Annotated in this window: 17 protein-coding genes and 1 pseudogene (1 of these 18 running past the window's edge); 1 reads left to right on the top strand and 17 read right to left on the bottom strand. The window is 47.6% G+C overall.

The window, feature by feature from the left end; genetic code table 11:
• From XMA152_RS10255 to XMA152_RS12770, 7 genes and pseudogenes are all read right to left on the bottom strand, one after another.
• Window positions 1-716, bottom strand: the 5' portion of a protein-coding gene (locus tag XMA152_RS10255) for a TolC family protein (RefSeq protein WP_173483535.1). 580 nt of this gene lie to the left of the window's left edge; 716 of the gene's 1,296 nt are visible here — the first part of the coding sequence; its start codon is at window positions 714-716; its stop codon lies beyond the left edge, outside the window.
• A 17-nt stretch (window positions 717-733) separates the two neighbouring features.
• On the bottom strand, window positions 734-1,468 hold the full coding sequence (locus tag XMA152_RS10250) for a SapC family protein (protein ID WP_173483534.1): 735 nt from the start codon (window positions 1,466-1,468) through the stop codon (window positions 734-736).
• Between the two features lie 126 nt (window positions 1,469-1,594).
• The gene (locus tag XMA152_RS10245) at window positions 1,595-1,993 is read right to left on the bottom strand and encodes a hypothetical protein (RefSeq protein ID WP_173483533.1); all 399 of its coding nucleotides are present in this window, start codon (window positions 1,991-1,993) and stop codon (window positions 1,595-1,597) included.
• Window positions 1,994-2,033: 40 nt separating this feature from the next.
• Window positions 2,034-2,851 (bottom strand): annotated as a pseudogene (locus XMA152_RS10240) (IS3 family transposase).
• A 204-nt stretch (window positions 2,852-3,055) separates the two neighbouring features.
• On the bottom strand, window positions 3,056-6,517 hold the full coding sequence (locus tag XMA152_RS10235; RefSeq protein ID WP_173483532.1) for a calcium-binding protein: 3,462 nt from the start codon (window positions 6,515-6,517) through the stop codon (window positions 3,056-3,058).
• A 214-nt stretch (window positions 6,518-6,731) separates the two neighbouring features.
• Complete coding sequence (locus XMA152_RS10230) at window positions 6,732-12,959, bottom strand: tandem-95 repeat protein (protein WP_173483531.1); 6,228 nt, start codon at window positions 12,957-12,959, stop codon at window positions 6,732-6,734.
• Between the two features lie 14 nt (window positions 12,960-12,973).
• Window positions 12,974-29,440 (bottom strand): S8 family serine peptidase, encoded by a 16,467-nt coding sequence (locus XMA152_RS12770; RefSeq protein ID WP_173483530.1) that lies wholly within the window; start codon window positions 29,438-29,440, stop codon window positions 12,974-12,976.
• Window positions 29,441-29,558: 118 nt separating this feature from the next.
• On the opposite strand from XMA152_RS12770, the gene XMA152_RS10220 reads away from it, so the two are divergent.
• Window positions 29,559-29,699 carry a hypothetical protein gene (locus XMA152_RS10220; protein ID WP_173483529.1) on the top strand — a complete coding sequence of 47 codons (141 nt, stop codon included), beginning with the start codon at window positions 29,559-29,561 and terminating at the stop codon, window positions 29,697-29,699.
• A gap of 262 nt (window positions 29,700-29,961) precedes the next feature.
• Here the strand turns inward: XMA152_RS10220 and XMA152_RS10215 are convergent, their stop codons facing one another.
• The 10 genes from XMA152_RS10215 to XMA152_RS10170 form a co-directional block, all read right to left on the bottom strand.
• Window positions 29,962-31,068, bottom strand: a complete 1,107-nt coding sequence (locus tag XMA152_RS10215) for an HlyD family type I secretion periplasmic adaptor subunit (protein WP_217364032.1) — start codon at window positions 31,066-31,068, stop codon at window positions 29,962-29,964.
• A 92-nt stretch (window positions 31,069-31,160) separates the two neighbouring features.
• Complete coding sequence (locus XMA152_RS10210; protein ID WP_173483527.1) at window positions 31,161-33,404, bottom strand: type I secretion system permease/ATPase; 2,244 nt, start codon at window positions 33,402-33,404, stop codon at window positions 31,161-31,163.
• Window positions 33,405-33,625: 221 nt separating this feature from the next.
• Window positions 33,626-34,021: a hypothetical protein gene (locus XMA152_RS10205; RefSeq protein ID WP_173483526.1), complete on the bottom strand. Its 396-nt coding sequence runs from the start codon at window positions 34,019-34,021 to the stop codon at window positions 33,626-33,628.
• Window positions 34,022-34,271: 250 nt separating this feature from the next.
• Window positions 34,272-35,429 carry an HlyD family type I secretion periplasmic adaptor subunit gene (locus tag XMA152_RS10200; RefSeq protein ID WP_173483525.1) on the bottom strand — a complete coding sequence of 386 codons (1,158 nt, stop codon included), beginning with the start codon at window positions 35,427-35,429 and terminating at the stop codon, window positions 34,272-34,274.
• On the bottom strand, window positions 35,429-37,525 hold the full coding sequence (locus XMA152_RS10195; RefSeq protein ID WP_173483524.1) for an ATP-binding cassette domain-containing protein: 2,097 nt from the start codon (window positions 37,523-37,525) through the stop codon (window positions 35,429-35,431). The genes XMA152_RS10200 and XMA152_RS10195 overlap by 1 nt, the downstream gene beginning before the upstream one ends.
• Before the next feature lie 10 nt (window positions 37,526-37,535).
• Complete coding sequence (locus XMA152_RS10190; RefSeq protein WP_173483523.1) at window positions 37,536-38,759, bottom strand: TolC family protein; 1,224 nt, start codon at window positions 38,757-38,759, stop codon at window positions 37,536-37,538.
• Window positions 38,760-38,777: 18 nt separating this feature from the next.
• Window positions 38,778-39,038 (bottom strand): hypothetical protein, encoded by a 261-nt coding sequence (locus XMA152_RS10185; RefSeq protein WP_173483522.1) that lies wholly within the window; start codon window positions 39,036-39,038, stop codon window positions 38,778-38,780.
• A gap of 79 nt (window positions 39,039-39,117) precedes the next feature.
• Window positions 39,118-48,303 (bottom strand): Ig-like domain-containing protein, encoded by a 9,186-nt coding sequence (locus XMA152_RS10180; RefSeq protein WP_173483521.1) that lies wholly within the window; start codon window positions 48,301-48,303, stop codon window positions 39,118-39,120.
• A 57-nt stretch (window positions 48,304-48,360) separates the two neighbouring features.
• Entirely contained in the window at window positions 48,361-53,403 is a 5,043-nt protein-coding gene (locus tag XMA152_RS10175) for an Ig-like domain-containing protein (protein WP_173483520.1), read from the bottom strand.
• A gap of 42 nt (window positions 53,404-53,445) precedes the next feature.
• Window positions 53,446-57,671, bottom strand: a 4,226-nt coding sequence (locus XMA152_RS10170; protein ID WP_173483519.1) for a cadherin domain-containing protein, incomplete at its 5' end; no start/stop codon positions are given.

Here is a 57,671-nt window from a genome sequence, read left to right as displayed (position 1 = left end):
CTGGATCCACCATTTTGTGAAATGATGGCGTTTGAGAGCTCAACAGCAGAATCAACATCAAGTGCAAACTGCTCTACCAACTTCTGCGAGAGATCTTTTAGTCTACGATCAACTTCTACTTGATCTCTAGTTAAGCGATCAATATCCATTTGAAGGCGCCTAAAATCATCACCATTAGAAACCCCAGCTTCGAAGCGTTGTTTTGACAGTTCAGCTTGTTCCTTCAATGGTAATAGCAGGTCAGAAATGATTTTTGTGCGATCTTGTTCAATCTCATATTGAAGAACAATTTGAGTTAAGTCACCAATCAATGCATTCAAAGCTAGCTCATCAAGCAAAGCATCCGCTTGACTACGATATTTTGCCTCGTCGATGTAACCATCAACAGCACCGAAGTCATATAAAAGCTGACTACCATTTACCACTAGATCAATATAAGCATTGTCGCCAATAGAACGAAGTTGGGTATCTGACGCACTGCCTAATAATCGCTTACCACCATCCGTAGATAGTGACACATCCGGTAACCATTGTGCTTTCTGTTGAGCAACTCTTGCCTCACTACCCAAGCCTTTAGCTTGTTCCCCAAGGATTTGAGGGTGATTATTCAATATCGAAATAGAAGTTCGAATATCTGCTTTAACTGGCGGTGCGATTAGAAACAAGAAAGGAATAACAACAAAAAGTTGCTTCCCTAAATTAGTATAGGGGAACATAAAAATCTCTAAGGCACTTAATGAACGTTTTCGTCTTGATTCGAATTACCAATATTGTTGGCACGTACCTTCAATAGATTTTCTATGTTTCTTAGTGAGCTCAAGTGCGCGTAAACAATCGGAAGATAGCCTCGTTTCCTAAATGTTAAAAAAATCTCATCCGATAACTTTTCAAAACGCTCATTGTTAATAGCAAAACAACCTGTAATAGATTTTACCTCTTCACCTTCTTTAACCCTCAGGTTAAGCGGAGCTAAAAGGTTATGCTCTTTTAGAAGCTGACAAAACGCATTGGTTTGTAGTTCCATTTTGCGCAGTTCAAGAAGGTAGTTTTTAGCTGACTCTAAAAGCTTAGTAGGTTCACCGCTGTCATCAAACAACACTTCACCCTCACTTTCAGACAGAACAGAACTACCTTCATCGATGCAAACGGCAAATTCATCATTATTCGGGCCAGATGCTAAAGCAAATGGATAACGACGAAGAATCGCGGGGATATAACGTGCTGACCATTTTCCCTCATCAGAGAGTAAAAGATTTTCACCTGGTTTCACACCGAGCATAGCCACTGGTTTAAATTCACCATCCTCTGCTTCGACAAATACAACAGGGTATTCTGCGGAGGCCATTGGAAATTCTGAAGCCATCAAACCAAGTAGATGCGATTTATTGGCGAATGAAAAATCTTTAATCGGTAGTACTTTTAAAGACTTGTGTGACTCTTTACTAAGCGGAACCAACTTGGAGAACATGTATAACCCTTGTTAATTTGAATGCATCGATGAAACAAAATTGAATATATAATTATAATCAGGGACGATGTAATACATTTCAAGTACACCGAGTCAATAAAGCCATAAAATTAAACCAATAGACCATTAGACAATATCAAGAGTGTAACTCGAATCAACATCGCCCATAGCCACCCAAGTTAAAGGCTGTTCGAGGAGATCAGCGTTCAACTGATCCGTGTAACCGTCACTGGTTTCAACCACTGCTTTGAACCCACTAGAAGATTCCAATTTTACGATTTGGCGCAGTTGACTGATCACGTCAGAAATACCGATATCACCGCTGCCATCCATATCGGCAGCAATGGCCGATTTGCCGGTTAAAGTATCAAGTTTAACGATGTGGCGTAAGCTAGCAATAACATCGCTGATACCTACGTCAGGGGCCAAATTAGCACTGGCCACTAACGTCATCTCGAAAGTCCCACTCGGTAGAATATCAGCAGCGTACTGGGTCAAGTCGTAACCGTAACCGCTGAGGTTCACTGCGCTACCATTAAGGGGCTCCCTCTTACTGGTTCACAGCCTAAGAGATTGGGCACGCCTCCGCGCTCTTCTGAGCCACGTACTCTAACGGGGATAGATTATTGATATCCCTGTGAGGCCGAGTGCTGTTGTACTCATTCCACCACGACTCGGATTTTCTTTGGCATCCTCGTAGCTGGTAAACCAATGACAGTTCAAACACTCGTCTCTAAACTACCGTAGAACGACTCTAAGAAGGTGTTGTCAGTGGGTTTACAGTCGAGAGAAGGCCAGAGTAACTTTGTTGCTGTAAGCCCAAAGGGCTATGAGTCTTCCGGGAAATTCGCTGCTGTTATTGCAAAAGATTTTCTTGGGTACACCTCGTTTGAACAGAATTTGGTTCAACGTTTTAACCACATCCTAGCTACGAAGTCGGGGGCCATTTGGTGTCGCGAGGCACTCTCGACTGAACGTATCGATTACCGTAAGTATTCGAATTTTTCGCCCTTCATAGAATTGATCAGCTACAAAATCCATTGCCCAGGATTCATTAATCGCCGTTGCTGGTTTTTGCTCGGTATGTCGCTTTGAGCCGCTCACGTTGCGTCTTGGCCGCTTCGGCCACCATTGCCGGCCCTCTGGGCAATAGAGGCGATGGATGCGTTTCTTGTTGAACTCGTGTCCTTCTCGCCGCAACTGAACATGGAGGCGAAGCCCTCGGAGTTGATCCGGTTCTAAGCCGCCATAATCCTTTTTCCAGCTATAAAACGTGCCTACTGGGATAAAAAGCTTGCGGCAGATCTCGGCAACAGTAGTGCCAGCTTCATACTGCTTTAACGCCGCCATAATTTGTTCTACTGAGTAGCGTTTTCTTTTCATGATTTCGGCCTCCTTAATAGCCAATTTCATGCCCAAAACTCTCATACAGTATGGGACCAAAATGCCTAGAGACCGTCATTCGTGTACGTCAAAAACTGTTCTGTGTAGAGGCTTGTATGTAAAAGTTCTTGGATGGTAACTTGAGAACTAGGGGTATGGTCGTGCAGGTAATTCGCGATGGCTAGTTTTTGGTTCCTCCGAAGATCAGACCAGCTCTAATGGTGTCCAGGATAGGTCAGCATCACCCGCTGCCACTACATACAGCTCGGTAACACTATCATCGAACATGAATTGATGATTACCCTGCGCATCAACAATACGAGCATTAGGTGCTTCTTGTAGCCCTACGATCTGTCGCAGTGAGCTAATAACATCACTAATATCTACAGAACCATTGGCATCATTGTCTGCAGCTGCTTTATTTAAGCCCGTTAGTTGAGATAACCCTTCTATATGATTTAGCTGGCTTATTACATCTGAAATGTCTACAGCACCCTCGGTAGTCTTTTGTAACTCTGCTGAGATGATTTGGGTGTTAGTTGTTAACAGGTTAGCGGCAGAAGCAGAGCTTCCGATTCCGTTGGAGTCTATAAAGTAAATATTTCCAGAGGTTAAAGACGTATTATTAGAACCGAACAGCGGGATTGTTTGGTTACCAAGCGCTGCGTCAGTGAAGGATTGAACTTCATTCCCCGATAGATCAATAAAAGGGTCCCCGCTTGAAGGCTTAACATAATCAAGAGCGAGAGATTGAATAGTCACATCCGATCTAAAATCAATCACCAGTTTTACTTCGCTAAGGTCACTCATGCTGGTGGCGAAGAATACAGACACTGGAGAGCCATTTATCTCTAAGTCAAATGACGAAGCGGGGACATTAAAGTAATCAAGGTCTTCATTGAAAGTCAGGATCAAATCGATGAAACCGGAGCTATCGACAGCCTCAATCGAGACAAGCTGCGGCGATTGAATATCGGGTATCAAGTTTTCACTCAAGCCCATAAATTCACCACCTTCATTGATGTATGCCTCAAAAATATGAGCCGCACCTGTAGATGGCGTCAAAGTGACCTGTCCCAGGGATGGGCTGCCAAAAGCTATGTCGCCTGACTCTATTAAAGACGGACTGCTGATATCGGATAGGTCATAAAGTTTATATTTATCAATTGACGCGTCATCGTTTGAAGAGAATAGCTCCAAGAGATCAGAGCTATACCCTTCACCGGATGGAAAACTTATGTACCCCTCATAACCCCATCCTGATGGCAGGTCCGCAGGACCCAATGGCGATTGGAAAGGACTGTACGCATAAAAAACATCATTCGATTCATCCAGTATGACAAATTGATCACCAGCAGGCGCAACGTTTAAGGTTAATTCAGAAGAACTGACCAAGTCATCCTCTAAAAACAGCCCCGCTGGAAACTCAAATTCGAACTTATCCAATGATAATCGGTTGCCTGCGCCCGGACTAACCGTAAGAACACCATCACTCGAAAGTGAAGTGTTTGATGAGGTTAAAGAAAGACTAAAGTATTCATACGGCTGATAATGCTGCGTGACATTGTTTATCGTATAGCCTGTTACAACGACATCACTCAGCTTCGTGTCTACCAGACTAATAGCGCCAGATGCTGCAAGCTCAATCTCGTATTTATATTCAGTTGAACTGACATAAACCTCTTTGAAACTTTCAATCTCAACTGTCGGACCCGTTAACCCAGTGCCGTAGGATGACGCAACCGAATCATCGAAAGTGATAACGCTAGAGAGCACAGCAGCATAATCTGACGTGTTTACGCCGGAAAAAATCTCTCCATTAAAGGCTACAAACAGTCCATCTAATTCAGAATTACTATCGGAGTCACTGACATAAAATGCATGCGCATATGTGTTCGAATTACGGGTGATATCTAAGCCAAAAATACCATCTGAGGTAATGCCTTGAATTGTTGAGGCCAACCCTGTCACGTCAACCGCATCAAGCCAAGTAATTGTTGACGACGTTAGACCCGTTTCCCCAGATAACAAAATAGTGTCCTCAGCACTAAGGTCACCAATAAGATCTATCTTCTCACTATCATCATTTAGACCTGAACCCAAAGTGGATTCAGAGGCCTGTAAAAACTCAAACAAGTCGGCATCCTTGCCACCGTAAAGAAAGTCATCGTTCTCACCACCAAACAAACGATCCTTGCCTTCTCCACCAAATAACTGATCTCGACTTGTTGAGCCCACAAGATAATCATTAGACGTATTACGTCCAATAAGTCCGTAGAACTCATCACTTTTATTTAATGCCGTAGCGGCTGATGCATTATTAGTATCTAGAAGATGTAGCACTTGGGTGAACGGTCCATCAGAAAATGGATCATTAACCATTTCAACGTCTATGGTAGATAGATGACCACCTACATCGGTCAGACTTCCGATGACTGCCCCGTCTTTAATGATCTCAATCTCAAGATCATCACCCACCCGTGCCGCAGACACATAATCATACAGATCTGCGTCTGGACCAAAATCAATCAGCCTTAGACCCTTGTCATCTGCATCCGAAATAAGGGTATCGAAACCATCAAGGCCCAATTTGTAATGGAAGTAGTCGGCACCAGCGCCACCATCCATGTAATCTGCGCCAGACCCACTAACGAGTTGGTCATCACCATCACCACCAAATAATTCATTACTGCCACCTGATGACAATAAATAATCATTACCATCCAAGCCTTTTAAAGCGTTGTCACCCGTGTCATTCGATGCAGTACCAATAACAAAGTTGTCATTAGCATCACCTTCATTGGAATAAGAAATCCAATAGGTATCTAGGTCAGCTTGAATTTTGTCAATGCCGTTATAGTAACCACCAAAATTCGACACCGAGAAATCAACTGTGGAGAGAACCGAGGCGTCTGTGTAACTTAGGGAGTTGAGCTCAATATCTACCGATTGTTCAATTAAGTTCGTGTCATTGTTATAGGTTATTTTTCTTTCACCGGTTGCAATGACAATGTCATCTGCATCGATTTCAAGAACATCACCTTCACTATCAATTGCTCCGTTATACTCAGAGACGCTGAAACTCTTATCACTCAAGGCGTCCCATATATACGTGTCATTTTGTGACCACGTTCCCTTGAACGAATCGCCATCACCTGGAACCCAGGCATAGTTGCCATTAAAGTCAAAAGAGACTTCTCTATCACCGATTTTAAGGATGACTTCCTCAAAATTTCTGAAGATAGGAGCTTTTGCGGTATTAAGCTCTGACGGCCAGATCTCTATTTGAGTAAAACTGACTGAATCCACTGAATACGATGAATCTCTGATATCAATGATCGGATAAGACATCAGATTAGTGCCATCAGACGTCGACCACGACAACCCTGAAGAGCTGATTGCTAAGCCATTTTCTTGAGCGTTTAGATCATAGTACTGATCAATTAGTGATTGTGGTGCTACAATAGTAAGAACATCATGACCATCGCCTGCATCAAAATAAAATTGGTTGTACTCAATTAGAAGTAATTCTTCATATGTTAACGTTAATTGATCATCTGCAGCGGAGGCATTAGCTATTTGAGTAGTATTAATCTGTACAGACCAACCCTGCTCATCGGAGATGTAATAGTCAACAATTGATGCCGAATTTGAAGTAGTGCTCATATTTCGCTCCTATTTGCTCAGACGTACTCGTGCACAAATTCATGCTGCAACTAGCAACTAGCAACTAGCGGGAAGTTTTTCATATCATAAAGATAAACTTATCTTACACTACATAAAATGCCACGGAGAGTAAATGGAACCCCCATTGAGGTTACTGACCTCTCCCCGAAAAACCAGACCATGACCTTGATGAGATTTCCATTTAACATAAAGGCTAGACAAGCTCTAATGGTGTCCAAGATAAGTCTGCATCACCTGCTGCAACTACATATAGTTCAGTAACACTATCATCGAACATGAACTGATGATCACCCTGTGCATCAACTATACGAGCATTAGGTGCTTCTTGTAGTCCTACTATTTGTCTGAGCGAGCTAATCACATCACTTATGTCTACAGAACCATTGGCATCGTTATCTGCAGCTGCTTTGTTTAAGCCCGATAGTTCAGATAAGCCTACAATGTGACTTAGTTGGCTAATGACGTCTGATATGTCTACTGCACCTTCTGTAGTCTCATCTAACTCTGCTGAAAGGATCTGGGTGTCAGTTGGCCCAATTTCGGTAACTGCAAGCGTGCTATCAGATCCTTTGGCATCGCTAAACTTAATTCTTCCAGAAGTCAGCACTGAATCACTTGCGCTGAATAATGGAATGCTAGCTTTATTCACTATAGCTGTTTCAGAACTAAGTGATTCCTCATAAGTACCATGACCATCTATGTAATAGGCGGTAACAGTAATTTTCTTGCCCACATCATCTGTAGAGAGAATATACGTGCTATTGGTGGCATCTGTAATAGCCGTTCCATCACGGTTCCACTGATACGTAATAGTTCCAAGACCGTCAGCATCTGCTAGATCATTAGAGGCTTTAAGGATCTGCCCCTGCGTAACTATTCCGCTGATAGTGACGGTACCGCTCGGCGTATCGTTCGTGTTCGTGACCACTAGATCAAAGGTATCCGATACCGAGGTGCCTGCAATATCGGTCGCAGTGACCTTCACCGAGAGCGTGCCTACATCTGCATTGAGCGGTGTACCACTGAACGTATTGGCCTGATCATCAAAGCTAAGCCATCCCGGTAACGCTGAACCATCAGATAGAGTTGCACTGAGGATCAGTACTTCACCAACATCAACATCGGCAAAAGTACTCGCTGGTACCACAAAACTCAAGTCACTGTCTTCAGCAACGCTTTGATCGCTGATCGCATTGACCAATGTCGGTGTATCATTGACCGCCGCAATAGACACAGCAATGACTTGAGTTTTAGTGTATCCAGCATCATCGGTAATGGTGACCGTAAAGCTATCGTTACCGTTGAAGTTGGTAGCCGGTGTGTAACTCCAGGCACCGGTCGCTTCATCAATGCTTGCAGAGCCGTGCTCGGGGTTCGTTGTGACGCTAAAGTAACTTCCATCTGTTAGACCATCTTGGTCGCTAACTAGCAGCGTACCTGTTACAGAGGCTGCTTCCTCGTCACCGGATCCTGATGTACCACCCGTAACGACACTCGGATCGTTTAGATCGACAACGATGACCGTGACCGCAAGCGTCTGCGCTGCACTGTTACTGTCTGTAGCGATCACGTTGAAACTGTAGCTGTCTTTAGCCTCGTAGTTCGCAGAGGCCAGAAGCGTTACATCACCGGAGGTTGCATCGATGCTCAGAAGAGCTTTATCAGTACCGCCAAGTGAGTAGGTAATATCATCGCCATCCACATCGCTTGCCACAGCAGTGTAGATGACGGTTGTCGTGACAGCATTCTCATCCACAGAACTAGTGGTAGCACTACTGAAGGCTGGAAGGTCGTTAACACTCGCAACAGTGATAGATGCTGTAGCCAAAGCAGAGGTTGCATCGCCATCGGTTGCGGTAAACGTGAAGGAGGTTGAACCAAACCAGTTCGCTGTCGGCTTGAAGTACAGGGTTAAAGCGTTAGCGGTCGCACTTAGGACATCATCCTCAGCAACTGTGCTCGTCAGGTCTGCATCGCTGTAGAGTGTGCCATTGCCTGGTAGCGACGTAACCTTAAAGCTATCAATGGCATCACCCACATCAATGTCAGCACCGGTAAGCGTAATCGCAACGGTCGCATCTTCATCCTCAGCGACGGAGATCGACGATGCGGTCGGCGTATCGTTCGTGTTCGTGACCACTAGATCAAAGGTATCCGATACCGAGGTGCCTGCAATATCGGTCGCAGTGACCTTCACCGAGAGCGTGCCTACATCTGCATTGAGTGGTGTACCACTGAACGTATTGGTCTGATCATCAAAGCTGAACCATCCCGGTAACGCTGAACCATCAGATAGAGTTGCACTGAGGGTCAATACATCACCAGCATCAACATCGGCAAAAGTACTCGCTGGTACCACAAAACTCAAGTCACTGTCTTCAGCAACGCTTTGATCGCTGATCGCATTGACCAATGTCGGTGTATCATTGACCGCCGCAATAGACACAGCAATGACTTGAGTTTTAGTGTATCCAGCATCATCGGTAATGGTGACCGTAAAGCTATCGTTACCGTTGAAGTTGGTAGCCGGTGTGTAACTCCAGGCACCGGTCGCTTCATCAATGCTTGCAGAGCCGTGCTCGGGGTTCGTTGTGACGCTAAAGTAACTTCCATCTGTTAGACCATCTTGGTCGCTAACTAGCAGCGTACCTGTTACAGAGGCTGCTTCCTCGTCACCGGATCCTGATGTACCACCCGTAACGACACTCGGATCGTTTAGATCGACAACGCTGACCGTGACCGCAAGCGTCTGCGCTGCACTGTTACTGTCTGTAGCGATCACGTTGAAACTGTAGCTGTCTTTAGCCTCGTAGTTCGCAGAGGCCAGAAGCGTTACATCACCGGAGGTTGCATCGATGCTCAGAAGAGCTTTATCAGTACCGCCAAGTGAGTAGGTAATATCATCGCCATCCACATCGCTTGCCACAGCAGTGTAGATGACGGTTGTCGTGACAGCATTCTCATCCACAGAACTAGTGGTAGCGCTACTGAAGGCTGGAAGGTCGTTAACACTCGCAACAGTGATAGATGCTGTAGCCAAAGCAGAGGTTGCATCGCCATCGGTTGCGGTAAACGTGAAGGAGGTTGAACCAAACCAGTTCGCTGTCGGCTTGAAGTACAGGGTTAAAGCGTTAGCGGTCGCACTTAGGACATCATCCTTAGCGACTGGGCTCGTCAGGTCTGCATCGCTGTAGAGTGTGCCATTGCTTGGTAGCGACGTAACTGTAAAGCTATCAATGGCATCACCCACATCAATGTCGGCACCGGTGAGCGTAATCGCAACAGTTGCATCTTCATTCTCAGCGGCGGAGATCGACGATGCGGTCGGCGTATCGTTCGTGTTCGCGACCACTAGATCAAAGGTATCCGATACCGAGGTGCCTGCTATATCGGTCGCAGTAACCTTCACCGAGAGCGTGCCTACATCTGCATTGAGCGGTGTACCACTGAACGTATTGGCCTGATCATCAAAGCTAAGCCATCCCGGTAACGCTGAACCATCAGATAGAGTTGCACTGAGGGTCAATACATCACCAGCATCAACATCGGCAAAAGTAACGGCTGGTAACACAAAACTAAAGTCACTGTCTTCGGCAACGCTTTGATCGCTGATTGCATTGACCAATGTCGGTGTATCGTTAACCGCTGCAATAGCAACGCCAATGACTTGAGTTTTAGTGTATCCAGCATCATCGGTAATGGTGACCGTAAAGCTATCGTTACCGTTGAAGTTCGCAGTCGGTGTGTAACCCCAAGCACCGGTCGCTTCATCGATGCTTGCAGAGCCGTGCTCTGGGTTCGTTGTGACGCTAAAGTAACTTCCATCCGTTAGGCCATCTTGGTCAGTAACTAGCAGCGTACCTGTCACAGCGGTTGCTTCTTCATCACCGGATCCTGATGTACCCCCTGTGACGATACTGGGATCGTTAAGATCGACAACACTGACAGTGACCGCAAGTGTCTGTGCTGCACTGTTACTGTCTGTAGCGATCACGTTGAAGCTGTAACTGTCTTTAGCCTCGTAGTTAGCTGAGGCTAGAAGCGTTACATCACCGGAGGTTGCATCGATGCTCAGCAGGTCTTTGTCAGGTCCGCCGAGTGAGTAGGTAATCTCATCGCCCTCTACATCACTGGCTACTGAGGAGTAGATGACGGTTGTCGTGACAGCATTCTCATCCACTGAGCTAGTGGTAGCGCTACTGAAGGCTGGTAGGTCGTTAACACTCGCAACACTGATAGACGCTGTCGCCGAAGCTGAGGTTGCATCGCCATCGGTTGCCGTAAAGGTAAACGACGTCGAACCAAACCAGTTCGCTGTCGGCTTGAAGTAAAGGGTTAAAGCGTTAGCAGTTGCACTTAGGGCATCATCCTTAGCGACCGTGCTCGTCAGATCTGCATCGCTGTAGAGAGTGCCATTGCCTGGTAGCGACGTAACACTATAGCTATCAATGGCATCACCCACATCAATGTCAGCACCGGTCAGCGTAATCGCAACGATTGCATCTTCATCCTCTGCAACGGAGATCGACGGTGCGGTCGGTGTATCATTCGTGTTCGTGACCACTAGATCAAAGGTATCCGATACCGAGGTGTCTGCAATATCCGTTGCAGTAACCGTCACTGAGAGCGTGCCTACATCTGCATTGAGCGGTGTACCACTGAACGTATTGGTCTGATCATCAAAGCTGAGCCATCCCGGTAACGCAGAACCATCAGACAGGGTTGCACTGAGGATCAGTACATCACCAGCATCGACATCGGCGAAGGTATTGGTTGGAACCACAAAACTAAAGTCACTGTCTTCGGCAACGCTTTGATCGCTGATTGCATTGACCAGTGTCGGGGTATCGTTGGTGGGCGTCACCACCGGAGTATCGCTGGCGGTTCCCTCCAAGCTGCCATCGCTTACCTTTAAGTCGATCGCATCCAGGCTGTCGCCCGCATTAACCGCGTCAATACCTGTTTGGGTTAACAACACCTGCTGATTGACGACATCTAAGGTGTAGTGCGCGCTCGCTGCATTAAAAGTAACGGTTAAAATATCACCATCTTGGTCAGCGATTGTGTAACGCCCGGCAACAGTGACATCTGCAACCAAACCTCCCGCATCTTCTGTAAAGTCATTAGCTGTAATGTTAATAATGGGAGCATAGTTAGAATAACCTATCATCAAACTAGATTTGGCTATACTCAAATCGGTTGGGTCATAAACGCTGGAGATGAACAATGATCCGATCGGCCCAGCTTCAGAAGATAGCGAGAATGAAGTAGTGTCAACGCCGGAGTAATCTACAACTGAAGTTTCACCGTCGACAGCACTGTAATGCAGTAACTCTGGCGATTCCTCGGACCCGCCGGCTTCGTAGGACACTGTTGTAAAGTAAATGGTCGTTCCAGTGTTATTGGCGCTCTGTAGTACAGCACCTAGGCTTAACTCCTCCCCAGAAAGCTGAGATAAACGATTAATAGACCCATCCTGAAAATAGAAAACGTCATCTGAGTCGTTATTATCGGCTTCAACAAGTGTGCCGGCAGAAGATGTAAATAAAAGTCCCGCAGTAGTCAGCTGAACCGCTGCTTCAGCGGTACTTACAAATCCTGACGCAGTCGCGTCGACGCCAATCGAGGCCAGCGTAAATAAAACCGAGTCAGCATTTATTCCTGTATCATCTACTGATGCACTCCAAACATAAGCATCCGTTTTAGCGCCCTGCTGATCCGATACTTCACTGGAGTTAGCGTCAATCGACGGCCTTACATATGCGGCGTCGGTTACAAATGCTATTCGCAGCTCTCCATCTGAGTACATCAGGTCCGCGAGGTAGGTATCCTCATATACTTCCGCTCCACCTACAAAACTGACACGAGTTATTTCGCCAGTATCTCGATCTAAAAGGTAGATGTCCGAGCTATCGTTGATATCAGGCGAGAGCTCATCTGCAAGCAGGGCACTTGATGTCTGCAGTGCTAAAAACCGACCGTCAGCACTCGTTTCAATTCGCTCGATATCAATTTGAGCATCTATACCAAATTCTGATAGCAACAGATTCGAGTCTGCAACAGTCCCATTATTGATGAGTATCAGATCTGATTCGTCTGACGCTTTTAGCCCCGCATCAACAAACAGTTGCCAATCATCTGAATTCCCAACGAGTACTACATCAAAAACTTCATAATCAGCGGCCTGACCGGTAAGTGTCGCCGAGAGCATCGAGTTAACCGACGTATAGGTTTGCGCCTGCACATCGTAGATGTAATAGGTGGTGTACTGTGTCCCGGGCTCAAGATCATCGAAATAACGGACCTTTACCAACGCCAACTTCTCGTCGGCGCTGATGGAGGTCGCTTCAATATAGGTCAGCGTTGCTGACGCAAGAGCCACATCATCGAGTAATGGTAATGCAATACGCTCAAGAATCACCGTTTCGCCACCTACTAGATACCAACGAAGATGTCTGTTGCGCGAAGCTGAGTCGTAGGATCATCCAACGTAATGTGCATTACATCGATGGCTAAGCCTGAACCGCTACCATCCGCATCAAACTTCAATAGACCCTGTGCCGTATCAAATACAAAGTGATCATTCGGATCTAGCGCTATAGCGCCAGCCCCGGATACAAATGATTCTGCAGCCACTAATCCTGAACTTTGTAATCCAAGTGATTGAGCATCAATACCGAAACTTGCCAGATCCACAATCAACAGATCATTACCGACTTCAAAGTCAGTAATACGGTCTGCAGCGACATCCACTCCGTTGTAAGACGCGATAAACTGGTCACCTCCCGCGCCCCCGGTCAAAGTATCTACACCAAGACCACCTTCGAGAATATTGTCTGCTGAGTTACCAACAAGCTCGTTATTAGCGCTGTTACCGATGGCAACTAGGTTAGCCAAACCGACAAGCTGTACGTTCTCAATCCCATCCATCAATTGAACGTCGAGTATCGAGCGCAGAGTATCGATACCGCCCGTATCAATAATGGTGTCTAGGTCATCACTGAGCACATAGGTGTCGTTACCCAGTCCACCCTCTAGCGTGTCAGCACCAAGACCGCCAGCTAGAATATTGTTGCCAGAGTTTCCGACAATGTGGTTATCAAGCGAGTTACCACCGGCTGTAAAATCACCACCCTCTGCAAGTTCAAGATTCTCGATATTAGATGCTAGGGTGTAGCTTGATGAGGCTATAACCTTATCAATCCCAGCATTAGCGAGTTCAACGACCCTATCAGAGCGAGAGCTAACATAATAGGTGTCATCCCCGGCTCCGCCTGCCATTAGGTCAATACCCTCTCCACCGTCTAGCGTATCATCGCCGCCTTCACCCAGCAGAGTATCTCTGCCCGCTAGACCCGTCAGGGTGTTAGACTCGTCATTGCCTGCTAACAAGTTGGCAAGCCCGTTACCCGTCAGATCAATAGCCGCACCAGCCGCAGCGGTTAGATTTTCTACATTATCCGGAGCCGTCAGATTAATAGAGGTAACAACTAAGTCATTACCGCCTACGCCTCCACCTATGACCTCAAGGACTACATCACCAGCATTGTCTACCAAGTAGGTATCATCACCCGGACCGCCCGCCATGAAGTCACTTCCTGAACCACCATCTAGGTAGTCTTTACCGGCGGAGCCATCAAGGTAGTCGGTACCGCTTCCACCAAAGAGTTGGTCATTACCCAACCCACCCAACAGACGGTCATTGCCCGCATTGCCCACAAGGGTATCGTTTCCGCCATTACCGTATAGAGCGTCAGCGTCGATACTACCGTAGAGCTCATCTGCACCTGACGTACCCGTTGTGCTGGTGGCATCACCCGATATTTCCAAAGCTAGACTGAAGTTAGTCGCGGCACCCTCGGGATCAACCGCCTGAATAGTCAACGAGCCTACCGGGCCGTTAACATTCTCAGTGAGGGTGTAGCTGAGGTTCGCCAACTGATCGAATGTCAGCACCTGATTAATTTGCAATGCAACATTATTCAGAGTCACTGTACCCAAAGTTGGAAGACCAATCACCGTTACGTACTCAAGCACCGATTCCGCATCTGTCGGCGTCGCCAAATCGAGCGGCACCGTGACAGATGATTGATCTGCAGAGTAGTTAACCACTAACTTACTCGACTCAGGTTCAAACACTGGCGCGTCGTTCTCGGCTGTGACAAAGAGATGCACTGAGCTATCAGCAAAAACACCATCTTCATCCGTCGCGCGATAACGCACATAACCCGCATCACCATTGGCATCTGCCGCCGTACGGTACACCAGCTCCGTCAACTCATCTGCAGTGAGTGTTGCACCAACTGAGAGCGCATTACCCAGTTTGTCGATCAGAGAGCCGAAGGTTGGTATTCCTGTGATCTCAATGCTGACGTCAGTCCCCTCAGGGTCGAACGGCAGCGTAATACCCAGTGCAACATCACCCTCGTCCTCGCGCAGAACCACTTCGGACGGGCTCTCAAGAACTGGCGCCTGGTTATCACCAAACTGAAGTGTAAGAATGTCTGACGCGATCTCCCCGAACTCATCAACCGCTTCAACCTTGAGTTTAAGCTGACCGATAAAGTCTTCCGGTGGAACACCCACAAACTTACCTTGGACGGGGTCAAAAGTGAGCCAATCTGGAATTTCCCCACCAGCTGCATCTGTTACATTCAGTTCCAAATCGACTAGTGAAGTCTGGTTACTGCTGTCAGGATCACTGAACGCGTCCTCTGGAAGCGCAAAGTCGATACCCATACCCGACTCCAGATAAACTGGCGTGTCAAAGAACGTCGTATTGGCAACTGGCGCGCTGTTACCCACCTTCGAGCTCAGATTCACCTCTGCATCGGCAAACACGAGGCGCTCAACGCCCGTGAGCGTATTCACACCCTCATTGCCACCCGTCGATAAGTTGTCAGTGACTGTCAGAACCTCAGTATCTGGGTTCCACGCCAGTGTGAACTCATCGCGGTTACCTGCAAATACAACCACGTCAGCACCCCGGCCGGCATTGATGGTATCGTTGCCTAAGCCCGCCTCAATCGTATCATCACCATCATAGGTATCGATGATATTGTTCTCAGCATTACCAACAACGCGATCGTCACCAGATCCAGTGTAAGCATTCTCGATGGTCGTCCAATCAGCGATTGTGTGCCCAACACCATTGGCCGCAATAATGCCTTGCGTTAGGTCGATGTAAGTATCAAAACGCACTGGCGACGCGTTGATTGCATCGATACCGTACTCATCTTCAAGCACGCGGCTAGAAGCTGCCGTAAAGCCCTCATCGGTGAACACATAGATATCATTACCCTGAGTTTGCTCACCGTAGAGACGTAGCGACAAACTGTGCAGCGTACCGACTTGCTCAGCGCGAGTATCTTCGATCTCTACTGTCCAAGTACCCGATGCAGACTCACCCCAGAACTGAACGCTTGAGAAGTCCCACAGCAGATGCTGAGGCACGCCACTCGCGTCGCCTGAGAGACCAAATGGCAGTTCTGCATTCACAGTTGGGCGGTTCATCAATGTTGATTGCGTGCCATCCGGTGAGGTCAGTGTGATAATCAGATCACCCATACGGGCATGGCGAATATCGATGCCGAGCTCAACGTGCTCAACGCTTAACGATGAATCGATCTCGAAGGTTGCAGTGTACTTCTCTCCCGTACCGTCAGGAATGGTATCGACCAGACCAAATTTACGTGCCGAGGCTGTTGCTTCGTTTATTGAAGTATTCTGTTTTGTCCAAGTCCGCGCCAGCTGTACAGCCGAATAGGCATCTACTAAGCCGAAGCCAGCTTTGTCATTGAACGAGAGACCGCCGAGGTTGAAATCAGATGCACCATTGACCTTCCAGTCCTGCACATCCGGATGCCAAGCACTGTAGGTCAAGATTTTCTGTACATCCCGGTAACCCAGATCAGGGTTAGCCTCCAGCATCAATGCGACTACACCGGACACCAGCGGTGCAGCCGCAGAGGTACCACTAAAGTTCGGTGAGAATGCACTTCCTGGTGCCACACCCCAGCCAGGTTTAACCCGGTCTGTCGTGACCATGCTCTCGCCATAAGTACTGATCAGAACCGATGCACCCGGCGTTGAGAAGCCCGAAGCCGTATTATCAGGTGCTGCTGCACCAACCGTGATAACTTCGCGCGCGTTCTGGAAGTTATGGTAGTTGGTATTGTCACCTGAGCCAGCACTGTTGCCTGCGGAGAAGACAAAGACCGTACCAAGACCACCTCGGCCATCTTCGACGCCCTTGCGCAGACCCATCCAAGCGAAGGTCAGCTCGGTACTGTTGAAGTTATCACCGAATTGATCGATGGCACCCCAAGAGTTATTACTCACATCGAACTGGTACTGAAGATTGAGTGCCTCAGTGATTTGCCCCCAAGTCCACTTAACGCGGGTAGAGACCAGATCGACATCGTAGGCAGAGCCGACAAGACCGGTTTCGTTGTTAGCGACAGCACCGATGATGCCAGCTACTAGCGTGCCATGGTTATCTGGTGGCAGTCCAACCAAGTATGGATATTTGGGCGAACCATCACGCGTGTCGAACTGAGTATCATAGGCAAGTGCAAAATCTAGGTTTTCAATAAGGTCTGGATGCATCGTATCGATACCATCATCCACAACGCCGACCTTAATCCCTGCGCCCGTGTACTGGTTGTTAAGCTCTGAGATGAAGCTCTGATCAAGATACCATTGAGTAGCACGCAGAGGATCCGCAACGCCTGAGTACAACTCGCGCACACGCAGTGTATACGTGCCTGTCGACGTCGAGTTTGAGCCTACATCAAGGTAGTAATCACCTGTTGAACCCGCTGTAAACTGGATATGAGAATCCAGCCCCGCACCGGCATCATCATCCATTACCAGTTGATTACCGGCTGAATCCAGCAATCGCAGGGTAGAGTCACCAAGCGTACCGGCGCCATCGCCATCGCCTAATACATCAAAGACATAGACTTTACCTTCAGTCAAAGTCATCCGGACCCAGTCATGGTCACCCGCGTAATTAATTTCGCCAGCAACCGGCTGGCCAGGGCCAACAACAACGGCGCTCTGAGTATCGGCGCTGATATCGTCTTCAAGGCCTTCGGTAGTCCCGCGCAGGCGAGTATCAACGACATAGGTACCTGTGTTGCCCGGCAGATCTGGTGCCGATACTTCCAGGTAGTAGAGGCCATCATCAAATACCGATACTGCCATCTCCGAACGGCCAGTCAGTTCATCAAATGATGCCGCCGTCACAAGCTGTCCAGAACTATTGAGCAGGCGTAGGCTCGATTCACCGAGCGAACCCAAGCCATCGAAATAGCTCTTAACGGAGAAGTCGTAGATGTTGCCTGTCGTCAGGCTAACGGCAAATAGATCCTTGTCGCCTGCCTCGTCGATCTTGCCCGACAGGGTTTCGTTGATCGCAAAGATCGTATCGTTAGCCGTATCGTAATCAGTGACCAAATTCGGACGGTCATCCGCCTGATCTACGCCCAGATCCACGACACGCAGTTGGTACTGACCGGTGCTGGTTGCATATTCAGGAGAGAGATTGATCTCCAGCGTGCCGCTGCTCGGTGCAGTAAACTCGCCCTCTTCAAACGAGCTTGGTGCCTGCGCCTGCATGATTGGTTCGATATTGCGCTCATCGAAGATCAACTCACCGATAGAGATGTTGGCATTCGCAATATTTCCTTCCACACCGCTGAAAGTAATTTCAGCCAGTGGCCTATCAGCTGCGGGGACAAACTGATCAGGGAAGAAAAACGCCCCTAGGGTAATCTCACCGGCGGTATCGAGGTTAGACTCCCCAAAGGCGCCCGTTGCGAAACTCGCCCCATCCACAGCGGTAATAACCGACGCGTTGTAGCTAAAGTGAAGATCAAACGCCTCTAGGCCTGAGGCGAAATCAGGTGCGACCGCCGTATTTACAAACAGCTGCAGGGTATGAGTACCATCGCCGTTGTCTACCCAATTCTGGGTTAACGCATCAATCTGCTGTACACCGGACCCATCAGGCTTCCAGGTCATTAGCAACTTGGCAGAGTCGAGAGGCGCGGTACTACCATCGCGCACTGCCACTGTCTCGATACGGTAGCTGTGGCCCTCTTGCAGGCTAACCGTGTATGTATCGGTATCCCCTGCTAGACCAATTTTTCCCAACACCTCAGTCTGAGTAATGGTGCCATCGCTGGTAAACGACAGAGAAACCGGGCCTGCACTATCTTCATCTGAGGCGTCACCCTCAACGAGAGTAGCAATGTAGGCACCCTTAGCGCCAGCACCGTCGATGACACGTGCGTAGTAGGTACCATCAGCTGATGCTTTAAATGTAGCCGCCGCAAGACCATTGTCTGTCTCTAGGCCATCACCGATTGCAACGGTTGTACCCTGCGCGTTAACAACCTCAACAAGCGGGCGGCTCAGAGCCGACCCGGTATCCAATTCGACCTGGAATGAGAGCACCTGACCCTCAGTTGCGGTGAAGGTGAACCAATCCTCATCAAAGTCTGTCGCCAGACCTACCGAGTCGTAGGCGCGTACGCCAAATTCACCGTCGTTGTACTGAATACCGCCCAGAATCTTCTGATTAAGCGTGATAGCGGTCGCATCGTTCTGGGTGTTGCTGTGATCATCCGGTGCACGAGTGATCAGAGTGTAACTACCTGTATCCTCTTGGCCGTTGGCCGCTTTGACAACCAAGTAGAATCTACCAGACGCAACGGGAGTATGCTGGATAGCAGGCTCGTTGGAGATCAGCATATCGTCAACAGACTTCACTAGAGTGCCGTCGGCAGCGCGCAGCTCAAGAACGGGATCATCCAGGGTACCCATACCACTGGTGCTCGCTTTGGCACGGAAGACATACGACTCCCCGGCAGCCAGATCGATGGCAAACCAGTCCTGATCGTTAGAGGTGAGTAGTTCTTTATTGACGCTATCACCTGGTGTGAGAACCTCAGTTGTACTGATGTCGTTAAGAACATCATCCGCAGGAATGTTGCGCTCAGCCACTTCCAGAGTGTACGTGCCACGACCGTTGTCACGGTGTGCCGACGCTTCGATGTAGTAGGTACCCGCTGCACTCGGCGCAAAGAAGAGCTTAGCGTCGTTACCTTTGCCCGAGTTATTGTTAAAGTCGACCAGCTTACCGGCACTGTTAAAGATGCGTACGGTAGGATCCGTAAGTGTGCCGCCGTTACCCGCCAAGCCTTTCAGATCAATCTGATAAATTTTTCCAGCTTCAAAGCTGATCGCAAAGGTATCTTTATCCCCGGGGATACCGATCTTACCCGAAGTGGTTACTGCATTATTGGTATCAAGCACCAATGCGGTTGCCGCGGCATCCAAGGTATCGGCATGATCATCGGGTGGTGCAAGCGAGACATCCAGTGCATAAGCACCAATGTCATACTTAAATGCACTGCGCGCCTCAAGGTAGTACTTACCAGAGGCGTCAGGCGTAAAGTAGGCCACGGCATTGAGCGATCCGTCGCTATCGTCCACGCGTTCGATAATGTTGCCAAACTCATCGCGAATGTAGAGCAGTGGATCAGTCAGCGGATCCAACTGCACACCATCCGCGATATCGCCTGCGAGCGTAATGACATAAGTGGTATTTGCGCTCAAACCAACCGCAAACCAGTCACTATCGCCAATGTAAGAGACAAGCCCCTGTGCAGTCTCGCCAACCGTCGCTACACCAACGGTGTTAACGTCGTTAGAGAAATCATCCGCCAGCGTTGAGCCGCGCAGGATGTAGGTACCTTTGTAAGCGTTACCCGAGGCACCCGCATCCAAGAAGTACCAGCCTGAGTCCGACGCTGAGTAATAGAGCTGAGCATCGTTACCGGTGCCGCTGTTGTCATCCTGAACCAGCAAACGACCTGTCGCAGATCGTAGCGAGAGCTGCGGATCGCCAAGCGTGGTGCTATCGAGGTTAAAGTCGTATGTCAGGCCCTTATCCAGCCAGATCTTGAACCAGTCATGGTCGGACAGCTGGTTAATTTCACTCTCTACAGTAAAGCGGTTGGTGGCATTCCACTCGATACGCTCAGTCGTAGAGACGTTACCCGCGATAGTGTCCAGACTCTCCTGAACCAGCGTCCAAGAACCTTTATTGATACCTGCCACATCGGTAACAGAAAGGTAATAGGTACCCGTATCGACCGGACGGAAGACAATCGAATCATCGGTACCCACGGCACCGACACCAATACCAAGCCCTGATTCAATCAAGCGGCCCTGTGAATCACGCAGTTCAAGTTTTGGATCGACTAGCGTACCACCGTTAGAGGAAACACCTTGCAGAGTGAACTCGTACTTAGTACCGCCGATAAGTTCGGTGCGGATCCAGTCCGCATCGGCTCGGTCACCGATGTAGCCACGGATGATGCCATCCTGCGGATCCATCTCACCGAGGGTATCGATACTGCCGGCGTAGTCATCTAAGTACTTGATGGTAAAGACGTAGTCTTCTACAACCTCACTAAGGTTATTTACGGAGACGATTACTTCACCGCCCTCGTAAGGTACATATGTACCAGATTCAGAAACTACAGGTAGCCACTTATAGTCAGGGTTGAAGTAAGAAGCGTAATAACTGTAGCGAGAACCGGTAACTAAGGATTCAAAGCTGATTTTCTGTCCTGTTTCAGCATCCCAGAAATGGTAGCGAGAACCATCCCCACTAGGCGAGGAGCCCTCTATTACCATCGGGGAGTTAGGCACTAGTGTGATGCGATACAAGTCGAGATCAGCTGCATAATCGGAAGAACCGCTTACCTGCTTGCCATACTCAATGGCAGTCAGTTGGCTGTAGGCAGTTAAGTTATCGCTACCTATGAAATTGTAAGGTGTATCCCATTCGCTTTCTGATCCAGGGGCATCATCTATTACTACAGTGGTGTCAGCAAACTCGAGTGTTAAAACACCAGATAGCGTATCGGTACCATCTTCCTCAGTGCCGCGGGCATGTTGGATGGTAAACGTTGAGCCAATTGGAGAGCGATCGTAATCGGCAAGGTTACCCGTAAACACCGCAGTACCGATATTGGAGATTGAGTCATCTCCACCACCGCCCTGGAACTTACCGTTGATGCCGTCGCCAGAGTAACTATCAGCAGAACTTGTACCGACAATGGTGTCGCCGACTTTTGTGTAAACCGAGCCACTACCATCGAGGCTCCAATTCGCGAATTGCGTCTCTGTTAGTACAATCCGGCTTGTACCGTGGTAAACATTCTCGACGTTTGTGAGCGTTACACTCGTTAGATCAATGAAGCTAGCTTGGCTGACGTCTAGCGTATCGCTTCCGTCGCCACCATCAATCGTCGCGGCGAGAGCGCCGTAACGAGAGTAGTAGAGAACGTCATCACCTGAACCAAGTGATGCGCTGAAGGAGGTATCGTTATTAACTTGAATACGATCCAGTTCCGACGAACCGGTCAGTGTATCCAAATCACCATAGATGTAGACTCGAGAATTCGAATTAGTATCACTTGATACCAGATTAGTGCTCAGGTCTAAGTCGCCGTGATCTCCATAGAGATACGCCCGATAAAAGTCTGCAGTACTGGTTGAGAAATTGTCCGAGCTGAAATCACCGTCACCTTGGATAGTCAGGATTAGTGCGTTGGCACTAGAAGCAACATGGTTGATGGAAGTAAACGCGTTCCATTGGTCGGTCTGAATAGTTAAGCGGTTCCAATTCCCGTCTGTCTTAAGAATTTCCAGCTCTTCTACGTTGGCCAGAGCGCCAGCTAGGAACGTGTATTGCCCGTCATACTTGCTATTGAAGTCAAGCACCAACGTATCAGTCCCGGCTCCGCCATCAATTCGGTCCCCGGATAACTGCTGACTGTTCTTGGAATAAGCTCCACCACCGAGCACAAGCTGATCATCACCTGCGCCACCGACTAGTGTATCTACACCCTTACCCCCAACAAGCGTATCGGCACCGTCACCACCCGAGAGATAATCAGCGCCTCGACCACCGTATACCAGGTCGGCTTGTGATCCACCGCTGATATTGTCGTCTGCAGCCGAACCCAAAATACCGGTACTGGTCACAATTTCAGTATCGGTATTTGGAAGCAAGATCCGTGCTCCGTTGATCAGGCTGAGCGTTGACGGCAAACTAAAGTCAGTAGCATCACCGTTAAGCTGTACGGTTACACCGTTGAGTTTCGATAAGCCATTCAACTGCGACGCATTCAGAGTAACGGTAGCCTCACCCTTGATCGACTCAATACCCGACAGTTTGGCACTGGTTAAGTCCTGAGTACCACCAACCAACAGGGTGTCAAAACCTTCACCACCAATCAGTGTATCCGCAACAATCGCGCGACCTCTAACATCAAGCGTATCCGCTCCAGCACCACCATCTAGGCGATCGATCCCTTCGCCACCGACGAGTCGGTCATCGCCACCGCCGCCCTGAAGATTGTCATTGCCGCCGTTACCGGTCAGCACGTTGTTCTGGTCGTTACCGATAAGGGTATCCGCACCCTCTGACCCACTAAGACCTGCATACACAGAGTCAGACGACAGCTCGACCGTGCCTGCACGCTCAAGCGACAAGGTGAAATCAGTATAGGCATCCGCCGCTACTGTGACCTTGTCTCCAAACGCCGCCCACTGCGTTTGTGTCATCGACAGTGATTCACTATCCACCTCAAGCGAGTCGATGTTTTGTAGCGTAAAGCTGGATAGATCAACATCCCCGGCAGTGATTACAAGCGTATTACTGCCCGTGCCGCCATCAACCGTACCGGATGCATTGGTGCTACCTGTCACAGTAATTCGATCATCACCCTCAGCGGTATTCAGGCTTAGATTGCCACCAGTCAGTGTCAAACTATCAGCAGACGCTGTTCCCGTGAGTGTGTAAGTTTGATCATCAGCAATCGACCAATGCATGGCGTGCACGCCGGTTGCGACCAGTTTTGCCAAATCAATGGCACCACCACCCACAAAACTTAGAACCCCGAAGCCGCTGACACTCTCTAGCGATGCGAGCTGAGAGGCCGTAAGAACAAGCTTCGCCGACGAGTCCTTGTTAGCCTGCACCACACGTTCAATACTATTGAGCGTGGCAGCTGAAATATCGGCTAGTGACCCGTTTAACTCCAGACTGTCTGTACCAATACCACCGTTGAACTGCCCCGTAAGTGCAGCTGCCGATGTAGCATCAATCTGGATACGGTCGTTACCGCTTCCAGCATCGACCTGATCACCCGAACCAACATAGAGCATGTTATCGCCGGTACCGGTCGAGATACTATCCGCCCCAGCGGTGCCTTGAAGTCGGTAGTTACCCGCTAGCGCACTGCCCGTGAAGATATCACCCGATTCATCATCCAACACAAAAGTAATATTTTGAGCGCTGAGTATGCCTAGATCGAGTAGCGCCTGGGCTGAGTAACTCGTTGTACTATTCGACCCATCAATGACTTCAATATTGGCAATCGTTAAGCCAGATAGATCAGCATTCGAGGAAACCTTTAACGTGTCGGTATCTGCTCCACCATCCACGCTACCGAGCGGGCCTGTAGTGCCGGATACATCGATGAGATCATCGCCTGCGCCACCGCTCAGTGCATTCGAACCTTCCCAATCACGAATAACGTCATCGCCACCGGCGGCATTAATGATGTCATCGCCAGCACCACCCTTTATCTCCTCGCCTATATCGGCGCCATTAACGGTGTCATCACCGCCGCGGGCATCAATGTAGGTGATATTATTTACCGCGTCTCCGGCAATCGTTTCACTGGTGTCATCACCAATTTTCACTAAGTCCAAACGGATCTGGTAATCCAGAAGATCGCCCACTTCGGCACTGCTTGAATAGACATTGTAGTCCCAAACTTTCAGGTCTAAGCGCTGATACGCCCCGGCAAAGGCGGCACCGGATTGATACTGGGTCGGATTAACTAAGACTTCCCAATGGCCTTCTGATACATAAGGCCCAAACGTCGAAATGATGGAACCCGTATCTACATTTTCGAACTGGAGCACATCGGAGGAGCCCGCCGCATAGAAAGCCCATTGCGTGCGGGCATTATAATTCAGTGCATTTTCGGAGTAGTTATCAATTGAGATACGAAGTGTCGCATTAACATCTACGGCTGGGGTCAGAGCTACTTGGAAGTAGTCTTGATCAAGGTTGTAGCTACTAGATTGAGCGATGGCCAATGATCCGGAGATTATTTCTCCGACGCTGTAAGCGTCCGTACTTGGCGAATTCGACTCAGCATCCAGAACAATATCGCCGTCATTAAAGCGCAGAATCTGGATATTGCGCAGGGTATCGGTACCGTCCCTGTCAGCCACTTTATCTTTGACGATAAGGCCAAGGTTGCGGTCGTAACGGGCGTTTTGATCCCAACTAAGATCGTACTCAGCCAGGTTACCGCTAAAGATCGCGACGTTGGCCGAACCAGCACCGCCATCAATCCAGTCATCAGAACCGCCGCCTTCGATTTCATCATCGCCGCCCTCTCCGAACAGGCGGTCCATTCGAGCCGAACCGGTAATGGCATCGTCACCATCGCGCGCCCAGATCTCTTCGTAGTTATCCCCTGCGATTAGGGTATCTGCACCACTCGCGCCATCGGTGGTGCGGCGCATGATGAAGCTGTAGGACTGAGTACCGGCAGGGGATGAACTATTGCCTGGATTGGCGTAATAGTGATCAGTGTAGATGTACTGCTCGCCGTCTATAGACGTCGTGAAGTTTCGGACTTGATCGTTCGAACTAAAATATTGCTCTCCACCGGATTCTGGTCTTATGTACAAACGATTAGGCGAACTACTAACCAAAGATTGAATAGCAATTTCCTGCCCTGCAACCGTATCAAACAGGAAGTAATCGTAATCATCTTTGTAGTCGAAACGGCCGGTGACTAACTCACCAAACCCGATCTTGGTATTGCTAGGATCATCACTGTTGCCGTAATCATCGAGCTTGATCTCAATGACATTGCCATCCGTTGGCGACACAAAGCGAAGGACCTGAATATTGGTGAGTGTATCTACCCCTTCATCTGTGGCATTTTTCGGATCGTTCGGGTTCACGCTAAGGTCGGTCAACAGGATTGTCCCGTCATCCTGAGCCGCCCACATAAAGGCATCAGGTGTACCGGAAACCTCGTAGGTGTTAATGCCGGAACCGCCATCAATGGTGTCATCACCGGCACCGCCGATCAGCGTTTGATCACCCTGTCCTTGTGTCAGTGTATCGTCACCATCCGTACCCACATAACGTGGCGATATCACTTCTGCGCCGTTCAGCAGCGTCTTGCTGTTGATCTGGTACTCGTCAGTTGACTGAGTTAAAACAACAGAAACGCCGTCCAAGGTCGTAATATTTGCCAACTGAGCACCGGTCATACGAACGGTGCCACTACCTTTGAGGGTTTCAATATTCGATAGGGTCGCGCCGGTCAGATCCTGGCCATTTTCAACAATCAATGTATCGGTATCAGCACCGCCATCAATGGTATCGGTGACCACCGATTTTCCGCGCACATCAAGTTTGTCGTTGCCCGCTCCTCCATCGAGAGCATCAACACCTTCACCGGATACTAGGGTGTCAGCATTATCTCCGCCTGATAGCACATCATTGCCGGCACCACCGGCCAAGATATCCTGACTGACCCCACCGACCAGCGTATTATCATTGGCGTCCCCTTGCAGACCGACAAAGCCCGCTGGGAGGTTGCCCACGTCGTAGGTTCCGGCCCCGTCTATTTTAAGAATCAGCCCCGCTGTACCAGTGATTCCAGCAGCTAGCGCATCGTATTGGGCTTGAGTTAGTGAGAGACTGGAGGAGAAGGCTTCTAAACGCTCGATACCGGTAATGGTCGTTTCAGAGAGATCGACCGCACCGCCGGTGATTTTTAACGTATCTGTGCCAGCACCACCATCGATGCGGTCCTTAACAAGTGACTTACTATCGATCGTAATCTTGTCATTGCCACTACCCGCATAGACCGTATCAACACCTTTTCCGGTATTGATGACATCATCACCGTCTCCGGCGTTTACCGCATCCGCGCCAGCGTGAGTAGAGATGAAGTCAGCCGCCGACGACCCTGTAATGGTGAACGCAGCATCGCCCTCAAAGCTGACCGTTGCACCGGCCTCTAGAGTCACCGCCGACAAGTCGACGCTGCCACCATCCACGACTACAAAATTAGCACCAGATAGAACTGAGAATTGAGCGAACTGGGTGGCGGTTAGATAGATATTCTCTGGAGAAATGTTATAGCTAACGCCATTCGTTGAATATGTACTAGGAGTGACAAGGAATGTTTCAAAACCCTCAAGTGTTGATTGTGTAAAGTCGATCGACACCCGTTTTTCTGGGTTGTTACTGACATACCAGTTTGATCCACCTATGTCGTGACGTGTATATGAGTGGAAGTATGCTTCAACAGTATCCGAGCCGGCACCGCCGAAATATTCGCCCTCAATGATGTAGCTCTGATTATCAACATCACTCTTGGTTGATATCCCATAGTACCCGTAGCGTTCGGTGTTATTGCTGGTGCTAACATAACCAAAATAAAGTGTGTCACTCCCTGCCCCTGCATCAACCGTGTCAGCCCCAGCGTAGGAGCGGATCAGATTGTTGCCAGCACCGGCGGTTATAGTGTCAATGCCGGAGGTGCCTCTGACTTCAAAATCACCTGCCAATTGCGATGCATCGAGCGATGTGCCGGTAATGATCACACCATCAGCGCGTGTTAGTCCCGATAGTTGATCCTGGGTCAGAGTTATTTTATTGGCACCAGAGCCCACTATATTTTCAATACTGGCGAATGTGGCAGTTGAGAAGTCGGCCGTACCAGAAACCTTGATAGTGTCCGTCCCGTCTCCACCATCAAAGAGATCGGCAACGGTACTTTCACCACTGACAATAAAAGTATCATCACCCGCCTCGCCGTAGAGCACGTCAGTGCCCGCCCCACCGATTATCTGGTCGTTACCGCCGCCAGCATAGATCGTATCGTCGCCTGTGCCGCCATCGAACGCCTCATCAACATCACGGCCAGTTAGGGTGTCGTTACCCGCAAGACCCGAGAGCTCTTCAACCTGCTCCGCAATAGTCGCGCCATCAGTTGTCAGTGCGTTATCGCCGGCGTCACCCTCGCGGTAGCGGGAGATGCTGATGCTGTAGCTACCGAAAGCTTCCGTATTCGCAGGGAGCTCACCATTTTGGCTAAGCTGGTAATCGTAATAGCGTGCTCCGTACCCCTCTACGACAATGAACGCCTGACCACCGGAAAATGGACCATCTTCTCCATTAGTGCCCCACTGAACCCCTTTAATGAGATAGGTTGCGGTGCCCGAACCGGGCATGCTGAGGCTCGTCTCAACCGAAGATGACGCAACATTTTCGAACTGCAGCGTATATCCAGATGAGTTGACGAATCTAACGGTGCCGTTAGAGGCAGACAACGGTCGTGACAGGGTGACTTTGATTGTACTGTCGGGAGTTACCTTACCGTAGTCAAAGCTGAAAGGTATCCAATCGAAATCGTTAGAGAGATTGTAACTTCCCTCGATTAACTCACCCATGTACGTGTAATCGTCTCGACCCGAGATATCAGACCCCTGAAGGACGTCATAATCGTCAATCGTGATATCCTGATCGTCGAACCGAAGTATCTCGACACCCTGAACATAGCTCACCTCACCGGAGGCACGGTTTTTAACCGTCCACCAAGTGCCTTGAGCCGGTGTATTGTCGGAGTAATCACTTATCGTGACGCTGTAGTCGGCAAAATCACCACCAAACACCGCGATATCTTTATCGTCCTTCTCGTCACCCCCTATGATGACATCGGCGCCACCGCCGGAGAGGATGACATCATCACCCAGACCACCGATTAAGTACTCATCGCGCGCGCTGCCTTCAATACGGTCATCGCCAGCACCGGCATCGATGTACTCGAAATCGCTACCCGCCTGAAGCGTCTGATCGGTTTCGTCGCCGATCAGGTCGCGGTAAATCGTGAGCTTGTAGGGATCCAAGGCATTAAGCGAGATAGTCGTATTACGAAGCTCGACATAACCCTCGCCATTGGCATCTAAAGTTCCGGCGTCAAGGTAGGTCGTGTCAGGCCAAGTTCTGCCCGACTGATTTGACAGGTCTGCCGTATACAATTTGGTGGAACCGCCGGAACCATAGATGAGGTAGTGCACCGCCTGATTTTCGGTCCCGCCTGAGACCGTAAACCAGTCGCTATCCCCAACAAAGGTGGTACCACTGAAGGTCTCACCAAAGTTAAGCTGGATGTTATTTGCGTCTTGAACGCTGGAGACATCATCGACATTTCGTTCGGTGTCAGTGCCCGCAAAGCGAATGACCTGCACATTTTCCAGGATCTGTTCACCCTGATACTCGGCAGGTGCGCCATCCACCGGAGAAACTTTAACCGTCCCGTCAGCCTGACGCGCTATCTTGTAGTAGTACTCAGCACCCGGCAGCACGACGGTATTGAAACCAGCCTGCCCATCAATTGTGTCATTACCGCCCTCGGAGTAGATCAGGTCATCGCCCGCCGTCCCGGTCAAGGTGTCCGGACCCGTCGTACCCTCGATGGCATCAGCTACGCTGAGTGTCACGCTCTGCTGTGTGGTCGTCACACCATCAGATGCTATAACCACGAAGCTCAGCGCAGGTAAGGTTTCATAATCAGTAACGCCTGAGTAGGTGACCTCGCCAGTCGTTGAATTAATCGCCAGACCGGACGTAGCGCCCTCCGCAAGTGAGTAGGTTATAGTCCCCGTTGAAGAGTCATCGTAACTCGCGCTAGCCACATACAGAACATCGCCAGCTTTTATCCGCTCTTGGATATTAAGTTGCGCAGGAGAATCAAAAACGATAGCCATAAAACACTCCAGATGACAGTTTCGGAGACTGCGTCTAAAAATATAGACAAAATAGTTTACAACGCAGCAAGTTTCAATTGCAAGAATACCTGTACGGACAGCTATTACACCCGCACTAATGCAGCCAGCTACAGCGGAATCTGCTGCCGCTGGAACTGCATCGGTAGCTGTTGCACTACCTCTCTGTTCAGCAGAAGCCGCGTGTGCATCTGCAGTTGCCAAATCCCAGCGCGATACCTCTTCTGCTGATTCACGTTGAGAAACGAAGTCATCTTCCTCAACATGCTTCTTCTAAATTATTTCAGCAATCTGTTTTAGCTGAATCTCCCTGATGTCCTCGAGATCTAGCTGTGTACCCAAAACTTCTTGGACCGCTGCAGGTAGCTGCTCTATTGAAGCGCCGTCTTTAATGAGTTTACGAATCGCCTCAACAGCAATTCGCGAGCACTGTATTGGTATCATCGATTTTTTAAAGTAGTTTTTCGTTCAGCATCATTTTCTTCACTGATGATATTTATGAGCTAGCGCTCACCCAAAGATTCAGAAAATGTTTTTACTAATGGTTTAATAATGTAGCTGAGTACCGTATTAGTACCCGTTTTAATTTCAACCATAGCTGTCATGCCCGGTAAGATTTCCAGTTCTTTAGTGAACTTACCATTGAAACGACGGCCCTCTGTCTCAACTTGAATTCTATAGTAAGGCTCTTGTTCAGACTGGGTCTGCTCGCGCAGCGTATCAGCACTGATGTAGGTCAAGCGCCCATCGAGGTCTCCGTATATTGTATAATCATACGCATCAATCTTTACGGTTGCGGGTAAGCCTTGCTGGACAAAAGCGATATCTGCGGGGGTTACTTTGGCTTCTATGATCAGCCGATCATCAACAGGTACTATCTGCATAATCTCTTCACCAGGTCGTATAACACCACCCTCTGTGGCTATCGAGATATTCTTAACAATGCCATTGACCGGTGCCGTAAGAGTAGTCTGCTTCAGCTTATCTTCACGTTGTTTAAGTTGCTGCTCTATGCTGGCGAGCTCTTCCTCTAATTTATTCAGTTCAGATTGAGCATCACGGAAATACTCATTTCTGACGTTGGTAATCTGCGACTTCATCTCTGCCAACTGTCGCTCCAGCCTTAAGAAGTCGGCTCGGCTCACATCGCCTGTTTTCAGAAGAGGACGGTTAAGCGCCAGCTCCTGCTTAATAAGAGCGGCCACCGATTCCATTCCCCCTACCTCCTCGTTCAAAGAGGATTGACGTTTGGCAAACAGTTGACGCTGGTTCTCAATAAACCCAGGATAAGCTTCAAGAATCGGATCAAATACTAGAGTAGTACCAAACACCTCACTGCGTAACCGCGCTATCGTTGCTAACAGGCCAGCTTTCTTTGCCATAGACTCTAGATAGGCGCTCTCCACCTGAGTGCGCTCAAGCACAGCAACAATATCGCCACGTGCGACTCGGTCACCCTCTTTGACTGCCAAGCGCTCTAGTATCCCGCCTTCCTGAGACTGGACTACCTGAGTTTTACTGCTTGCGATGACCTCTCCCGGTGCTCGGGTGATCTGATCAATCTTTGCCCACTGAGACCAACCCAGAAAAGCACCTACAGTCAAAAACATTAGAAACAGAATCCAGCGAGGCCCTCGCAGCGATCTGCGGGTTTCCCCACTGCTAAAGTAATCATCAGGTCCTTGAAGAAACCAAAACAGCTTCATGATTTCTTCTCCGAATCAGACTTACTTTCAGTAACCCACCCCTTGTCCGCGCCATGGTCAGAAACAATGGGCTTTGCCGTCTCGGCTTGAACCGGCCTTCCATCACTCTGCTTCAGCATCGCAATAATTTTGTCTCGGGGCCCATCAAGAATAATTCGTCCTTTATCCATAACGATTACCCTATCGACGTGTGGAAGGATTGCGATTTTATGCGTGACTATAACTAACGTCGACGAGCGCGGCATCTCATTGAAGAGGTGACGCATGACCATCATCTCAGTTTGGGTATCCATAGAGGCTGTTGGCTCATCAAGGAATAACAAGCTAGGTTTCAATAGCAGCATGCGTGTGAGACCCACTAACTGTCGCTGCCCTCCAGACAAACCTCGCCCACCCTCGGTAATCTCGAGTTCTAAACCTTTTGGATTAGCTTGGATAACACGATCGAGCCCTGTCAATTTGCAAGCAACCAGTATTGTTTTATCGTTTGGAGATGGAAGACCTAAAACTAGGTTATCGCGGAGCGTTCCATTAAATAGGCGCACATCTTGTGGCAAGTACCCTGTGTGCTCACGAATAAATTCAGGAGCAATTAGAGATGTATCAACACCATCAAGGAACACACGCCCTTGCTGGGGCTTGTATAAACCAGCGAGTACTTTTATCAGAGACGATTTGCCGGAACCTATGCCCCCGAGCACAGCAATCCGCTCACCTGAGCTAATTTCCAGCTTTGACAACTGTAAAGCAGGGATCTCGGGATGGTAGCCAAATTGAACTTCTTCAGCTTTCAGCTGTCCGTCGCATCCCTCAGGAATCACCAAACGTACCTCGGGCTCACGCTCGCCCGGCATCTCCATAATGTTGTCGAGAACATCTAACGCGATCTTGGCCTGTTTCCATTGCACAATCAGGTTAGGAACCTGCGCCAGAGGCGCTAGTGCACGACCACCGATGATCGAGCAGGCTATCAGCGCTCCCATGGTAATCTCGCCTAGAGTGATCAAGTACGCTCCGACCGCAATCATGCCAACATAGCTGACCTGCTGCATCGCCTGAGTCATATTGGTCGATAGCGTGGAGAGCGCACGCATTTTCAACTCGCTCTGCGCTATGGTGCTGGTTAGTTCACGCCAACGATCTAGCTGCTTCCATTCGGCATTCACAGATTTTACTGACTCAATTCCGTCAATGGCCTCAATCAACAAACCATTCTTGAGGTTGGATTCTTCCATATGCATTGCGGTGAAGCGCTCAATCGGCTTGCGGAAAAACATACCCAGCAAGAAAGACAGCGGAAGGACTAGCAGCGGCACGAGTGCAACCTGACCTCCTATGATTGCGATAACGCCGACAAAGAACAGTGCAAAAGGCGCATCAGCAAATATAAAAAGTGTCGAAGAGGTCATGAAGTTGCGCACAGACTCAAAATGGCGAATCTGTGATGCGAAGGTTCCGACTGTCTTAGGTCGCGCATCAAGGCGAATATCTAAAGCTTTACCGAAGAAGACTGAGCTCAAGTCCTGATCAATTGCCTTACAAGCTCGGTCCACCATATGAGCCCTAACCTGCTTAACAATCAACTCCAGTATAATCGCAATCGCCACGCCTACAGTAAGCACGACCAAGGTCGAATAGCCTTTAGTTGGTACTACACGGTCATACACCTGCATGGTGTACATCGCCGAACCCAAGCCAATCAAGCTAATCAAAAATGTGGCAAGGATAGCTTCCATGAAAATGCTACGGTGCGCACGAACAGCAGTAGCAAACCATTTGCTTGCAGAGCGATTGGCACGCATTCCCTCAACCTCGGCCACGCCCTCTATTCGCAGCGCGAATAAGGAGCCAGATTTCGCATCATCAAAGAGCAAATCCAGCTTTTTACCTTGATCATCTTCGGCAATCAGACGATTTGAAAGGTTGCCGCGAACGAGCAGTGCTTTTTTTCGATCTGACGAAACCCAAAGAAGCGGGAAAGAACTGGGGTCCAATTTATCAGGTGATTGATCAATGACCGTCATTGATGGAAATCGTGTACGCCAACGTTCAACCAAACGGTCTAGAAGGTCTAAACCAGCTAGGTCGGCACCATCAATTGTGTGATCGACCATACTGAAACGGTGAGCTGGGACCGCATAGCCCAACACACCGGCTAGACGACTTAACAGTCGTCCTTCAACATCAAAACTTTGGATCTGTCCGTTTTTGGTACTCACAGACGCCTCATCAAATTCCATATCTAAATCCGTTTTAGGGCTCTTCCGCTATCAAGGATAGCACCTGTCAATAATTTCACTTTTGCCGCACTAGCAAATTGTGCAGCGCAGGAGTCGGTTAGCAAGAAACACCTGTATCATTTCACGCTGCACATTAATTACATCCAACCAGGTTTTCTTGACAGCCCTATACTTTCGCAGACAGGACTCGACCAGCCCCTCATTTGATTCAACCAGCTCAGTTAAAGCGGTAATTGATTCATCGCTGTATGATAATCGCGAACCAGGCCAGCAAAATGCCGACACAACTGTTCTTTGGTCACGCGCTCGCTCTCATCAAAGGATCCAACCCCCGCAAATGCAAAGATAATGTATGAATATAATGAAAAGCCGTCTTGAAGAAGGTACTGAATGCCTAGGTAAGCAGTAAATTCAGAATACTCAAACGCATTGAGATTGCTGACGTGCTCGTAGATCTTTATACCGAAGAGGCCAACAAAAATTTTTGCACCTACGTCATCGGCAGACGAAGAGCCCAACTCAAAAAATACTTGCGGATCAGGCCGCCAGCTTTGGTATTCAGCTTCGTATTGAAATTGGAATTTAGCGCGATCTATGTGCCAGATGAGTTTGGTCATGGTTAACACCTTATCTTTACATGGGGACCGATTACATCTCTATTTAACGAAACATCCTAACATTAGAAGCCATTGAACCTGCACGCAAATAAAAGTTTATTTTTTGAGAGTAAATATATTAGTTTAAACTCTTGATTAGCTACTCAAAACCTTCAACACCCGAGCAGGATCAATGAAGTATTTTGTAGCGGGTTGATTTTGACCATTTCCCTCCGTTTGTACCAAAATACTAGGAGACCGTCAGAGCGTTTTAGCGCTCTCCCAATGACTCATCAAGGGTTTTGGTGATTGGTTTAGACAGGTATTGAAATACTGTTCGGCTACCGGTTTTTATCTCCACCATCGTTGTCATCCCGGGCTGAATTGGGAGCTCGACATCCGGCGTGCCACTGAAATCGGTATCCTTTATGGTCACGTGCACTCTGTAAAAAGGCTGCTCTTCTCCGCGGACCTCTTCGGTCAGCGTGTCAGGACTGATATAGCTAATTTCACCACTAAGTGAACCGTAGATGGTGTAATCATAGGCATCAAACTTAACAATAGCTGGTAAGCCGATATGAATAAAAGCGATATCTGCCGGTCGCACTTTAGCTTCTACGATTAGATCCTCTTCTACAGGAACGATCTGCATTACCTCTTCACCAGGCTTTGCCACACCACCAATGGTTGTAATTCGAACATTACGCACTAGGCCATCCATTGGTGAGCGTAATTCTGAGGAAGAGAGTTGGTTCTCTTTTTGAACAAGCACTTGACGAGCACTGGTTAGCTCTTCTTCAGTAGCAGCCAACTCCGCTTGAGTCTCTTTTAAAAAGTTATTAGACGTTGTCGATATCTGATTTTTTATATCGACCAACTGTCGACGAAAACGAAGAATATCAGTCCTACTGACGTCGCCAGTCTCTAATAGAGGCTGGTTTAGTTTAAGCTCTTCCTCGATCAGGTTTTGCATTTCGCGCAAAGAGTCTAGTTCTTGGCTAATAGCGGTTTGACGCTTGTCCATTAAAACCTGTTGGTTGGATACGAATTCAGTGTAGTCATCGAGAATTTGTGGAAATTCAGGATCGCGATCAAACAACTCAGCTCTTAGACGTGCTAGCTTAGCTTCAAGAGCGGCAACTTTAGAGCGACTCTCAAGGTAAGCAGCTTCGACTCGAGTTCTATCAAATAGAACCAATAACTCACCAGCCTTAACACTGGAACCTTCTTTGACAAAAATCTCGGATATCTTACCGCCTTCTGTAGTTTGAATTATCTGATTCTTAGAGCTAGTGATTACCTGACCAGTCGCTCTTGAAATCTCATCTATGACTGCCCAGCGGGACCATAAAATAAATGTAGCTATGGCAAATAGGCCAGCAACAACTAAAAGATGGGAAACCCAATAAGTTTTATTTGAACTCTGCATTAGTTTGCCTTTTGCTCAGCACTTGCAGACTGTGTTTTACCAGTAAGCTTGGCTACAACTTCATCACGCGGGCCATCAAGTTGAACACGACCGCCCTGCACTACCACTATCCTAGAAAAAATTGATAGTAGCGCTGTTTTGTGAGTAGTGACTATTAAAGTAACACCCTCTTGCGAAAGCTCTTTAAGCAACTGAACTACTTTCACTTCAGTAACTGAATCCATTGGTCCTGTTGGTTCATCCAATAGTAAAACCTTAGGGTTGGCTAATAATATTCTTGTCAAAGCAATGAGTTGTCGTTGACCGCCAGAAACGCCCTTACCACCCTCGGTAATTGGTAAATCAAGGCCTGCAGGTTGCCCAACAATTAAAGACGCTAAACCTGTACGTTTTGCAGCTTCTAAAATTTTTTCTTCACCTGGATCAGGAAGCCCAAGGAGCAAATTGTATCTCAGAGTCCCACTAAACAATTTAGGATCTTGTGGTAAGTAGCCGATCTGTTTTGTAAGTACTAGAGCATTGAGCGCGGCCATATCAATACCGCCAACTTGCACCTTGCCCTCGAGTGGTCGATACAGGCCGGACAACAATTTCAGCAATGTCGATTTACCCGAGCCGATTGGGCCAACTAAACCAACAGCTTCGCCTGCTGCTATATCAAGACGTTCAATATCGAGCACCATCTGCGACGTTGCGCCATAAGCGAACTTGCATCGCTCTAAGTGATAGTTTGAGGCGAGTTTTTCCGGCAGTAACGCCTCATGCTGCTCATCAGCCTCATTTGGCAGATCAATGATCTGATCTAGTCCCTTTAGGGCAGCCTTCGCTAAGGCCCACTGCATCATGGCACCGGGCAGTTGAATTATCGGCTGCATAGCTCGGTTACCTATGATTGAACAGGCCAATAAGCCACCCATGGTAAGCTCATTCTGCGTCGCCAGATAAGCACCAGAAGAAATAATTGCGATGTAAGCCAACTGCTGCAACGCAGCTGTGCTGTTTTGCGAAAACGCTGTGTATCGACGCATTTTGAGCTCGGATAGACCTGCTTCAGCGACGAGTTTATTCCAGCGCGACTGCATAGCCCACTCGGCCCCCATAGCCTTGAGCGCCTCAGCACCATCCACCGTCTCCACTAAGAGGCCGGCTTTCTGGTTACTCGTTGCAAGTTTAAGGTGAGTATGCTGATGAACTAACCGTTGAAAGATAAGTCCAACTATCAAAGCAAGCGGAATAAAAATGAGCGGCAGTATAACGATCGGACCGCCTACAGCGTAGATGACAAGTAGAAACAGTAACGAGAAAGGTACATCAGCCAACGCAAAAAGCGTAGTAGATGCCAACACCCCACGCACCATTTCAAATCCTTTGACCTGAGAGGCTAGGGTACCGACTGATTGAGGCCGCGCCTCCATGCGCACACCCAGCATACGGTCAAAAAACCATTTGGACATGGCATCGTCAACTTCATTTCCTGTTGAGTCAACTAGATGGCTTCGAATAAGTTTGAGGACCCACTCAAGAAGAATTGAGATTGCAACCCCTACAGTAAGTACTTTTAGCGTTTCAAAACCGACATTTGGAATAACTCGATCGTAAACCTGCATGGCATAAAGGGATGTCGCTAATGCCAGAACACTGACTAATCCAGTGGCTAAAAAAGAACTAAAGAATACAGGTTTATGTTTAAAAACTTCACGCCATACAACACCTAACGCTGAGGGCGTTGTCTTACTTTGGTTCGACCTATGGGGAATTGAGATAGCACTCGAACCTTCAAGTGTTAAAGCCGTAGGTTGACCTGTTTCAACCGATATCGCCCTCCAGTTTGTTGGATCTAATTGAGCTTCAACAATAAACCATTCATTTTCTTTAAATAGAATGAATGGCAAATTAGATGGCTTTGGACGAAGAATTGCTTTTGGTGTTCCATCCAATTGAGCCAAAGTCCAGCCCTCTTGAATAATAGCAACAGGTGACTTGATATGATCCTGATCAACTAGAAAATTCTCGATTTGCTCCAATCGATCCAAAGCAATCGATTGCTTACCTAATTTAGCAGCACGAGAAAACAATAAAGAAAAGTTGGTTGTCATGTAAAAAAGCTTACTCAGATAAAATGTTTGTTAATTGGCCTGCGTGGCTCAACAAACGCAATTTAGAAATTAAAGACTGCGCTTTAATATCTTCATACGCTAACTCCGCTTGAGTCATTTCACGAGTAGCGTTTAAGACATCTATCCAGGTTTTACGACCAGTAACAAACTGACGCATATAAGAGTTAAATACTTCAATGGATATTTGGCTGGCATTTCTTGCAGTTGATAGCATGTTAGTAGAAGAGGTATAGGAAGCATAATCCGCTCTTACAAGCTGTTTAATCTCTCTAAGAGAGGCATCTTTTGAGTTTTCAAGCACTCGTATTAATGACTCTGCAGCCCGAATGTTACTCATCGCAGATAAACCAGCACCCGGCTGTGCCTGAAGCACCAGCATAAACCTATTATCTGTTACCTCAGATGTATTGGTATGTTCGAATCGTGCTACTAACTGAGGAAGAATGGCCCCTTTTGAAATTTCAACTTCCTTCTGAGCTGCAAGAATTTCCATAGACAATCTTTTGAGAATTGGCGAATAGTTAGCCGCTTGATCCATCAGAATATCCAAGTGAGCCAGTTCAAATTTAGAGAGTGGTACGGAAGAGATATCTTCAACTACTAAACCTGTGAGTTCTTCAAGAGAGCCTAAGGCGGTTTCATAGCTTTGTGTAAAGGTTGAAACATTGGATTTGGCTTGTAACAGTCGTGATTCAGCCAAATTAAGATCGGCCCTTGAGTTGATGTCTTGTTTTACTCGACGCTGCATCATTTCAAACAACTTTTGATGCTTTAATACACCCTTATTGGCTAGATTCAACTTATTTCTGTTAGACAATGCATCAACATAAGCCTCAACAACTCTTAATTGAAGGTCCAAGCGTGCTTCATCAACAGCACTGATAGCCGCATTTTTTGTCAATTCAGCTGCATCAATAGCACCCTCAATGCGGCCGCCCGTCCAAACTGGTTGATCAACTCGTAAAACCGCAGTCAAGTTTCCATCACCTGATGCTGTTTCTAAACTTGGTGTTGGAAAACGCCCCCAATTTGCAGCTTCAAGGGATGCATCGGCGGAATCAACCTCGGACAACTTGCTGACAACCAGTGGGTGGTTTTGTGTAACCATTTGAATTGCTTTTTTCAAGGTTAGCACATCAGCTGAGTAAACATTAGCAGCCAAAAAATTCGACGTTATGAGCAATAATAAAAGACTCAAATTCTTGAGCTTCATAATTATTTAAAACCTATATTAATGTGTTTGGGTATTGCTGGTCTGATCTGGCGCCAAGACTCCACGCAATTGTGATTCATGTCTTGCACGTAGTGATTTCAACTGAGTTTTTAAAGTCATATTAAGTTGTTCTAACTGTGCTTCATGGCGACGCTCGACTGCTTCGCGCTCCGCATTAAACTTTTTCAGCATCGCCGCCCGCTGGGCATCAATGCGCTCAAGCAGCTTAGTCTCTTCAGCGGCCATGATTGTTTCCAGTGCTTTTGTTTTGTCGTCCATTGAACTTTAATCCCTAAAAATCAAAGGCCGGCATGCAAGTTTTCCAACTTGCGCCGGCCGAATTTACGGTGGATACCGATTAGTTCGCTGTCATAAAGACGCTGTTAGCGTCGATAGTGAGCAGCTCGTAGTCAACACTGTTGAGCACTAAACCATACCCTGCACTATCCATCGAAACAGAGTAGACCACAAGAGCATCCAGACCGTTAGTTTCATCCACAGTGAACACACCTGACTGGTCATCAAAATCTCCGCCTACAATTCCTTGCAGCAGTGCACCGTCAAAGACGATTTCATCACCGATAGAGAAGTCTGTGATGATGTCCGCGCCATCGAAGGTGGCAACGTCGCCATTCACAGGAACTTCTCCAGCCATGTCGAAATTCAGTATCGGTGTAGCATCCCCGTTAGTTACAGAGATAAAGAATACATCGTCCCCGTCACCACCTGACATAAGGTCAGCACCTGCACCGCCTGTAATAGTATCTAAACCGGCACCGCCCGACAGGATGTCATCACCTGCAGAACCTACTAGCGTATCATCACCGCCTAGACCATTTAATTGCCAGGCCTCACCGTCGACTAGCGTCTGTGCCGATACATCAAGATTATCGGCACTTTCAGTACCAGTGAGAACGTTGTCGACTGGAATACTGTCTCTTGTTAAAGGCCACTCGATAGTGAGTGTGTTATTCGTAAAGTCAATTGAACCACTCAGGAAGAGTTCAATCATAGATTCGTTAGGCTGGAAAGCCTCAAGCTCCATTATCGAGCCTTCCTGATAAATGGTTGTGTAAGTCGCAGTGTCAGTCCAATTAGAGTAATCATTAGTAATTACATCACCTTCAATGTCTGACAACACTACATAATCAAAATAATTGAATGTTTCAGAATCATCGATAAAGGTAAAGCCTTCACTTTGCCCATTGCCAGTAACAACTAGCTCGCCAAGGTAGAAAGTCCTTCCTGTGCCTTGGTAATTAGGATCTTCATACCAAGTCACACCTGAGTAGGTTGTTCCGTCTACACTAAAGCTGGTCACTAAGCCATCGGTGTCAGTATCGACAACAGTAAACTCAACGTTATTCAAAGCAGTGAACTCACCATTTTGACCCATTATTATGCCGTAGTGGAAAACCCCATCAGGAGTTTCTATATCAAGATACCAAGGAGTATTGCTACTCTCATTACCGAATATCTTGACTGTCTGGCCTTCAATGCTTGCAGTCGCAAGTAACCCATCGCCATCGGTTAAATCATCAGGTGTAAGCATATAACTTTGGGTACCTGACGGATCGAAGTCACTGCCGTCTGTAACGGCAAAAGAAGCCGTTGTCTCAGCTATGCCGTTGCCCGCAGCATCAGATGCCGCATCAGCCGCTACAGAGACTGTAACATCACCACTGAAGTTGGAGTCTGGCGTTACCAGCAAGGTGTAAACCGTATCACTTGTCGAAGTAAACGTACCAGCAGTGCCATTCGTAACAGCAATATCACCCTCAACAAAGTCAGCAACTGCTTCATTGAACGTGAAGGTAAATAGAATATCGCCATTTGAATCAGCTGACGTAATATTTAACGTCGGTGCTGTTTGATCAGCAGGTGTAAGTGTAATCGCTGAGTATGCGGCGCCTAAAGAATCAAACGTGCCACCAAAGAAGAAGGTACCTTCATCCACATCGTAGACTTGGCTCTTGAATGCATCCGTCGTTAGCTGAACTCGGACAACACCATCCCCTCTTGTCGCGTCATCTAACAATGTTTCAACGTCGCCAACAAATGCTGCGCTTTCACTACTACCAGTAGAGGTCAACGTGACTTCAACAGTCGCGGTCGTATCGCCAATTTGCTGTGTAGTATTGAACTGATTATTCGTTGCTAGCTCAACATGAATATCACTTAAAGTGGCAAGCGCTGTAGACCCATTGAGCAATGACATAACCGCATCATCGTCCGTATCCTGATACGTACGGTCTGTAACGCCTGTCGTTGAATTAAAGTTGTAATCAACTAATTCAAGATTACCAAATGAGTAAGTAACGATGTCGCCAGCGGCAATCGAATTAAATCCATTAAATTCAAGCTCACCACCACCAATTTCCAACTCAGTAAAGGTGTAGTAAGTAGTCGAGCCATCATACAATACCGGCTTACTAGTATCTGCAGTGTTCGCTGTAACAAAGCTGTAGCCATCATCAATCAAAGCCTGAACTTCTGTAGCTGTAGCTGTAGCTGTGCTAGCCAAATGACTCGCATCCACCAACTCCATCGACATAGAACCACTGGTGTCAGAGCCTGGATCCACAACATCTGAAGTATCTACCGTTGAGGTGGTGGCACCCAGAACTTTGTTCCCTGCCGCGTCTTCCAGGCTTAAACCGCTATAGGTGATTTCGACCGCATCTGTGGAGCTAATCGCCGTGCTTAGTGTAATAAGCACACCCAGTGAATCTACTGTCTTAACGACATTAGTAATCGTTGCCTGATTACCGTTAAAGGTAAGTGAAAAATCTCCTACCGCGGGTGTACCGACTAACCCCTCATCAACCGCCCAAACGACGTCTTTTCCGTTAGGTTCAAATATTGCATTTGAATGAAACTCAGGTGCTGTTTGATCAGCAGGTGTAACTGTGATCGCTGAATATGCGGCACCCAAAGAATCAAACGCACCACCAAAGAAGAAGGTACCTTCACCCACATCGTAGACTTGGCTCTTGAATGCATCCGTCGTTAGCTGAACACGGACAACACCATCCCCTTTTGTCGCGTCATCTAACAATGTTTCAACGTCGCCAACAAATGCTGCACTTTCACTACTACCAGTAGAGGTTAGCGTGACTTCAACAGTGGCCGTAGTATTACCAATTTTGGTGAAATCGCTGAATAGCTGATTATTCGTTGCTAATTCAACATGTATATCACTTAACGTGGCAAGCGCTGTAGACCCATTGAGCAATGACATAACCGCATCACCGTCCGTATCCTGATACGTACGGTCTGTAACGCCTGTCGTTGAATTAAAGCTGTAATCAACTAATTCAAGATTATCAAATGAGTAAGTAACGGTGTCGTCAGCGGCAATCGAATTAAATCCATTAAATTCAAGCTCACCACCACCAATTTCCAACTCAGTAAAGGTGTAGTAAGTAGTCGAGCCATCATACAATACCGGCTTACTAGTATCTGCAGTGTTCGCTGTAACAAAGCTGTAGCCATCATCAATCAAAGCCTGAACTTCTGTAGCTGTAGCTGTAGCTGTGCTAGCCAAATGACTCGCATCCACCAACTCCATCGACATAGAACCACTGGTGTCAGAGCCTGGATCAGTACCATCGACCTGATCAAAGACAACCGACTTAATGTTAGAGCCGTCCATGATGAACTTACCGCTTATAACATCAAATGGCTTAAAGGTTACTGAGCCTGAGCCATCAGTGGTGTCAATTGACTCCACCTCTGCAGACCAAGTTTCACTTTCTTCAACAAACTCAATTGTGTCAAAAGCTAGGTTGTCGCCAATATTCTTATCGTAAACGTTAATGGTTAATCCACTAGAAAGTTGACCACTAGTAGCTACAAGACCATTCGCACCCGTTTCCGCGGTAATAGATGCAGTCTGACTTGTTTCTGGATTAGTCAACGAAGTGATTAGACCATTACTATCAAAGGTTGCTGAGTTGGTTTCACCCGGTTCGTATGCCACCCAAGTGTTATCACTTGTGTTCCAGTCTAATGAGAAACTCTCAGTGACTGTTGACGAACTATCCTGATAGGCCATATCAAGGATATATGTTCCCTCACTAACGCCTTCAATCAAGGTGAAGGTTTGATCATCAGCTGTAGAGTTAGCATCAGTTCCTGGACTTACAAAGGTACCAATTACTTCGTCGGCAGTATTTGTGTCTAAAACGAATAGAACGCCAGTTTCAGTGCCTGTACCAGTGTTATCACCAGAGCCCGAATCAGAGCCCGGATCGATATTGAAGTAGGTTTTGCCGTCTTTCTCACTGATTGATCCGGTTACAATTGCGTCCTCGAGATCACTCGATTTAACCTTAAGAGTAAGGCCCAGGCTAGGATCGTAATCTGTCACGTTGTATGTTTCTACAACTATACCACCGATCGAAAGCTGGAAAGAGTCCGGTGTAGATGTGTTCTCAGAGCTAATTGCTTCGACTGTTAATGTTTGTACAGTACCCGTGTAATCATCATACTCCTCAAAGCTTGCAGTCGCTAACAGCCCTCCATTTTCGTTGCTTGGAGTTGACCAAGTGAGAGGCAAGGACTCGCCATCAACAATCGCAAATTGAGGATTACCACTTTGATCCTTCTCAGCCGAAAACTCTATAGTCTGAGTGAGGTATGCCGTAAAGCTCGACCCGTCATCACTCCAGTCAAGAGTAAACGTGTCTGTCCAACTTTCGCCATCGTAATCAGAACCGGTAATTTCGACGCGGTTGACAACTGTAGACTCACTATCAGCGTTTTCATTTTTAGCGTCACTATACAGGGTACCGGTTTCACCATAATAACCAGTGAAAGTACCGACAATGCCATCGTTATCTGTCGTATCAAACGTAATTTCGAAACCCTGCGCATCTTCAGACGTGACACTACCGCTGCCGTCATAGACCGTGGTTAAGTTACCTTCGGTAACTGTACGGCTTTTGACATTGCCAGAATCGTCGTAGTCATATTTTTCAGAGTAGAGCAGAACACCCTCAGGCGAGTAGTGCTCATTGCTCAAAGGCATCCAATCTGCCGTTTGAATATTTATTGAAGTGAAGCCCTGATCGTCGACCCAAACATCTTTGTATCCAATGAGCGCTTTATTGGCATCATAAAGCGTGATCTGTCCCCATTCGTTGGTGTACTCATAGCCTACTACAGGACCCGACGTTCCTTCCTCGTAGATGGGTGTTAGTGCATCTTCGTTTAACTGTCTATCCGTCTCTTCCCAGAACTCGTTGTACGTGATTTTAGTAACACCATCGTCCACAACTGCTCCATCAAACATTCCAAACTCATCGTATTGGAATGTTTCAGAGAATAGGATGTTGCCCTCACTGTCCGTACGAGTCGAGCCTAAGTAGTTCCAGTTCGCATCGTTTCTACTGATGAAGGTTTCATTCGAGTAGGTGTCTACCCAGGTGTTTTCGTAAAACGCTACTGTGTTAGCATCTAGGTAGTAGGTGCTATCACCATATTCGTTCGTTGGTGATTTATAGTAAGTAACCCCATCCTCTTCGACCTCTTCAAGGTCATTAATCGCTACAATTCTCGTAGAGCTTCCGTCTAGTTTGAAGACAGTGGTGCTTACACCATCAAAGACTGTTCGATCACCAGTGGTTGGATCAACGATTTCAGAAAATAGAATTTTCCCTGTCGAATCAGTTTCTGTATACGACAAGTACATCCAGGCGCTATCGTAAGATGATGTTCCGGTATTTCCAGTGAACTCATCCGTCCAACTGGACTCGTACCCGATAAGTGCAGCATTTTCATCGTAAAGCGTTACGGTTCCGTAGCCATCATCAAAACGATAACCTTCTAGTGTTCCGTCTTCAGCAAAGACCTTATCGAGTGAGTCTGGATCAACTTTTACACCAATCTGGTTCCAGTTTTCGTCGTAAGTGTAAGTAGAAGAGCCATCGAACGACTCGTAGCCTGCAAACGACACTCCTTGGCTAATGTTACCACTGACAATTCCGTCGAGAGTACTCGAGGTAACCGTAGCGGTGAAACCAACGCTCGCATCATATTCCCTCACGTCGTATGTTTCGACAACCGTACCACCCAATAACATCTGGATGGAATCTGGCGTAGAACTGTTGCCAGAGCTAATTGCTTCGACAGTTACCGTTTGGGGTAAACCGGTGTAATCGTACTCGTCAAAGCTAAAGGTTGCTAATAAACCACCATTATCGTTGCTTGGAGTTGACCAAGTGATAGGCAAGGACTCGCCATCAACAATCGCAAATTTAGGGTTACCATCTTCACCTTTCTCAGCCGAAAACTGTACAGTCTGTGTACGATATGCCGTGAAGTTCGATCCGTCGTCGTTCCAATTTAGAGCGTATGTATCAGTAGATCCGTAACCTGTTATCTCGACACGATTAACAACGGTTAGTTCACTGTCGGCGTTTTCAATTTTGGCATCACTGTACAGCGTACCAATCTCACCAGAGTATCCATAAAACGTACCGACGACACCGTCACCATCCAAATTATCGAATGTAATTTCGTACCCTTCGGACATTCCTGGATATTCGGACATTCCTGGAGAAATGCTCCCATAATCCATATCAGAGCCCAGATCCATATTGAAATATGTTGTGCCGTTCTCTTCATAAATGTACGTATCTGAGTAAAGAATTGTACCGTCGCTTGACGTAGTTACAGAGCCGAGATACATGTAGTTTTCGTCGTAGGTAGAGACCGTAGTCGTTCCCATAAACTCATCGTACCAAGACTCTTCGTAGCCCGTTACTTTAGGAGACTCAGAGGCGTCGTAGTAGGTAGTACGCCCCCAGTCATCGGTGTATTTGTATCCCGTCAGCTCGCCACTCTGTGGATCATTGATAGCGGTTAAAGAGTTAACATCAACCGCAACTCCTTGTGACTGACCAAACTCGTCAAAGGTCTCGGTCTTGTTACCATCAAAATACTCTCGACTACCATCTTCGTTATACGTTTCACGCATAACGACTTCACCCTCGGCGTTAAGAGTCTCAGCTTTTACAAGCGCCCAATTCTCGTCGTATTCATAGGTGTAGGTGTAACCGTAATCCCAAGGATCGGAAGAGGTCCATGTGTTGCCGTAACCAGTTACATTACCCTGCGCATCAAAGTAAGTAGTGTTACCCCAATCATCACTTGATTTATAGCCATCGCCATCGGCTTCAAGCTTCGAGGTATCAACAACTGCACTTAGTTCATTCCAATTCTCGTCGTACTTATATGTTGTTACACCATCGAAGAATTCATATCCATCAAATGAACCATCTTCCTTGTAATAATAAGTATCTGAGTAAATTACCTTACCGCTCTGATCGGTAGTTTCAGATCCTAAATACATCCAATCAGCATCGTATTTCGACACAGTGGTCTGGCCAGAAAAGCTATCCGTCCAGCTATCTTCATACCCTGTTACATTACCTTCAGAACCGTAAAAAGTCGTAGACCCGAAATCATCTGTGGATATGTATGTCCCGTCCTCTTGCGCAGTCAGCGAGCCGAGGTCGGCCTTAGTTCCGACAATATTGTAGAACTCGTCATATTCGTAGGTGTTTGTGCCATCAAAATAGGTATATCCGAGGAAATTACCACTGGCATCGTATTTGTACTCTTCAGAGAACAGCACTGTTCCATCGAATGCAACAGATTCGGATGAGAGCATCATCCAGTTCGCGTCATAGGTCGACTTGTATGTGGTTTGCGAGTACTCGTCATACCACTCATCAGCATAACCGGTAATATTATCGGCATCATCGAAGTATGTCGTCGTACCCCATTCATCCTGATAAGAGAAGACTCCGTCGCCCTCATCCGTCAACTTAGAAGGATCGACAGTTATAGACTGATTGCCGTCTAGATCGTAAGTGTAAGTAGTAACACCATCAAAGTATTCGTAACCAACGAGCACGCCATTCTCGTACAAATTAGTATCTGAGTAGAGGAGCGTCTCGCCTTGATAGGTAGCTGAACCAATGTAATTCCAGTTGGCGTCGTAGCTTGACGAATAGGTCTCTGTGACGTCATCTCCGTCCACCTGATAAGTGTAAGAAGACTCGTATCCGTACCCGGTTACGTTACCTGAACCATCAAAATAGGTCGTTGTACCCCACTGATCGGTTGATGAATAACCAATAGTAACGCCCTGGTCGTCAGTGATTGCCGTCAGGTTGGGGTTGTTTTCAATGTCGACTGTTGTACCTTTCAGGTTCCAGTTTTGATCGTACTCGTAAGTTGTGACCCCATCAAAATAGATAGACCCGGTAAATTCACCTGAAGCGTTGTATTCATAAGTTTCAGAATAAACCAGGACACCATCAATCGTTGTGCCAGAACTTACAAAGTTCCAGTTTTCATCATAACGAGAGGTGTACACTTCTGTTACTGTTGTTCCATCAACGGTGTATGAATACTCGGATTCATATCCGTAACCATCCAGAACACCATCCTTGTTATAGAATGTAATGTTCCCGTAGCTATCGGTTGTGCTGTAGCCGATCACCTCATCGCTATCGTTCAGGATTTCGGTCATTCCAGGTGCATTTGTATTAGCTGTTGAGCTCTCTAGCGACCAGTCTGCTCCGTAAGTCCAAGTTGTCACACCATCCGAATAGACATATCCAATAAAATTGCCACTAGCGTCATAGCTGTAAGTAGATGAGCTGAGCTCACTACCTGCGCTGTCAGTTTCAACCGAGCTAAGCATGTTCCACTCAGCGTCGTAACTCGATTTATAAGTAACGCCGTCATCGTACGTGTACGTGTACTCGTAGCCAGTCACCTTACCATCGAGATCGTAGAGGGTCGTGTTACCTTGACCATCAGTAGACGAGTAACCGGTGGTCTCTCCACCATCATTTGTAATAGCCGTGAGATTACCAATATCAGCAGCCGAACCAATTAGTTCCCAATTCGAACCGTAGCTTGTTGTCACTGTACCGTCAGAAATTGTCGCGCCGGTGAAGTTGCCACTAGCGTCGTAGCTGTACTCATAAACCCAAGTAGTGTCGCCTTCATCAAAGCTTTCAACGACCTTATATGCACCAGTCACTGTATCTGAAGAGACTTCATAAACAGTATATGCGCCCCACTTATCGGTTTCTGTCTGGTAGCCGATCAACGTTGTACCATCGGTATCGTAAACTTTTGTTAAGTCATCGAACTGGCTATTATCGACGGTAGTTGAGCTTACGGCACCGTCAGGGTCGTACGTAGTAGTGGTCACCCCGTCAGAGTAACTGTAAGAGGTCAGTTCACCGATGCTATCGTAGGTGTACACATAGTCGGAGTAGGAATAATTAACACGATACCCCGTTACCACACCATTCGATGTAAAGTAGGTGTATTCATCGTCAAGGTCATCCGTGTAGGTATACCAGGACTCAGTAGCTGAAACGGCCTCTACCGACCAAGCAGCAGTGGTATCTAATTCGATGCCGGTCACATCGAATGACAGGTCATAAAAGATGGTCACATGGCCATCGTATAAACTGTAACCTGTGATTGTGCCGTTTGTTTTAAGGGTGTTCATATCTTTTTCCTCTCAATTCTAGTCTCGCTCAACATCAACCCGAGCGTCGAACTGGGATTAAATAATAAAGTTGTCAGTGGTCAGCGAACCAATCGCGAAATCAGACAGTATGACCAGGGCCGTTTCTGCGTTAACTGTGCCTAAGTCGCCATTTAAATCTGCAGAGTGATAGACAGTCGTCTGGCCGGCGTGAGCGCTGTCTTTGAACACAACATACCCTTCAGAAGCTGCTATCGAATCATCTGCTGCCAGCGCATCCATTACATCACTAAGTGAGCGAACAGCACTATCAAAGACGAATATGTTTCCGTCACTGAAGTCTGAGTTAAGTGTAAGACCTTTAGCGAAGGTTTGAGTTGCAATATCTTCAAGCGCACTGAAATCGAGCACATCACCGCCCGTTTCAGTACTACCACCTTTGAACCCAAAAACGTTATCGACACCGTTATCCAGAGCTGCTCGAGTCAGTCGCACACTGTCTGCAGAGGTTGTGCCTGTATCGACAATATTAAGCGTATCATCACCTGCCAAGGCATTAATAACCGAGGCATTGATTCCGAAGAGGATGTCATCACCAGCCGTACCTGTCAGTACACCCGTACCCCATTTAGTAGCGGCTTGATCTGCAAAATTAATCACTAGCCCTGTGTTATTCGCTCCAGTAACAGTAGCAGCATCGCCGTTTGTAAATACCCCATTACCCAGTTGAATAGTGAAGTTAGTTACGTCTGCAGCATCGGTCTTCTGTGTTGCAGTACCATCCAAGTACAAGGTGGCTTTCGTGTCAGTGTTCTTTACCAAACGAGTCGACAAACCGGTCGGAAGATTAGCAACCGTGTAGTTACCCGACGCAATCTCATTACCCGCAGTGCCAGCAAAAGTCGCACCCACTAGCGTAAGGGTCAGAGAGTTACTAATCACACCATCAGTGGTTGACTCATAGAACTCATTGGCACTATAGGTCAACTTACGTGCTACCGCATTAGTGTCCAGGTCAAAGGTTAACGCAGCACTTGCGGAACCAACGTTCCCCGCTTTATCGGTCACCACGCTTGTCAGCGATTTGCTACCATCGTCACCCAGCGTATTACCTGCAACTGTAAACGTTACCGATTTGGCCAGAATCTGAGCGTCAGTCAATGTCTTCACGAGCGGTGTTTCGAATGAGCTTCCGTCCAGTTTTAACTCCACTGAATCGCCAACTACTGCATTCGTTCCAACTAATGACACAACAACATCAAATCCGGCAGCATTCTCAGTCGCATTAATTTTTCCGTCACTAGTTGCACTAGCCGTTGGCGCTGCCGTAGCAGCGGCAGGTGCAACTGTATCCAGCGTCAAAGAGAGCGCTGGACTCGCAGCACCGATATTACCAGCCGCGTCCGTTGTTACAGCCGTTAGAAGTTTACCGGACCCGTCGTTACCCAACTCACCTTCAGCCACCGTGAAGGTGTAAGATTCATTGCTGATATCTGCTTCCGTTAGCGTGCGAACTTTCGCAGTAGCAAACGAGGCACCGCCGAGCTTAAGCTCAAGCGTGTCGCCTACTTCTGCGTCGCTGCTTATAAAGGCCCTAACAGCAAAGCCCGCGGTTTCTTCGGACGCGTTGATTATTTGCCCTACACCGACAGTTTCAGGCGCGATTGCAGCCGACGGCTTTGTGTTATCAACCGTGTAAGTTGCTACATCTGAAGAGCCTGCGAAGGCGTTTCCGGCAGAATCAGTTAAAGCAGCGTCTTCAGCAAAGCCGAGACTCACGTCGCCATCCAAAGCAGCGAGGTCTCCTCCACTTACAGTGACTGTGTAAACAGAGCCACTAACAGCAACAACATTCGAAACCGCCACGCTACCATTGCCATCGCCACTTACGGCAAAGTCAGCAGCATTCACGCCTTTTACAGTCTCGTTGAATGTAACCGAGTAACTTAGGGAGTCGGCTTTTGTAACCGCGCTAAATCCAGCTCGTTCAATGCTAGTCAACAGAGGCGCGGCTGTGTCCTTGGTCACGGTTAGCGCTGATCCAGCGACGCTGGTGTTGCCAGCCACATCGGTTGCACGGACTGAAATTAACTTCTCACCGTCTTCGCCTAGATCAGCCGCCGTCAGCGTGAAGTTAGTCGAAGTATCACCTTTACTTACTGTATATGACTTTTCAGACGCAAATGATTCACCATTTAGCAAGAGTTCAACTTTAGCCCCAGCAAGCAACCCATTTAATGAAACAGATACATCAGAACCGGCTGATAATTCAGCAGCACTGAGTAGCACGCCATCATCACCAGCCGTGGGGGCTAATGGTGCAGAAGGGGCCACCGTATCTAGGGTGATTGTTGTCGCAGTGCTATCATCCTTATTACCAAGAGCATCGCTATAAGTCACCGTTAACGACTTGGAGCTATCGCTCCCCAGTGCGCCTGAAGGCACCGCAAGCAACACCTCACCAGCTTCAATATCTGTTTGAGTAAGTGTATGCTTAATCGCTGGTGTAAAGGCATTACCACCAAGCTTCAGCTCAACTGAATCACCGACAGTAATGCCCGAGTCTGGAAGGTCAACAACAACATTAAACCCCGCCGCATCCTCCTCAGCATTTACTGTAGTCTTACCGCTCTCTAGTGCAGGAGCTGTACCAACATCCGGTGCTGTATTATCCAATGTATAAAACGCAGTTTCGGTTGGCGTTACTAGATCTTTACCAGCCGTATCAGTGATGTTCTGCTCAGAGCTAAAGCCCAGAGTAACCGCCCCATCGAGGTCTGCGATGTAGCCACCAGATACGGTGACATTGTAAGTTGCAGTAGTACCCTCAACTGGAACTGGGGTCTTCACAGTTGCGGTTGTACCTGAGACCGTGAAGTCGGCTGCGTTAAGATTCTGGACGGCCTCGCTAAATTTTACCTGGAAAACCAATGCATCGGCATTAGTAATTGCGGTCTCAGGCGTCAAACGAGTCATAGAAAGCAGGGTTGGCGCTTTACCTGCGTCAACCAAAAGGGTCAGTTCTGCGCTTGGCTGGCTCGTGTTGCCTACTGAGTCGGTTGACGTAAACGTAAGCGCGCGGGTCCCATCAGAAATCAGACCTTGCGCGGGTACAGTTACCGCAACAAGCTTGGCTGCAATATCGTCTGAATCAAGTACAGCTGTTATTGGGGTCGCAAAAGACTCGCCGTCAATCAATAACTCAACGGTATCGCCCACTGCATTACTTGAATTTAACGTCAACGTGATGGTAATTGGCGCGGCAAACTCAGTTTCGCTGATCGACGTACCGATGGTGTCAGAAATTGAAGGTTGAGCACCCGCATCAGGCGCGGTGTTGTCTAGCGTGTAAACAAGCGTATCAGCCGGCGTGACGAATGCGTTACCAGCAGCGTCTGCGACTGATTGAGAGCTCGCGAATCCAATCGTTAAATCACCGTCAAACGTTGCAAGGTCGCCACCACTCACCAGAACGTCATAGACTCCATCACTCACCTCTGTGACTGAAGTAATTTCTGCCGTTGACTCAGAAGTAATTTCGAAAGTATCAGTACTAACACCGGTTACAGCTCCAGAGAAAGTCGCTCTAACCGTTAATGAATCTGCATTTGTTGCTGAATCAGTTGGAGTTACCTTCGCGAAAGAGGTGAGTGTAGGTGCTGTATTATCGAGCGTGTAAGTCGCCGACAAAGAGGACGACGCCAAACTGTTGCCAGCAACGTCCGTAATGTTATTTGAGCTGCTAAGTGAGAGCTCAACGTCGCCATCAAGAGATGCCAGGTTACCGCCAGAAACTGTGGCTGACCAAACACCTGCAGAGGTTTCGACTAGGTCCGTTATAGTCGCATCTGTACCGGTTATAACAAAATCGGTCTCGTCGACATTAGAGACCTTCTCGCTAAATGCGATGTCGAAGGCTAATGTGTCTGAATTAGTCAATGCGACCGAGGGGTTAGCTATCGCCAACTCATCCAACTCTGGCACAACAGTGTCCATCGTAATATCGAGTGACGCCTCAAGGCTTGCTTGACCACCAGCATTTTTGAAAGCGCCCTCAGCGATACTGATCGAAGCAGCTGTTTTACCGTTTTCAGGTGTAAAGGTGGCAGTGTAAACCTTACCAGATCCTGTAAAACCGCTAAGAGCACCACCGGTCACAACAATGTCGTTTTCATTAAACACTGTTGATGAACTAGTGGACTCCGATAGAGTGAATGTAACAGCCGCCGTTTCGCCGCTCAGTAGTGTAGTGTTGTCGGCGGTAATGGTAATTTCAGGGCCCGCAAACGGCGTTTTAGTCGTCGTATCCAACGTTAAGTTGTAGGTATCGGGCGCTAAAACAAGTTCGGTCAGTTGTTTGGTAGAGGCCGTACCATCAGCAAAATAGACTTTATCTGCAGTGCTATCACTGAGGCTTGCTGCTACGATGACTGTTTCTTGCGTTCCATCAACAGAGCGTACTAACTGAATCGTAGAGCCCACCAAAGAGGCCGTATACTCGGAATATTCTCCTGTCAGATAGATCTGGTCTTGCCCCTTACCAAGTAGCGAGGCATCCATGTTTGATCCACTTGCAACGTATAAAACGTCAACTCCAAGGTTACCCTTGACGACCATCGAAACACCCGGCCTAGCCGTAGCAACTACCTCACCATTAGAGTCATTGACGACAACACGGACTTCGTTGTCCAGCTCAACCTGGGAATCCACCGGAAAGCTTGCCGAAACCTCTCCTGAGGGAGAAAGCGGCGTTCCATTACTAATCAAGTAGTAAATCGACAGACCTGTCACGGCTCCATCGCTGAATATGACACTATCCTGAGGTGATACTTTAATTACCTCGCTACCACCATTATTTCTGGAAAGCACCAGGGTACTGCCGTCTACAGCAAAATCATAGTCTGATGAACTGCCCTGAAGGTACACTTTATCGACCGATTTGCCAGACTGAGTGAAATCAAAAACCCCAGAGCTAGCGGAACCCACGTAAACCTGATCGATGCCAGCGTTACCTTTAAAAAACATCTCCTGACCTTCCATGGACAGCTCGCCATATGGAAGATAAAAATCTAGGAAGACATTCCCAGTATTCAGAACCGTGTATCTACTTGTAATTGCCATCACTACGTCCGCTCAATATTTTCAATATGGTGGTTTCTATAATTAACCGTAGTAAATCACAGGCTCTGTTGACTGAATCAAACTGTCAAACTGTTCCGTTGTAAGAACAAAGCCATTTACACCAAAGTCAATTTGGCCACCATTCGTTGCATTACCGCTCTGAGACGGAGCCGTGTACAAAAGAACACCCTGGCTATCAGAGGTAAACAAGGACTCATCATTTAACACACGACTTTGGGAGTTATTGCCTAGGTTATCAATGAAAATATGATCCCCATCCCCAAGGCCTGGAGCGTTTATCCAGAAGTCATCAGTTGCAATACCCGCTGACGAACCAAGATCAGCAAAGACAAGAACATTATCGCCTGTGCTGAAGTCACGATCTACACGAGAGGTTGCTGCGTTGCCATCTGGAGTTCCGTTACCTTCTGCTCCCCACCAATTCAGACTAGACTCAACCGCCACTTCAAGGCTATCACTGAGCGTCATTTCAACTGATGCTGCAGCATCGGCTGTAGCCGATGGGTTTACGGTTGAAAAGTTAATGGCAGAAGCGTCATCAACCACAACAGAATCCAATCCAGATACCGCCCCAACAAAAGCGCCCGCATCAATCTCAATGTGATAATTGTTGTTAAAGTCTAACGCTACGTCACTATCAATAATGATCAAATTATCTTGGATAGTCACCTGTGAGCTAGCCACGTCAATTACAAGATCGTTATCAACTGACTCTCCATAATATCCATCACCACCGTCATTGAAAATAGTGATAGAGCCGCTGCCTTTCACTAAGTTTTCTGAGGCCTCCAGGATAATTTTGGAAACCACACTTACATTATTAACGTCGTCAATTTTGCTGCTAATTACAGGTGGTGAAACTACAGTAAAGTCAACATCATGCGTCTCTTCACCGCCATTACCGTCAGTCGCAGTAATTGTTACGTTATATACACCGTCTGCTGTCGGTGCTCCACTAACTGAACCGTTGTCATTGAATGTAAGACCTGGAATTTCGCCGGTTTCATTATTCACAACGACCGAAATTGATAGCAAATCACCTTCAGGATCGGTAAAGAAGCTAGTCAAGGAGTCTGTCACGGACTGACCTGTCACAAGGTTGACCGCATCATCAGTAACATCTTTAACTATCAACTCGTTGGCATCAGTCACCGTAACGGTTAATGCTTGCGAACCTGTCAACTTGCCGGCATCTTCAACGACTACTGTAATCTTGTAGTCATTATCTGATGCTGCACTTCCGTTAGCTTCATAGTTCGCACCTGTTGTAGCAACAAATGTAAGAACACCTGTATTTGGATCAATCGCAAATAGATCTTTGTCAGCACCCTCTAAAGAGTAAGTGCGCGTATCGTTAGCATCAACATCAGACGATGTAGCTGTGTAGCCAACAGCCTGAGTATTCTCAGCGACTTCCACTGATGTCGCACTGGTTATCTCTGGCGCTTCGTTTACGTCAGTGACTGTAACCGTAAGATCTACCGTATCTTTCAGAGTCGCATCAGCTGTATCACGGGCCTCAAGCGTCAAGCTGTAACCCGTTTTGCTGGATTCCGCATCAACAGTAACGCCAGACGCAAGGGTAACCTCGCCGTTAGAAGAGACTACAAACGAAGCGGCATCAGCACCCGAGAGTACGTAATTTATACCTACAGACTCTGGGTCAGCCGCGGCAACAGTGTATACAGCCGCACCAGCAGCACTGTTTTCATCAATCACCAGCGAATCTTCATTGCCAGCATCAGTAATTACTGGGGCTTCGTTAACGTTTTTAACTGTGATTGCTAGCGCCTGCTCGGCAAATTGATTCTGCTCATCAGTCGCTCGAACATTGACGTTGTAAACGTTATCAGAACCTACGTCCTGCTTGGTCTCAAAGTCTTTTGATTCTTTCAAAGTAACTTTGCCGTCGGTGCTAATAGCAAACAGATCAGCATCATCACCTGTTAGGGAGTAAGTCACTGAAGAGACATCAGATGCTTCGGCCGTAAATAACACATCCGCTACATCAGCATTCTCGAAAACATCAATTGACTGCGCAGCACCCAATACCGGTGCACTGTTATCTATCACAAGACCAGTAACGGTTTGATCAACAGCATCAGTAAGTGGTTGACCACTTGTTTGACCTTTAACCAGCGACAGACCTGTAATTGACTGCAGAACAATTGAGTTACTATCGACATCAATTGCTTTAGCCGTGAACAACAAAGTATCACTACCATCACCTGAACTGTAGGTAGCGGTAAAAGTTGAGCCTCCCGCAGAGAAAACAAGCTCAGGCGTACCGGTCACATCTACCGCTTCAGTTAATGTAACACTTATAGCAATGGATTCGCCGTCTGCAACCACTCCACTTGACGAAGCGATTGCAGTGATAACAGGAGCGGTTACCACTGTAAATTCAACAGTATGTGTCTGCTCTCCACCGTTATTATCTGTGGCTGTGATCTCTACTGTGTAGATACCATCTGTGTCAGGTTGGCCTTCGATCGTACCATCATCTTTAAAGGTTAGACCTGAAACAGCACCGTCAACTGAAATTGATAGCGAATCACCTTCAGGATCGGTAAAGAAGCTAGTCAAAGAGTCTGTCACGGACTGACCTGTCACAAGGGTGACCGCATCATCAGTAACATCTTTAACAATCAACTCGTTGGCATCAGTCACCGTAACGGTCAATGCTTGCGAACCAGTCAATTTGCCGGCATCTTCAACGACTACTGTAATCTTGTAGTCATTATCTGATGCAGCACTTCCGTTAGCTTCATAGTTCGCACCTGTTGTAGCAACAAATGTAAGAACACCTGTATTTGGATCAATCGCAAACAGGTCTTTGTCAGCACCCTCTAAGGAGTAAGTGCGCGTATCATTAGCATCAACATCAGACGATGTAGCTGTGTAGCCAACAGCCTGAGTATTCTCAGCGACTTCCACTGATGTCGCACTGGTTATCTCTGGCGCTTCGTTTACGTCAGTCACTTTAACCGTAAGATCTTGCGTATCAGACAACCCACCCGCATCTGTAACTACTACCGAAATCTTATAGTCGTTGTCTTTGGCCGCACTATCTTTGGCTTCAAAGTCTGCACCCGTGGCCGCAACAAATGTAAGCACACCCGTGTTTTCATCGATATCAAACAGATCTTTGTCAGCACCCTCCAAAGAATAAATGCGCGAATCGTTAGCATCGACATCTCCCGATGTCGCTTGATAGCCGACAGCCTGTGTATTCTCCGCCACCGATACTGTTGCATCACTGGTAATTTCTGGGGCTTCGTTAACGTTTTTAACTGTGATTGCTAGCGCCTGCTCGGCAAATTGATTCTGCTCATCAGTCGCTCGAACATTGACGTTGTAAACGTTATCAGAACCTACGTCCTGCTTGGTCTCAAAGTCTTTTGATTCTTTCAAAGTAACTTTGCCGTCGGTGCTAATAGCAAACAGATCAGCATCATCACCTGTTAGGGAGTAAGTCACTGAAGAGACATCAGATGCTTCGGCCGTAAATAACACATCCGCAACATCAGCATTCTCGAAAACATCAATTGACTGCGCAGCACCCAATACCGGTGCACTGTTATCTATCACAAGACCAGTAACGGTTTGATCAACAGCATCAGTAAGTGGTTGAACACTTGTTTGACCTTTAACCAGCGACAGACCTGTAATTGACTGCAGAACAATTGAGTTACTATCAACATCAATTGCTTTAGCCGTGAACAACAAAGTATCACTACCATCACCTGAACTGTAGGTAGCAGTAAAAGTTGAGCCTCCCGCAGAGAAAACAAGCTCAGGCGTACCGGTCACATCTACCGCTTCAGTTAATGTAACACTTAAAGCAATGGATTCGCCGTCTGCAACCACTCCACTTGACGAAGCGATTGCAGTGATAACAGGAGCAGTAACTACAGTAAAGGCAACATCATGCGTCTCTTCACCGCCCTTACCGTCAGTCGCAGTAATTGTTACGTTATAAACACCGTCTGCTGTCGGCGCTCCACTAACTGAACCGTTGTCATTGAATGTAAGACCTGGAATTTTTCCGGTTTCATTATTTACAACGACCGAAATTGATAGCGAATCACCTTCAGGATCGGTAAAGAAGCTAGTCAAGGAGTCTGTCACGGACTGACCTGTCACAAGGGTGACCGCATCATCAGTAACATCTTTAACAATCAACTCGTTGGCATCAGTCACCGTAACGGTCAATGCTTGCGAACCAGTCAATTTGCCGGCATCTT

This window comes from Marinobacterium sp. xm-a-152 (genome assembly GCF_013282965.1).
GTDB lineage: Bacteria > Pseudomonadota > Gammaproteobacteria > Pseudomonadales > Balneatricaceae > Marinobacterium_E.
Note: the sequence above shows the minus strand (reverse complement) of the source record. Positions and strands in the feature narration are given on the sequence as shown.

Coding starts and splice junctions, on each gene's coding strand:
- XMA152_RS10250 (WP_173483534.1), bottom strand. CDS start 1,468: ATGTTCTCCAAGTTGGTTCCGCTTAGTAAAGAGTCACACAAGTCTTTA.
- XMA152_RS10235 (WP_173483532.1), bottom strand. CDS start 6,517: ATGAGCACTACTTCAAATTCGGCATCAATTGTTGACTATTACATCTCC.
- XMA152_RS12770 (WP_173483530.1), bottom strand. CDS start 29,440: ATGGCTATCGTTTTTGATTCTCCTGCGCAACTTAATATCCAAGAGCGG.
- XMA152_RS10220 (WP_173483529.1), top strand. CDS start 29,559: ATGCAGCCAGCTACAGCGGAATCTGCTGCCGCTGGAACTGCATCGGTA.
- XMA152_RS10215 (WP_217364032.1), bottom strand. CDS start 31,068: ATGTTTTTGACTGTAGGTGCTTTTCTGGGTTGGTCTCAGTGGGCAAAG.
- XMA152_RS10210 (WP_173483527.1), bottom strand. CDS start 33,404: ATGGAATTTGATGAGGCGTCTGTGAGTACCAAAAACGGACAGATCCAA.
- XMA152_RS10205 (WP_173483526.1), bottom strand. CDS start 34,021: ATGACCAAACTCATCTGGCACATAGATCGCGCTAAATTCCAATTTCAA.
- XMA152_RS10200 (WP_173483525.1), bottom strand. CDS start 35,429: ATGCAGAGTTCAAATAAAACTTATTGGGTTTCCCATCTTTTAGTTGTT.
- XMA152_RS10195 (WP_173483524.1), bottom strand. CDS start 37,525: ATGACAACCAACTTTTCTTTATTGTTTTCTCGTGCTGCTAAATTAGGT.
- XMA152_RS10190 (WP_173483523.1), bottom strand. CDS start 38,759: ATGAAGCTCAAGAATTTGAGTCTTTTATTATTGCTCATAACGTCGAAT.
- XMA152_RS10185 (WP_173483522.1), bottom strand. CDS start 39,038: ATGGACGACAAAACAAAAGCACTGGAAACAATCATGGCCGCTGAAGAG.
- XMA152_RS10180 (WP_173483521.1), bottom strand. CDS start 48,303: ATGAACACCCTTAAAACAAACGGCACAATCACAGGTTACAGTTTATAC.
- XMA152_RS10175 (WP_173483520.1), bottom strand. CDS start 53,403: ATGGCAATTACAAGTAGATACACGGTTCTGAATACTGGGAATGTCTTC.